The 57,671-nt window shown below is 61.5% G+C and carries 41 protein-coding genes, 2 tRNA genes and 1 pseudogene (2 of these 44 cut by a window edge); 15 read left to right on the top strand and 29 right to left on the bottom strand.

The window, feature by feature from the left end; translation table 11 throughout:
• The 10 genes from G7068_RS15055 to guaB1 form a co-directional block, all read right to left on the bottom strand.
• On the bottom strand, positions 1 to 1,273 hold the 5' portion of the coding sequence (locus tag G7068_RS15055; protein WP_166292710.1) for a S8/S53 family peptidase. Its footprint begins 20 nt before the window's first position; the window shows 1,273 of its 1,293 coding nt (coding positions 1-1,273); it begins with the start codon at positions 1,271 to 1,273; the stop codon falls past the left edge of the window.
• A 262-nt stretch (positions 1,274 to 1,535) separates the two neighbouring features.
• Positions 1,536 to 1,608: transfer RNA gene (locus G7068_RS15050), tRNA-Glu, on the bottom strand.
• A gap of 128 nt (positions 1,609 to 1,736) precedes the next feature.
• Positions 1,737 to 3,311: a hypothetical protein gene (locus tag G7068_RS15045; RefSeq protein WP_166292709.1), complete on the bottom strand. Its 1,575-nt coding sequence runs from the start codon at positions 3,309 to 3,311 to the stop codon at positions 1,737 to 1,739.
• A complete protein-coding gene (locus G7068_RS15040; RefSeq protein ID WP_166292708.1) occupies positions 3,304 to 3,927 on the bottom strand; it encodes an ABC transporter ATP-binding protein in 624 nt (207 codons plus the stop codon). The genes G7068_RS15045 and G7068_RS15040 overlap by 8 nt, the downstream gene beginning before the upstream one ends.
• Before the next feature lie 21 nt (positions 3,928 to 3,948).
• Entirely contained in the window at positions 3,949 to 12,006 is an 8,058-nt protein-coding gene (locus G7068_RS15035; protein WP_166292707.1) for an invasin domain 3-containing protein, read from the bottom strand.
• Positions 12,003 to 19,511, bottom strand: a complete 7,509-nt coding sequence (locus tag G7068_RS15030) for a beta strand repeat-containing protein (RefSeq protein ID WP_166292706.1) — start codon at positions 19,509 to 19,511, stop codon at positions 12,003 to 12,005. The genes G7068_RS15035 and G7068_RS15030 overlap by 4 nt, the downstream gene beginning before the upstream one ends.
• A gap of 185 nt (positions 19,512 to 19,696) precedes the next feature.
• Positions 19,697 to 21,067, bottom strand: a complete 1,371-nt coding sequence (locus tag G7068_RS15025; protein WP_166292705.1) for a hypothetical protein — start codon at positions 21,065 to 21,067, stop codon at positions 19,697 to 19,699.
• 103 nt (positions 21,068 to 21,170) lie between these two features.
• Positions 21,171 to 22,340, bottom strand: a complete 1,170-nt coding sequence (locus G7068_RS15020) for an AI-2E family transporter (RefSeq protein WP_244304549.1) — start codon at positions 22,338 to 22,340, stop codon at positions 21,171 to 21,173.
• A 9-nt stretch (positions 22,341 to 22,349) separates the two neighbouring features.
• Positions 22,350 to 23,774 (bottom strand): threonine synthase, encoded by a 1,425-nt coding sequence (thrC, locus tag G7068_RS15015; protein ID WP_166292704.1) that lies wholly within the window; start codon positions 23,772 to 23,774, stop codon positions 22,350 to 22,352.
• A gap of 54 nt (positions 23,775 to 23,828) precedes the next feature.
• Complete coding sequence (gene guaB1 / locus G7068_RS15010) at positions 23,829 to 25,310, bottom strand: GMP reductase (protein WP_166292703.1); 1,482 nt, start codon at positions 25,308 to 25,310, stop codon at positions 23,829 to 23,831.
• A gap of 177 nt (positions 25,311 to 25,487) precedes the next feature.
• Between guaB1 and G7068_RS15005 the strand changes: the two genes are divergently transcribed.
• Together G7068_RS15005 and mscL are read left to right on the top strand one after the other, a co-directional pair.
• On the top strand, positions 25,488 to 26,477 hold the full coding sequence (locus G7068_RS15005) for a DUF4190 domain-containing protein (protein WP_166292702.1): 990 nt from the start codon (positions 25,488 to 25,490) through the stop codon (positions 26,475 to 26,477).
• A 35-nt stretch (positions 26,478 to 26,512) separates the two neighbouring features.
• Positions 26,513 to 26,902: a large conductance mechanosensitive channel protein MscL gene (gene mscL, locus G7068_RS15000; protein ID WP_166292701.1), complete on the top strand. Its 390-nt coding sequence runs from the start codon at positions 26,513 to 26,515 to the stop codon at positions 26,900 to 26,902.
• A 90-nt stretch (positions 26,903 to 26,992) separates the two neighbouring features.
• On the opposite strand, the gene G7068_RS14995 is transcribed toward mscL, so the two are convergent.
• Positions 26,993 to 28,420: a dipeptidase gene (locus G7068_RS14995; RefSeq protein WP_166292700.1), complete on the bottom strand. Its 1,428-nt coding sequence runs from the start codon at positions 28,418 to 28,420 to the stop codon at positions 26,993 to 26,995.
• Between the two features lie 46 nt (positions 28,421 to 28,466).
• Positions 28,467 to 29,114 (bottom strand): SOS response-associated peptidase family protein, encoded by a 648-nt coding sequence (locus G7068_RS14990; RefSeq protein ID WP_166292699.1) that lies wholly within the window; start codon positions 29,112 to 29,114, stop codon positions 28,467 to 28,469.
• A gap of 59 nt (positions 29,115 to 29,173) precedes the next feature.
• Between G7068_RS14990 and G7068_RS14985 the strand changes: the two genes are divergently transcribed.
• From G7068_RS14985 to G7068_RS14975, 3 genes are read left to right on the top strand one after another with little or no spacing between them, the layout of a single operon-like run.
• Positions 29,174 to 29,623, top strand: a complete 450-nt coding sequence (locus tag G7068_RS14985) for a YdeI/OmpD-associated family protein (RefSeq protein ID WP_166292698.1) — start codon at positions 29,174 to 29,176, stop codon at positions 29,621 to 29,623.
• Positions 29,624 to 29,635: 12 nt separating this feature from the next.
• Entirely contained in the window at positions 29,636 to 30,751 is a 1,116-nt protein-coding gene (locus G7068_RS14980) for a DNA alkylation repair protein (protein ID WP_166292697.1), read from the top strand.
• Positions 30,751 to 31,386: a GyrI-like domain-containing protein gene (locus G7068_RS14975; RefSeq protein ID WP_166292696.1), complete on the top strand. Its 636-nt coding sequence runs from the start codon at positions 30,751 to 30,753 to the stop codon at positions 31,384 to 31,386. Before G7068_RS14980 ends, G7068_RS14975 begins: the two co-directional genes overlap by 1 nt.
• A gap of 10 nt (positions 31,387 to 31,396) precedes the next feature.
• Here G7068_RS14975 and G7068_RS14970 read toward each other — a convergent pair whose 3' ends face one another.
• The 4 genes from G7068_RS14970 to G7068_RS14955 all read right to left on the bottom strand — a co-directional run bounded on the left by G7068_RS14970 (position 31,397) and on the right by G7068_RS14955 (position 34,058).
• Positions 31,397 to 31,756, bottom strand: coding sequence for a DoxX family protein (locus G7068_RS14970; RefSeq protein WP_166292695.1), 360 nt, complete (start codon positions 31,754 to 31,756; stop codon positions 31,397 to 31,399).
• Positions 31,753 to 32,382 (bottom strand): TetR/AcrR family transcriptional regulator, encoded by a 630-nt coding sequence (locus tag G7068_RS14965; protein WP_166292694.1) that lies wholly within the window; start codon positions 32,380 to 32,382, stop codon positions 31,753 to 31,755. The genes G7068_RS14970 and G7068_RS14965 overlap by 4 nt, the downstream gene beginning before the upstream one ends.
• 81 nt (positions 32,383 to 32,463) lie before the next feature.
• Positions 32,464 to 32,826 carry a cupin domain-containing protein gene (locus G7068_RS14960; RefSeq protein WP_166292693.1) on the bottom strand — a complete coding sequence of 121 codons (363 nt, stop codon included), beginning with the start codon at positions 32,824 to 32,826 and terminating at the stop codon, positions 32,464 to 32,466.
• Positions 32,827 to 32,873: 47 nt separating this feature from the next.
• Positions 32,874 to 34,058 (bottom strand): acetyl-CoA C-acyltransferase, encoded by a 1,185-nt coding sequence (locus G7068_RS14955; protein ID WP_166292692.1) that lies wholly within the window; start codon positions 34,056 to 34,058, stop codon positions 32,874 to 32,876.
• 166 nt (positions 34,059 to 34,224) lie between these two features.
• Between G7068_RS14955 and G7068_RS14950 the strand changes: the two genes are divergently transcribed.
• From G7068_RS14950 to G7068_RS14940, 3 genes are all read left to right on the top strand, one after another.
• On the top strand, positions 34,225 to 35,406 hold the full coding sequence (locus tag G7068_RS14950) for a DUF7847 domain-containing protein (protein WP_166292691.1): 1,182 nt from the start codon (positions 34,225 to 34,227) through the stop codon (positions 35,404 to 35,406).
• Positions 35,407 to 35,540: 134 nt separating this feature from the next.
• Positions 35,541 to 37,013: an amino acid permease gene (locus G7068_RS14945; protein ID WP_166292690.1), complete on the top strand. Its 1,473-nt coding sequence runs from the start codon at positions 35,541 to 35,543 to the stop codon at positions 37,011 to 37,013.
• A 48-nt stretch (positions 37,014 to 37,061) separates the two neighbouring features.
• Positions 37,062 to 38,000: a DUF4031 domain-containing protein gene (locus G7068_RS14940; protein ID WP_166292689.1), complete on the top strand. Its 939-nt coding sequence runs from the start codon at positions 37,062 to 37,064 to the stop codon at positions 37,998 to 38,000.
• Here the strand turns inward: G7068_RS14940 and G7068_RS14935 are convergent.
• From G7068_RS14935 to G7068_RS14910, 6 genes are all read right to left on the bottom strand, one after another.
• Positions 37,986 to 39,827: a leucine-rich repeat domain-containing protein gene (locus G7068_RS14935; RefSeq protein ID WP_166292688.1), complete on the bottom strand. Its 1,842-nt coding sequence runs from the start codon at positions 39,825 to 39,827 to the stop codon at positions 37,986 to 37,988. The two genes, G7068_RS14940 and G7068_RS14935, sit on opposite strands and share 15 nt — an antisense overlap.
• A 233-nt stretch (positions 39,828 to 40,060) precedes the next feature.
• On the bottom strand, positions 40,061 to 40,660 hold the full coding sequence (locus tag G7068_RS14930; protein WP_166292687.1) for a TetR/AcrR family transcriptional regulator: 600 nt from the start codon (positions 40,658 to 40,660) through the stop codon (positions 40,061 to 40,063).
• Between the two features lie 4 nt (positions 40,661 to 40,664).
• Positions 40,665 to 42,674: an MDR family MFS transporter gene (locus G7068_RS14925; protein WP_244304547.1), complete on the bottom strand. Its 2,010-nt coding sequence runs from the start codon at positions 42,672 to 42,674 to the stop codon at positions 40,665 to 40,667.
• A gap of 213 nt (positions 42,675 to 42,887) precedes the next feature.
• Positions 42,888 to 42,959 (bottom strand) — tRNA-Gln (locus tag G7068_RS14920).
• Between the two features lie 107 nt (positions 42,960 to 43,066).
• Positions 43,067 to 43,519, bottom strand: coding sequence for a hypothetical protein (locus tag G7068_RS14915; protein ID WP_166292685.1), 453 nt, complete (start codon positions 43,517 to 43,519; stop codon positions 43,067 to 43,069).
• 118 nt (positions 43,520 to 43,637) lie between these two features.
• A complete protein-coding gene (locus G7068_RS14910) occupies positions 43,638 to 44,591 on the bottom strand; it encodes a Ppx/GppA phosphatase family protein (RefSeq protein WP_166292684.1) in 954 nt (317 codons plus the stop codon).
• Between the two features lie 252 nt (positions 44,592 to 44,843).
• On the opposite strand from G7068_RS14910, the gene G7068_RS14905 reads away from it, so the two are divergent.
• A complete protein-coding gene (locus G7068_RS14905; protein WP_166292683.1) occupies positions 44,844 to 45,251 on the top strand; it encodes an SHOCT domain-containing protein in 408 nt (135 codons plus the stop codon).
• Between the two features lie 74 nt (positions 45,252 to 45,325).
• On the opposite strand, the gene G7068_RS14900 is transcribed toward G7068_RS14905, so the two are convergent.
• Both G7068_RS14900 and G7068_RS14895 read right to left on the bottom strand, forming a co-directional pair.
• Positions 45,326 to 45,691: a hypothetical protein gene (locus G7068_RS14900; protein ID WP_166292682.1), complete on the bottom strand. Its 366-nt coding sequence runs from the start codon at positions 45,689 to 45,691 to the stop codon at positions 45,326 to 45,328.
• Positions 45,692 to 45,749: 58 nt separating this feature from the next.
• Positions 45,750 to 45,959, bottom strand: coding sequence for a hypothetical protein (locus G7068_RS14895; protein WP_166292681.1), 210 nt, complete (start codon positions 45,957 to 45,959; stop codon positions 45,750 to 45,752).
• Between the two features lie 66 nt (positions 45,960 to 46,025).
• On the opposite strand from G7068_RS14895, the gene G7068_RS14890 reads away from it, so the two are divergent.
• Together G7068_RS14890 and G7068_RS14885 are read left to right on the top strand one after the other, a co-directional pair.
• Positions 46,026 to 46,637 carry a hypothetical protein gene (locus G7068_RS14890; RefSeq protein WP_166292680.1) on the top strand — a complete coding sequence of 204 codons (612 nt, stop codon included), beginning with the start codon at positions 46,026 to 46,028 and terminating at the stop codon, positions 46,635 to 46,637.
• A gap of 595 nt (positions 46,638 to 47,232) precedes the next feature.
• Positions 47,233 to 47,607 carry a leucine-rich repeat domain-containing protein gene (locus G7068_RS14885; RefSeq protein WP_166292679.1) on the top strand — a complete coding sequence of 125 codons (375 nt, stop codon included), beginning with the start codon at positions 47,233 to 47,235 and terminating at the stop codon, positions 47,605 to 47,607.
• A gap of 40 nt (positions 47,608 to 47,647) precedes the next feature.
• Here G7068_RS14885 and G7068_RS16555 read toward each other — a convergent pair.
• The 5 genes and pseudogenes from G7068_RS16555 to G7068_RS14860 form a co-directional block, all read right to left on the bottom strand.
• Positions 47,648 to 48,418, bottom strand: a pseudogene (locus G7068_RS16555) (IS30 family transposase); the annotation flags it as partial.
• A gap of 18 nt (positions 48,419 to 48,436) precedes the next feature.
• The gene (gene deoC, locus G7068_RS14875) at positions 48,437 to 49,147 is read right to left on the bottom strand and encodes a deoxyribose-phosphate aldolase (RefSeq protein WP_166292678.1); all 711 of its coding nucleotides are present in this window, start codon (positions 49,145 to 49,147) and stop codon (positions 48,437 to 48,439) included.
• Positions 49,148 to 49,156: 9 nt separating this feature from the next.
• Positions 49,157 to 51,772 (bottom strand): DEAD/DEAH box helicase, encoded by a 2,616-nt coding sequence (locus tag G7068_RS14870; protein WP_166292677.1) that lies wholly within the window; start codon positions 51,770 to 51,772, stop codon positions 49,157 to 49,159.
• 63 nt (positions 51,773 to 51,835) lie between these two features.
• Positions 51,836 to 52,897, bottom strand: a complete 1,062-nt coding sequence (locus G7068_RS14865) for a sensor histidine kinase (protein WP_166292676.1) — start codon at positions 52,895 to 52,897, stop codon at positions 51,836 to 51,838.
• A 28-nt stretch (positions 52,898 to 52,925) separates the two neighbouring features.
• The gene (locus tag G7068_RS14860) at positions 52,926 to 53,612 is read right to left on the bottom strand and encodes a response regulator transcription factor (RefSeq protein ID WP_166292675.1); all 687 of its coding nucleotides are present in this window, start codon (positions 53,610 to 53,612) and stop codon (positions 52,926 to 52,928) included.
• 88 nt (positions 53,613 to 53,700) lie between these two features.
• Between G7068_RS14860 and G7068_RS14855 the strand changes: the two genes are divergently transcribed.
• The 4 genes in view from G7068_RS14855 to G7068_RS14840 are tightly spaced (at most 41 nt apart) and all read left to right on the top strand, a layout consistent with a single transcriptional unit that may run on beyond the window.
• Entirely contained in the window at positions 53,701 to 54,345 is a 645-nt protein-coding gene (locus G7068_RS14855; protein WP_205881314.1) for a M15 family metallopeptidase, read from the top strand.
• 40 nt (positions 54,346 to 54,385) lie between these two features.
• Positions 54,386 to 55,462: an NADH:flavin oxidoreductase/NADH oxidase gene (locus G7068_RS14850; RefSeq protein ID WP_166292674.1), complete on the top strand. Its 1,077-nt coding sequence runs from the start codon at positions 54,386 to 54,388 to the stop codon at positions 55,460 to 55,462.
• A 41-nt stretch (positions 55,463 to 55,503) separates the two neighbouring features.
• Positions 55,504 to 56,700 carry a winged helix DNA-binding domain-containing protein gene (locus tag G7068_RS14845; RefSeq protein WP_166292673.1) on the top strand — a complete coding sequence of 399 codons (1,197 nt, stop codon included), beginning with the start codon at positions 55,504 to 55,506 and terminating at the stop codon, positions 56,698 to 56,700.
• A gap of 4 nt (positions 56,701 to 56,704) precedes the next feature.
• Positions 56,705 to 57,671, top strand: partial view of a cation:proton antiporter gene (locus tag G7068_RS14840; RefSeq protein ID WP_166292672.1) — the 5' portion only. The gene runs 767 nt beyond the window's last position; 967 of the gene's 1,734 nt are visible here — the first part of the coding sequence; its start codon is at positions 56,705 to 56,707; its stop codon lies beyond the right edge, outside the window.

Raw genomic sequence — 57,671 nt, 5'->3', positions numbered from 1 at the left:
ACTCCTTCGGGGTACCCTGCAGCGCGGCTTGAATGTTAATATTCCGTGCGGTCTTCGAGAGCCCTGCGGGGCCCGTCATTGGCGAACCGGTCTTGGCAAGCAGTCCTGAAATCTCATCAACCGTTGGCTCGTAGCCAAATTTTTCTCGCAACACGGCAAATGCCCCCGCGACCTGCGCCGCAGAAAACGAAGTCCCCATAAAATATGCAGTTCCGCCGTCTTCCCAGGGCAAAAGCACTCCGTCGCGCGCAAGATAGTCCCCCTCCCCAACAGGTGCATACAACACGGTTGAAGGATGGAAATTGCTATAGCTTGCAAGCTCATGAGGGGTGAGTGTTTTTGATGCCCCCACAGTGATCACATTCTCGCCACAATTCAAGGTCCCCAAGCTCTTTTCAGCATCGACCCCTGCAGACATAATGACCGCCACGCCTTTGGCCTTCAGTCGTCCTGCAACCTCATCGATTTCTGCCCCGAAATAGGTGTCACATGAAGCATCCTCTGGAATAGAAGCTCCCGATATGCCTATTGTCACTGCAGCAATCTTTCCGCCCAGTTGATCCTCATCCAGCATCGTCCCGATCCCCGATTCCAGGAGGTAGTCAACCCAACGCAACGCATTTATCACCGAGGGAATAGACCACCCGTACCCTTCACCGGTCTTACCCCCTCCCACTTTGATGGCAAACAGGCGGGCCCCCGGCGCCGCCCCGGCAGTTGAAACCCTGACATATGATCCAGAAGAACCACCAAGGTCCTGTTCCCATCGCATACCCGGTGCTCCCACGATCGCCCCCGCGGTAGCTGTGCCATGAAAGCTATGGCAGAAACTGCCTCCACTAGTTACACATTCACGGCTCAGAGCGGCGCTATCAGTTCCTTCTCGTAGCCATGCCGGTTTCCGAAACAGGTAGGAAAAGTCAGAGGATAGCCGTCCAGCGCTCGCGCACAGATTGGCCCAGTCAGTCGGCAACCCCGTCGTGGTACCCAAGCATGCTTCTGCAATGATTTTCTGATTACCTTCGCTATCAAGAAGAAGTTCGTTTTCAGACAGGAACGCTGCGTCAATGTCAATCACGATCTGGCCGGACCCGTCAAACACGGCATCACCTACCTGATAACCACCCTCGACTCGACCACCCAGGTTCACGGAGACATTCGAGTTATTCCAGTCTCGGTCCTGCACCGGACCACGAGGCAAAGGTACCGAATTCCCTGGCCCCTCAGCCCTCTCTTCAAGCATCGGGTATAGCTCAATGGCATCTTGCGCCACGTCGTCTCCTAGAGCCACACCAGGCTGAATCAGCATCGCCACTACACAGACCGAAAACACCAAGAAATTTACGCGTGACCGCCTCATGGTGCTCAGCTTATTCTCTGGAAAAATGGAGGTTTCGCAAAACAACGAACTGTGAGTAGAGCACTGGGCTATCTTGAGTGGAACACCTTGATAAATTAGGTAAAAGCCCCGATTACTCATAAGGCAACCCCAGAAAACACGAAAGCCCCACCCGAAGGTGAGGCTTTCGATCCGGTGACCCCAGCGGGATTCGAACCCGCGTTACCGCCGTGAGAGGGCAGCGTACTAGGCCGCTATACGATGGGGCCGGATGTTTTTGTGGCGTAGAAGATTTCTCCCCTGGCCGCCGCAGCAACTCATCTATCTTGGCACATCATCCAGGATCTCGCAAAGTCAGCCTGTTCGCGCGGCGAGTCTTCCCGAAATCATGCGGAACTTAGCCACTCAAGCGGCCCCGAGCCCAGAGCAGAATCGCAGCGATCACAACGACCGAAATGGCCGCCGCCCAGATCATCATGATGCTGCTCGCCAAGCCTGCAGCCCAGAGCAATCCGAGCAGCGCGCCAATCAGCACTGCTAGCACGGGACCGTCAATCATCCACAGCGCAACGTTGATGCCCGAAGCGTCCCCCATCGGTGTCGGAATCGGCGCGAGCAATCGCAGCGGAATCGAGCCCTTCAGTGCAGCGAGCGTCCTCAGCGCGAGCGCACAGCACACAAGCACAACGCTCGAGCAGGCAACTCCGAGCGTCACCGCACCCGTAAGAATCCCCGACGACGCACACACGACAGCTCCCAGAACGACAATAAGACCCGCGAGCGCGAAAGGAGCCACCAGATGCCGAGCGAGAAGCCCCTGCGGCGACACCGGCAGCAACGGCGACGAACCGACCCCCTCCGCGGCAGCGGCGAGGCCCCTGCACCACGGTTGCAGTGCAACAGAAGTGATGAGTAGTGCGAGCCCACCGAGCAACCCCGCTCGCACCGGGTCAGCTTCCGCGAGAAACCCGCGGTTGATCCCGAGCGCACTCAGCCACAGGCCCAGCGCCAGCACCACCCCGACCAGACCAAGCAGGCTGCGGGCGGGTGTGCGCAGCATCCCGAGCAGATCGCGGCGCAGGATCGCGAGCGTCAGTCCGCGAGATACCCGAAGGTGCCACCGTCGCCCGACACGAACGGGAGCCCCTAAGCGGTCGAGAGCAGCTTTGGGATCGCCCGTGCCCGCAGACACAAGAATCACGTCCCAGCGGGCCGCCTGCTCACGAAGCGCTTCCCACCGCATGAGCGCCGCGATCCGCGGTGCAATGCCCATCAGCAGCAGCGCACACAGCAGCACTGCACCTGAGGCAAACAGGGATCCAGCGCCCCCAGCTGAAGCGCTCGCCTCAGAAAGCACGGTCGAGGCAGCCAGCGACCAGGGATCGAGGCGGAATCCCCCGAGCAGTTGGGCAGCGGCCAACAGCAAGAGCGCCGCCGCAAGAAGCCATCGGATCCCGCGCCCGAGCTGGCCCACGAGCATGCCAAGGGCTGCCAGCGTTCCAATGGCGGCTCCCATCAGCAGCGATGCAACCGCCAGCTCACCAGTCATGTCGTCGCGAATTGCACGCGCCACAACAATCAACCCACTGATCAGCATTCCCACCACGGCGCCAACGATCAAGCCCCGAGTGACCGGTCGCGCGAACAGCCTGGCTCTCGGAATAGCGGTCGTAAACAGAAGATCGAGCGGTGCGAGCGGAGCGTACGCTGGCCCACCCTGCGCACCCGCAAGAACGAGCAGCGCCGTAACAGCGGCTGTGCAGGCAGCGACCACGGCCGGGTCTCCGCCAGCGTAGGTTTCAGCAAACCCGAGCACACCAATTCGCGCCACGGGCGCCACAACCACGATCACAACCATCACGGCCATGTACAGCCGATACGAGACCTCACCCGCGTTTGCGCGGCTCTGACGACCCCGCAGCACTCGGCGCACCTCACGAAGTTGCGGCCGATCCGCTCGCGCGCTAGCCACCAATAGCCAGCTCCGCTTGAGCAACCCGCTCCGCCAGCGTCTGATCGTGTGTGGCGAACGCGACCGCGACGCCCCGATCTCGCGCCTCGAGGATCGCCGCGGCGACCAATTTTCGCCGGTCAGGATCGAGCCGCTGCTCGGGCTCATCAAGAAGCAGCACCGAGCACGGGCGCGCAAACGTTACCGCGAGAGAAACCAACTGCCGCTGACCGCTTGAAAGCTCGTGGGGAAAACGTTCGTGCAGTTCTTCGATGCCAAATCGGCTGAGTGCCTGCTCGGGATCGCCCTCGCCCCAGGCAGCAGAAATGAGCGCAAGCTGATCCCGCAGCGTGAGATCTGGGTACAGAGTCGGCGGTTCGATCAGCGCGGCGAGCGCGGCGCGCTGATCTGCGCGCCGCTCGTCGAGCGGAGCGCCCGCGAGCGTTACCGACCCGGCGGTGGCACGCTGCCTGCCCGCGAGTACCCTGAGCAGCGTCGTTTTGCCGGCGCCATTGGCACCGCGCAGAGCAACGCACGCTCCGGGTTCAAGCGAGAGCGAGGTCGGCGACAGGAGCGAGAACCCGTCGATTGATACGGCAACCTGATCCGCAACAAGTACGGCGCTGTCGTCTACCAATCGTTCCTCCTGGTCGTGAGATCACTCTAGTTCATTTGACTCCGCCGACTTCCGGCGACGTTTCGCCGCCACGATCCAGAATGCCGATCCCGCCACCACAAACAGCAGCGTCAGCGCGATGGGAAGACCCAGGTCGCCTCCGGTGTTCGTCAGCGGCCGGTACTTCGCGTCGACAATAAAGGTCGCCTGAACGCTGCCGCTCGTCTCACCGGTGAGGGTAATTGTGTGCTTGCCAACCTCAAAGTCGTTGGGTATCCAGACCTCAAACTCAACGTTGCCGCCGGCATCAGCGACCGCCGTGCCCAGGCTCATCGGCTCAGACTCGAGCAGGCCAGTCACCTTCTCCCCGGGCACAAACCTGTGTCCGTAGGCAAACTGGGTGTCGCCCTGCCGCAGGCGTTCACTCTGCAGCTCCATCCAGATCTGGTTCGCGGCCTGCGGCGTGAACTCAATCTCTGCGGTTACATTGGCCAGTGCTCCACGAATTGAAACGGAGACCGTCGCGATTCCCGCCTTGGTCGAAGAAACCGTGGCTGTGTATACGCCGCCACCTTCATGACGCGGGGCAGTGACGGTACCGAGAGTTGAGGTGAGGGTCACTGGCACATCAACGTCTGCGGGGTTTCCAAACTCGTCGAAGAGCTTCACCGTGACGGTGCTCGTATCGCGCCCATTCGCCACGGCCCGCGGAGTCGCGGTGATGACCGTTTTTGTGAGATCAGGTGCCGCCGCCACAAAGCGGGCGACGTTGTTGCCACGAGCCGAGACGGTTTCGTCGTTGAACGTGACCGAGATCGGTTTACCACCCGCGAGCGTGGATGACACCTGGGCCGTATAGGTTCCCGGGGTGGAGCTCTCAGCGAATGCGCCTATCGCACCAGCGCCCAGCGAGGCGCTGGTGGTCGCCGCGAGGGCTCCACTGTCGGCACCCGGCACGGGGTTACCAAAGCTGTCGGCGAGCGTCACGGATACGGTGTGGCGCCCGCTTCCGACGGTTTTGTCACCCTGACTGACAGTAAAGCGCGTCTGCGCATTGCCGAGGTCAATGTCGGCCGGGATGAAGCTTGCGACAACGTTTCCGCTGGGGTTGAGTGTCAAAGCGCCGAAGCTCACAGATACCGTCTTTTTGCCCGAGACCGAAGACGTGAGCGTCGCGGTGTATGTTCCGGGCGTCGAGGTCTCAACGAAGCTTGAGATCGATCCTGAGCCAAGTGCGGCCGAGCTGCTGGCCGAGATGCCCGCGGCCTGCCCCGATACGGGGTTGCCCTGGGAATCCGCGAGCTGCACCGTGACGGTGTGCTGGCCTGATCCCACCACCTGGTCGCCCGAGGTGACGGTAAACAGCGTGTTTTCGTGCCCCGGGTCGACACCTCCAGCAACAAAGCGGGCTACGTCGTTGCCGTCGAGCGTGACCGGATCGCCTCCCAGCGTGACCGTCACCGTTTTATTGCCGATCACGGTTGAGGTGATGGTGGCCTCGTAGGTGCCTGCGGTTGCCGTCTCCGCGAAGCCGGAGATGCTTCCACCACCAATGTTGTCGCTCGTATCAGCGGCAAGGGATCCTGCCTGTCCACCAACGGGGTTACCAAACTGGTCGGCGAGCTGCACCGTAATACGGTGCGAGCCGCCGCTCGTTGAGGCGTCACCACCAGACACGGAGAAGTTGCTTGCCGCGTTTCCAAGGTCAACGTCGGCCGCGACAAAGACTGCCGCGCTGTTGCCGGCGGCGTTCAGCTGCGAGGCGCCGTAGAGCACCACGAAGGTTTTTGCACCGCTGACCGTTGAGGTAACCGTTGCACTGTAGGTTCCAGGAACACCGGTTTCGGTGAAACCGGTGACCGATCCTGAGCCAAGGCTCTCGTTCGACGTACCTGAGAGCGCAGCGGCCTCGCCCGACACCGGGTTTCCGAAGCCATCAGCGAGTGACACCAGGATCGTGTGCGATCCCGTGCCCGCAACCTGGTCTCCGGTTGAGACCGTGTACGAGGTGGCCGGGTTGCCCGGATCGACCGTGGTCGCCACAAAGTTGGCGGTTCCGTTACCGCTCAGCGTGACACTGTTTGCGCCGTAGGTCACCGCAATATCTTTGCCACCGGCCTTTGTTGAGGTGACGGTTGCCGAGTATGTGCCAATTGTTCCGGTCTCAGTGAACGCCGTGATCGATCCCGAACCAAGGTCTGAGACCGAAGTGGCGTTCAGGCCAGCGGCCTGCGATCCCACCGGGTTACCCGAACTGTCAGCAAGCGTGACCGTAATCGTGTGCTGTCCCGTGCCAACAAGCTGGTCGCCGGTGCTCACTGAGAATGTGGTGCCGGGGTTGCCGGTATCGACTCCCCCGGGAACGAACCTGGCAACACCGTTGCCGCTCAGCGAGAGGGATGCCGAGTCGAACAGCGCGGCCATGTTCTTGTTGCCCGAGAGCGTGGACGTGACCGTGGCCTGGTAGGTTCCCGGGGTCGCCTGCTCGGTGACGCCTGAGACTGACCCGGCGCCCAGATTCGCGGCGGTCACCACGGAGAGCCGCGAGGACATACCCGGTACGGGGTTGCCGAACGCATCGGCGAGCGTGATGGTGATGGTGTGCGAGCCACCGTCAACTGATGCGTCACCCGACGACACCGTGTACGAGGTCGCGGCGTTGCCAACGTCCACTCCGCCGGCGACAAACACGGCGTCGCCGTTTCCGCTCAGCGTGACGGGCAGGCTGTTAAAGCTCGCGGTGACGGGTTTGCTGCCCGAGAGCGTGGAGGTGACCGGAGCCAGGTACACACCCGTCGTTCCCGTTTCAACAAAGTCGCCGATGCTACCCGAGCCGAGGCTGCCCGTTGTCGCTGCGCTCAGGAGCGCGCTCTGCCCTGACACCCGGTTGCCGAAGGCGTCGGCAAGTGTCACGGTGACGGTGTGCTGGCCGGTGCCGACCTGCTGGTTGCCCGTTGTCACACTGTATGCCGTGCCAGCGTTGTCAGGATCGACCGCGGCTGCCACAAACAGCGCGACCGTGTTGCCCTGCGCCGTGATTGCAGACGCACCATAGTTCACCGTGATCGATTTACTACCGCTCACCGTGGAGGTGACCGTTGCCTCGTACAGCCCCGGCGTGCCGGTTTCAGTGAAGGTTGAAATCGTGCCGGTTCCGAGATTGTCGGACGTGCTCGCAGTGAGTCCCGCTGCCTCCCCCGAGACGGGGTTACCCGCGGAGTCGTTGAGTGTCACGCTCACCGTGTGCGATCCGGTACCAACGGTCTGCGGACCCGTTGAGACCCCGAAGACCGTGCCCGGGTTGCCCGTGTCTGGGCCGCCCGCGATGAACTGCGCCGTGCCGTTCCCGGCCAGCGTGACGGCGTCGCCACTCAAACTCACCGTGATCGGTTTACCGCCGGCATTCGTTGAGGTGACGGTTGCCTCATAGGTTCCGGGTGTTGTGAGCGACTCGGTGACAGCGGTAATGGATCCCGAGCCCAAGTTCGCAGCGGTTGAGGCGACAAGGTCGGCTGCCTTGCCCGGCACCGGGTTCGCGAAGGAATCCACGAGCCTGATGGTGACGAGGTGTGAGCCGCCATCGACAGAGGCGTTGCCGCCGCTCACGGAGTACTGGCTGCCGGGGTTTGCAAGATCTACATCACCCGCAACAAACGATGCGGAGCCGTTTCCGGTCAGCGTGATGGGCGTCGAGTTGTAGGTTACGGTGATCGGCTTACTACCGGACACCGTCGAGGTAACGGTTGCCTCGTAGATACCCGCCGTCGCCGTTTCGACGAACCCGGTGAGCACACCGGCGCCAAGGTCACCGGAGGTTGCCGCCTCGAGCTGCGTGGCTTGCCCCGGAACCGGGTTGCCGAGTGCATCGGCAAGCGCCACGGCAACCGTGTGAGAGCCGGTTGCAACGGTCTCGTTGCCTGTCGACACCCCGTAGTAGCTCGCCGGGTTGGCAGGATCCACTCCCCCGGCGGCGAAGAGGGCATTGGTGTTGCCCGACGCCTGAACCGGGTCTCCGTCAAAGCTGACGTCGATCGGTTTGCTGCCCGAGACACTCGAGCTCACGGCTGCCGTGTAAGTGCCCGGTGTCGCAGTGGGAGTGAAGGCAGAGAAGGATCCCGTGCCAATCACCGCCGACGTTGTTGCGTTCAGGAGGGCCTGCTGGGCGGGCACCCCGTTGCCAAACTCGTCGAGCAGAGTCACGGTGATGGTGTGAGCACCGGTACCAACCTGCTGAGCCCCGGTGCTGACCGAGTAGACAGTGCTTGAGTTGCCGAGGTCAACGGCTCCGGCGACGAAACTCGCCACACCGTTTCCGCTGAGCGTCACTTCGTTTGCTCCGAGCGCAACGGTGAGGGTTTTGTTTCCTGAGACGGTGGAGGTCAGGGTGGCCTCGTACACGCCGTCCGAGGTCTCGACAAAGGACGAGATCGATCCCGCACCGAGGCTCTGTGCGCTGTCTGCCACGAGGTTGTCCGCCTGGCCCGTCACAGGGTTGCCGAACGCGTCACGGAGCGTGGCGGTGACGCTGTGCTGGCCGGTGCCCACCGGTTGATCTCCCGTGGAGACGGTGTAGTTGGTGGCACCGTTACTCAGGTCAACCTCACCCGCCACAAACACGGCGCTGGTGTTGCCGCTCGCGATGACGCCTGAGCCACCGTAGGTGACCGTAATGGGTTTCGAGCCCGACACCGTCGAGGTGATCGTGGCCTGGTAGGTGCCCGCCGTCGCGGTTTCACTGAAAGCGGTGATCTCACCCGCTCCGAGGTCTGCGGCGGTGCTGGCCGAGAGCCCCACGGCTTGGCCGGAAACAGGATTGCCTTCCGCGTCAGAGAGGGTAGCGGTGACGGTGTGCTCACCCGTGCTCACCGTTTGGTTGCCCGACGAAACGCTGTACCGAGTGCCATCGTTCCCAACGTCGACCCCACCCGCGACAAAGGATGCTGCGGTGTTGCCCGATGCCGATACCGCATCGCCGCCCAGCGAGACGGTGATCTCTTTGGTCCCGGCGAGGCTCGAGGTTATGGTCGCCCGGTAGGTGCCGGGGGTTGCCGTTTCGATGAAGCCCGTGATGGTGCCCGACCCGAGATCGGCAACGGTACTGGCCAACAGGTCGACACTCTGCCCTGTGACCGGGTTGTTGAACTCGTCGGCGAGAGTAACCGTAACGGTGTGCGAACCACCGTCAACCGAGACGTCACCGGTGGTGACCACATAATTGGTCGCGCTGTTTTCTAGGTCGACACCACCCGAAACAAACACCGCCGCACCGTTGCCGTTGAGAGACACGCTGTTCGCCCCGACCGACACGGTGATGGCCTTCGAACCGGAAACGGTGGAGGTCACCGTGGCCTCGTAGGTTCCGGCGGTTGCGGTCTCAGCGAATGCCGAGAACTCCCCCGTGCCGAGCGCGTCAGCGGTCGCTGGCACAATGGCGGCCTGCTGCCCCGAAACCGGGTTACCAAACTCGTCGGCGAGCATCACGGTCACCGTGTGTTCGCCCGTACCGACGGGCTTGGTGCCGGTTGACACGGTGTAGTTCGTGCTGGCGTTCGTGAAGTCGATTGCCCCCGGCACGAAGAGCGCCGTGTCATTGCCCGCGAGAGTGATCGGGTTGGCGCCGTAGAGCACGGTGATCGCCTTTGGCCCAGACACCGTCGAGGTGACCGAGGCCGTGTAGGTACCGGCGACACCCGTTTCCGTGAAGCTCGAAATGCTGCCATCACCGAGATCATCAGCGGTGCTGGCGTTGATCCCTGCAGCCTGCGCAGAAACCGGGTTGCCCTGAGCATCCGCCAGTGTCACGGTGATCGTATGGGTACCGGTTCCCACCGCCTGTTGCCCACCAGAAACCGAATACGTGGTGCCCGCGTTACCGGTGTCCACACCACCGGCAATGAAACGGGCGATGTAATTGCCCGACGCCAGGATCGAGTCTGCACCGAGAGTAACCGCGATGGTTTTGCTGCCAGCGACAGTGGACGTTATGGACGCGGTGTAGGTGCCGGGCACTGCGGTCTCAGTAAACGTCGTGATGCCGCCGCCGCCGAGGGCATCGGCCGTGGTGGCGAGCAACCCTGCTGCTTCGCCGGAGACCGCGTTTCCAAACTCATCGGCCAGCACAACCGTGACGTTGTGGCTTCCCCCGTCAACGGACACGTCACCGCTGCTGACGGTGAACCTGGTTGCCGAGTTGGTGAGATCCACTCCGCCCGCTACGAATGCGGCTGAGTCGTTGCCATCGACCAAAATCTGGTTCGCACCGAAGGCCACAGTGATGGCCTTCACACCAGCAACGGTCGAGGTGATGGTGGCCGTGTAGGTGCCAGCGGTCGCGGTTTCGGTGAACGCCGAGATTTCACCGCTGCCGAGGCCGGCCGAACTGCTCGCAGATAGCCCGCCCGCTTGGTCGGGCACCGGGTTACCCTCGGAATCGGCGAGCCTGACGGTCACGGTGTGTTCCCCGCTGCCGACCGGCTCGTCTCCCACGGACACCGAGTAACGCGTGCCGTCGTTCGAGGTGTCAACACCACCCGCGATAAACACCGCTTCCGTGTTTCCGGTTGCGGTCACGGCCTGGCCCGAGTAGGTGACGGCAACTGTCTTGGACCCGGCGATGCTTGAAGTGACTGAGGCGGTGTAAACGCCGGTTGTACCCGTCTCGACAAAATCACTGATCGATCCGCTGCCCAGGTTCTGCGGGGTCGTAGCGCTCAGGTCTGCGGCGAGACCAGTGACCGGGTTACCAAATTCGTCCTGGAGCGTCACAGTCACCGAGTGCGAGCCGCCCTCGATCGAGGCGTCTCCCGTTGAAACGACAAAACCGCTTCCGCTCGCCTCGAGGTCGACGCCCGCAGCCGCAAAGAGGGCCAGACTGTTGCCAGAGGGAACAACAGGTGAACCGTCAAACTCAACGGTGACGGGCTTCGTGCCGCTCAGCGTCGAGGTCACGGTCGCGGTGTAGGTTCCCGCTGTACCGGTTTCAACGAAGCCGGTCAGCGTGCCGCCGCCGAGGCTCGCGGTCGTCGCGGGAAGCAGCAGCGAACTCTGGCCACCCACGGGGTTACCAAACGCATCCGCGAGTGTCACCGTGACGGTGTGTGAGCCAGTGCCCACGGTTTGCGCACCGCTCGTTACGGAGTAGGCGGTGCCCGGGTTGCCGAGGCTCACCCCACCCGCCACAAACGAGGCTGCGGCGTTTCCGTCGGCGGTCAACGCGGTGCCACCAAAGGTAACGTCGATGGCCTTAGCGCCCGAGATGGTGGAGGTAACGGTTGCCGTGTAGGTTCCAGCCGTTGCGGTTTCGGTAAACGGCGAGATGGATCCCGAGCCAAGGTCGTCAGCTGTCAAAGCCTCAAGCCCTCCGGCCTGGCCGGTCACGGGGTTGCCGTCGGCGTCGGCAAGGGTAACGGTCACCGTGTGTTGACCGGTACTCACGACCTCGTCGCCGGTCGAGACCGAGTAGCGGGTTGCCGAGTTGTCAGGATCAACACCACCCGCGACGAAGCTGGCGATCGTGTTGCCGTCGGCGCTTACGGCGTCACTGCCCAGCACAACGGCGATGGTCTTGTCGCCCGCCACACTCGATGTAATCGTGGCGGTGTAGGTTCCGGCGACGGTGCCAGACTCCGAGAAGGCGGTGATTTGACCCGAGCCAATCCCGTCCGTGGTGGAGGCTGCGAGCCCCGCTGCCTGCCCAGGCACGGGGTTTCCGAAGGCGTCGGCCAGCGTCACGGTGACCGTGTGCGATCCCCCTGCCACGGATACTTGGCCGCCGGTCACGGAGTAGCCCGATCCAGCATTTGCGAGGTCAACCCCGGCGGCAGTAAACGTCGCCACCGCGTTGCCACCGGCCTGGATCGCGGTGCTGTTGAAGCTGGCGGTCACGGTCTTTGCACCGGCGAGTGTCGATGTGACCGGGGCCGTGTAGGTGCCCGGAGTGCCACTCTCGGTGAACGCGCCGACTGCGCCGCTGCCGAGCCCATCGGCGGTGGCCGCCTGCAACGCTGCGGCCTGACCCTGCACGGGGTTACCAAACGTGTCCGCAAGCAGCACCGTCACGGTGTGCTCACCGGTTCCCACAGTTTGTGAACCGCTCGTCACGGAGAAGCTTGTGCCGGAGTTTGCGGGATCGACGGCACCAGCGGCAAACAGGGCGACGCCGTTACCGCGCGAAGTGAGCCCGGCTCCTCCCTGCGTGACCGAAATAGTTTTACCACCCGACAGCGTCGAGGTGACCGTCGCGGTGTAGGTTCCGGGGTTGAGGTCTCGGTGAAGTCAGACACGGAGCCTGCGCCCAAGCCGTCCGCGGTTGAGGCGACCAGGGATCCTGCCTGGCCCGAGACGGGGTTACCATGGGCATCCGCGAGCGTGACGGTCACAGTGTGTGTTCCGGTGCTGACGGGCTGCTGCCCGGTCGTGACCACAAAACCGGTGGCGTCGTTGCCCGGATCGACCGCGCCGGCAACGAACGACGCGACGCCGTTCCCGTCAAGGGTGACGGCTTGTGATCCTGCCTCTACCGCAATGTTCTTGTCGCCAGCGACGGAAGAGGTCACGGTGGCCGTGTAGGTTCCGGGGGTCGAGGTCTCAGTGACCTGCGAAATCTCGCCGGTACCGAGATCATCGGTTGTGGTCGGCACAACCTGGGCGGCAAACCCTGGAACAGGGTTGCCGAACTCATCGACGAGGGTGATCGTGACGGTGTGCTGGCCTGTGACAACCGTCTGCGTTCCCGTCGAAACGGCATACGAGGTTGCGCTATTTGTCAGGTCAGGCGATCCCGCGACAAACTCAGCGGCGCCATTGCCCTCAAGGGTGACGGCAGCGCCGTCCACCATGACGGTAATCGCTTTGCTGCCCGCTACCGTCGACGTAACCGGAGCCGTGTAGGTTCCGGGTGTCGAGGTCTCAGTGAATACGCCAATCTCTCCATCGCCAAGATCATCGTTTGTCGAGGCGACAAGAACGTCGTCCTGCCCAGACACCGGATTATCAAGGTCATCAACGAGCGTCACCGTGACCGTGTGCTCGCCCGTTCCGACGGTCTGCGTTCCCGTCGATACGGAGTAACGAGTCGCGTCGTTGCTCGTGTCTACAGCTCCAGCAACAAACGTGGCCTGGTCGTTGCCGAGCGCCACGAGAGGTGAACCGAGGAGCGTCGCAGAGATCTGTTTCGCGCCAGAAACACTCGAGGTGATCGTTGCAGAATATCTGCCTGGCGTTGCGGTTTGAACGAACCCGCTCACGAAGCCCGTGCCAAGGCTCTCGGTGCTTGCAGCCTCGAGGCCAGCAGCCTGGCCATCAATCGGGTTGCCAAACTCGTCGGCCAGCGTCACGGTTACGGTGTGTGAGCCACCGTCAACCGACGCGTTTCCGGTACTCACCGAGAAACCAGTTCCGGGGTTTGTCAGGTCGACGCCTCCCGCGGCAAACGAGGCGACGTTATTCGACTCGGTTGTTATCGCGGAACCGCCGAATGTTGCCGTAATGGTCTTTCCACCCGAGACCGAAGAGGTCACCTGGGCGAGGTAGGTTCCCGGGGTTCCCGACTCCACAAAGGCGGAAATGCTGCCCGTGCCAAGGTCACCCGTGGTGTTTGCATTCAACCCGGCGGCCTGGCCCGGAACCGGGTTGCCGTCCGCATCGGCCAGGGTCACCGTTACGGTGTGCATTCCCGTACCAACGGGCTGACTTCCCGAGGACACCGCATACCGCGTTCCCGCGTTTCCGGTGTCAACGCCACCCGCAATAAAGGCTGCCGTGCCGTTACCCCGCAGGGTGAGGTCGTTGCCGTCCCAGGTCGCGCTAATCGGTTTCACGCCCGCGTTCGACGAGGTGATGGTGGCCGCATACGTTCCAGGAGTTGAGGTCTCGGTAAACGCGGTGATAACACCTGACCCGAGTGGCCCGCCGCTTGTCGCGTTCAGCAGGAAGCCCTGGCCCGTAACGGCGTTGCCGAACTCATCGGCCAGGGTCACGGTAACGGAGTGCGAGCCTCCCGCAACGGAAACCTGTCCCCCTGAGACGCTGTATCCGGTGCCCGCATTGCCGGGGTCCACACTGCCCGCCACAAACAGTGCCGAGCCGTTACCATCAACCAGCAGGTTGCCCGCACCAAACTGAACGGTCACGGCCTTCGCGCCCGACAGCGTTGACGTGATGGTTGCAGTGTACGTTCCCGGTGTTGTGCCGCTCTCGGTAAAGCCGGAGATTGACCCCGAGCCCAATCCAGCCGCGGTACTGCCCGCAAGACCAGACGCCTGACCGGGAACGGGGTTGCCGTCGGCGTCAGCGAGCGTCACGGTGATCGTGTGGGATCCGCTGCCAACAGCTTGGTTGCCGGTGGACACGCTGTAGCGCGTACCGTCGTTATTCGGATCAACACCGCCCGAAATAAATCGGGCAATACCGTTGCCGCTGAGTGTTACGGCGCTGCTATTGAGCGAGACGCTGATGTTCTTGTCACCCGAGGCCGACGAGGTTACCGTTGCCGAGTAAGTTCCCGGGCCGGTCGCAACGAAAGCACTAATCGACCCACTACCCAGGTTGTCTGGGGTGATCGCGTCGAGCAGCGCAGCCTGGGCAGCCACCGGGTTTCCGAATGCATCCGCGAGCGAAACCGTGATCGAGTGTGACCCACCCGACACCGAAACGTCTCCGCTCGAAACCGAGTAGGTGCTGGCTGGGTTACCGAGATCGACCCCACCGGCAGCAAACGTGGCTGTGCCGTTGCCCGTCAGGTTCACCAGCTCGCCGTCGAGGCCGACCAAAAAGTTCTTTGCCCCGGCAACGGTCGAGGTCACCGTGGCCTGGTAGGTGCCCGGCACCGCAGTTTCGGTGACCGCGGACACCTCACCCGCGCCAAGCGGGTCACCTGTCAACACGCTCAGCTGCGAGGCTTTGCCCGCGACCGGGTTGTCGAGACCGTCGACGAGCCTGATGGTGACCGTGTGCTGGCCGGTGCCAACGGGCTGCGAGCCCGGCGACACAAAGTATCCGCTCAGTCCGTTGTCGAGATCAACGGCCGCCGGAACAAACGTGGCGGTATCGTTCCCGTCAAGCAGCACCGTCAGTCTGGCAGCACCAAATACGGTTGTGACGGCCTTGCCACCGGCAATGGTCGAGGTGACCGTCGCCGTGTAGGTACCCGGAGTGCTCGTCTCCGTGAAGCTTGAGATCGATCCCGTTCCCAGATCGTTGAGTGTTGTTGACAGGATGCCGTCTGCCTCGTTCGACACGGGGTTCCCGTTTGCATCAGCGAGTGTCACGGTGACGGTGTGAGATCCTGTGCCAACCGTCTCGTCACCGCTCGATACGTAATACCGCGTACCAATGTTGTCTGTGTCGACTCCCCCGGCGACAAACGACGCGACGTCGTTATCGTCGAGAGTAATGGGGGCACCGTCCAACGTGGCCGCGATCGTCTTGTTGCCCGAAACCGTGGAGGTTATCTTTGCCACGTAGGTGCCAGCCGGTCCGGTTTCTTCAAACGCCGCGATCGAACCGCTGCCGAGGTCGTCGCTGGTGGTTGCGTTCAGGTCAGCAGCTCGCCCGCTCACCGGGTTGCCAAACTCGTCTGCGAGCTTGACCGTGACACCGTGTTCGCCGTCGTCAACAGATACGTCGCCGCCGGACACGTTGAAACGGGAGGAGGAGTTGCCGAGATCGACATCTCCAGCGACAAAGACGGCCGCGCCGTTGCCGCTCAGCGTGACGGCGGCAACACCCAGCCGCACGGCGACTGTCTTACTGCCCGAGATCGTTGAGGTGACCGTCGCGGTGTAGGTTCCGGGGGTCGCCGTTTCTACAAAACCGGACACGGTGCCGGCACCGAGAGAACCCGTAATGACGGAGTTCAACGACGACGATTGGTTGGAGACGGGGTTGCCGTTGGCATCCGCGAGTGTGACCGTAATCGTGTGTTGGCCCGATCCAACCGGCTGATCGCCGCTTGACACGGTGAAGCGACTTCCCGCGTTGCCAAGATCGACCGCACCCGCCGCAAAGTTGGCGTTGACGGTACCGATGGTGAGCGTGCCGTCATAGCTGACAGTGAGCGCTTGGGATCCGGCTTCCGTCGAGCGGACCAGCGCTTGGTACGTGCCGGGCACCGCGGTCTCCGAGAACGTCGTCACCACAACCGCACCGTTGCCGTTGTCTGCGACGCTCGACGACAGCTTGGCGGCGGCTCCGGTCACTGGATTGTTGTTTGCGTCTGCCAGCACGACGGTTACGCGGTGGAACGCTATGCCATCGGCGAGACGATCATTGCTGTCGTCGATATTCACCGAAGACTTGCCGTCCGTAAGAACAGGTGCGCCAGCAACAAACACGGCGTCGGAGTTTCCACCGGCGAGCAGACTGATGGGCCGAACAACGGAGCCATCATCCGTGAGCGAGACCGTTATCGACTTGGTCCCGCTGCTCGTTGAAGTGACGGTCGCGGAGTACTCCCCGGGGGTTGCTGTCGGCGCAAAGGCACCAATAGTGACACCCGCCGACGGCGTTGAGACCGCCGAGAGTGACCCTTCCCAGCCCGTTGCAGGATTACCGGCGCCATCGCGCAGATTCACGGTAATCGTGTGCGTCGAGGAGCCGTCGGCCACCACGTTGCCGCCGCTCACCGTGTAGTTGGTGTCGGGCGACACGATGTTCACGGGCACTCGAACAAAGTTGATGTTCTGCGGAGAACCCGAAATCTGCTCTCCACCGTTCACCGAGGCAGCAACCGAGTAGGTTCCCACCTGGGTCGAGAACAGCTTGAGCTCTGCAATTCCCGAGGCGGCGGTGACGATGGTCGCCGTGACACCGTCGCCTCCAACCACGTCGTCGGGGGTAGACGGGATGCCGTCGGGCCCCACCCACACCGTGTTCGTCGGGATAGTGAACACAACGGGAGCGTTACTGACGAGAGTGCCGTCGCCGTTCTTTACGCTCGCGGTGAGCGTGTTCAGCGCAGCGCCGTTTGCCAACTGGCCATTCTGGGTTACGGCCAGCACAGATGCATCGGCAACGGGCTGATCGTTGTCTGTCACGGTGACCTGAACGGGGCTCAGAAGCAGTCCGTCGAACTCGGGATCGTCCGAGGTGACCTCGAGGTTGAGCGTCGCGCCCCTGGTGCCGTCGACCGTGAGGTTGTCAATCGCCTGAACCGGCACGTCAACGTACAGGTCAATGGTGTCCAGCGTGGGCTGAGTTGTGCTCAGGTTTGGGTGAGTCGGAAGTGCTTTTGCGATACCCGCCGCCGTCTGCGGTGGAACCGGGGTTGGCAGCGTTGCATCTGGAACCAAGTCAGACCACACCTGGTTCAGGAACACTGTCGCGGACGGCGCCTTTTCTACCTGACCGTTCTCGTTGGCGGTGAGGTTTTCTACGCGGAAGCTCTGCGTCGTGCTGCCGGGCTCGGCAACAGAGAGGTCGAGCGGCGTTGGCTGCGTAATTTTCAGCGGAGAGTTGTAGGTCACCGAGTGATCGATATCGGGCCCCTCGATGCCCTGCGACTGAGATACATCACTAAACCCGGCAAAGTTAATCGGCGCGGGGGTTGAGTTCGATTCAGCGACGTTGGCGTTACCTGCGACATCGTTGATGGCTCCCGCGGCAACGGCCGGCACGATCGTGCCGGTTCCGTTGGCCTTAGCAACGAGCGACCAGCTGGTGCTCGATACCTGAGTGAGAGAAACGACCTGTTGACCCGGGGCGGTACCCGAGAACACAATGTCGGATGCGTCAAGGCCGTTAGTACCGAGCGGCTCAGAGGTTTGGATGTCGAACTGAACATTGCGGAACGAGGTCGGATCCTCTTGCGTCGAAGAGAGGGTTCCAGCTTCGTTGAACCAGCCGCCCTGTTTGATCCACGACTGTGGGGCACAGGTGTCTGCGCCCGTAGCCGCAACGGTTCGGGAGTACTGCGACGTTCGCCCGGTAGCGAGTTCGGTGGTCTGCAGGCGAACTACGTTTCCCGCGCCCGCTCCGGTGTAGGGCAGGCTGTAGACAGCTGGAAGCCCAGACTGGATGGTGAGGATCCGGCCCAGGTATTGTTCGAGGCCGACATTGTCACCGCCGCTCGCGGTGGTGCGCCCGAGATACACGTCAACATAGATTCCCTGGGTCGGAATCGCGTTTCCTCCGGTGCCCGGTGGGGCAATCGTGAGGTCGATTTGGCAGGTCTGGGCAGGAGTATCGACGACCCGGGCAACCGTTGGGTACGTCGTTCGGATGAGTCCGTTCGAGTTGTTGTAGATGTTGCCGTTAGTAACGAGCGTGTTTTCGTTGGCGGCTGTGACAGTGCCCGCGACTCCCGTCATCGTGTTGCGGAAGGTCGGCACGGTTGTCGACGCTGGAGTTGTCGCCTGATTGGCGATCTGCATGGTGTTGTTGCCGCCGACAAAGCGGTTATTAAACGTCTGCATGCCGTTGGTATTGCCGTAGCTGCGCACCCAGGCGTAATCAACGCTGCTACCCCGATTTCCCGGGCCAGCATAGACAAAGGTGTTGTCCCTGACGGTAGCGGTCGTCGCTCCGACACCATTAAAAATGATGGGGTTAACGCTCTGATTGACGGTGGCCGTAAACGTATTGCCGCGAATCATGACGTTGTTCCAGGTGCCGCTCACAAATGAGATGACGTTACTGTTACCGCCATCAGCGCCCCAGGCCCGAACAGTGTTGTTGGTGATCAGGATGTTGTTTCCTGAAACAGCCGAGTTCCAGTTCCGCACGAAATAGTTGTAGGCAGGATCGTAGCCACCGCCGTTGACGGGTTGATCCCATCGACTGCGGTCGATCGTAAGACCATCAATCACGAGTGAGGAGTTAGAGGCAGGTGCCAGCAACACCGCATCCCAGTACGCGCGCTCAAACGCAATGTTTTGAATGACCGTGTTTTTTGCGCCCTCGACAATAACAACGCTGCGTTCAATCGCGTAGTTAGACGGAAGAGCCGGAGTCGTCGCCGGGTTAATAATGGCGCCGTTCAGCAGCGAAAAGTTCTCGGCGCTTGCGCCGACGTAGATGCCGGCCTCAGCGCTTGTCAGTTTCGTGAAGTTTCGAAACGTCTGGTCTTTTCCGGTGAAGAGCAGCACGTTGTAACCGGAGTCCGCCGCGATCTTCCAACCGAGTCGATTCTGAAAATCGAGCGTGACATTGTTGTGCTTCACCCAGTACCGGGAGTAATAGTCGGCGTCAATAACTCCACTGATGCCAGCATCGGCGACCATACTGGTCGACATCTCCGGCACCTGCGGGGCCGGGTTGTTGGTGGTGTTCCAGTTGAGATCAATCTCGGCGCTGGCTGCAAAGCTGCCGTCAACGAGGCGGATTTGGGGAGCCGGAGCGATCAGAATGCTCTCACCCGCAGGGCGCGCGTTTGCCTCTTGGATGGCGGCGTAGAGCGTGCATGTCGGGGCGGCTGGTGTGCCCGCCGTGAATCTCGTCGCGCACACACCGTCGCCGGGGTTTGCATCTGCGACGTCGCGAGCATCGTTGACGTAGAACGTCTGGCTGAAGCCGTTGTCGAGCGCCTCCGCCTGTGCTGGTGGCGATTGGTGAATCGCCAGCGTGCCGAGACCCGAGAAGGAGAGCAAGACCGCGGTGAGCGCCGCCACAACGCGACGCCCGCCCCAGAACCGCGCAGGTCTCGCGGTTTCCAGGCCTCTTTTTGCCCTTTTTTTCGCCTCAAAACGCATCGACCGAAGTCCTCCCCAAGATATCCTTAGCTTCCCCAAGCTAAGTCATATTCTGGCGCACTTTGCGAGAAAAGGATAGTAAAATCAGACGCTTGTAATCAGAATTACTGAGCACCCATTTCGACTGGAGATTCTGCCGTATTTTCGGTATCGGACTCGTCCGCAGCCTTTTCAGGCCGCCGCAGCAGGTCGATGAGCACCAGCAGCACGAGCGCCCCAACCAGCGTCCATACGACAAGCCCGGTGGTGAGTGGCCGAACCAGCAGCACAAGCGCTCCCGCTCCAACCGCGACCAAAATTCGCAGTGCCCGTTGCCAGCGCTCGCACCAGGCACCGAACGCGCCAGTGCCAACTCCGTAGCGATCACCGATCGCCCGCAGCTTTGCGGTGCCCGCGCCAAACATCACGCGGAGCCGAGTTGGCAGGCTAGCGGGTCCCGTAAACCACCCGACGATAACAAGAAGTACAGCAACCGTGATGACGGCTGCCGCCGTGTGCGCAATGGGATCCGTCACAGCGGAGAACACCGCCTCGACCGCGTCATTCGGCAGCGGGGTCACGATGGGCAACACCGAGCGAGCGATCGCAAAACCAATGAGCAGGAGCGCAGTGGTGATGGCGAGCGCGGTTGCCGCACCCATCAGTGCGCGGCGGCGGCGAGGGGCGACCACCACACCGAGTGCAAGGAGTCCAATCGACACCCACTGCAGCCACTGTCCCAGCGCGGTAGCGGCACCGTAAGAAAGCTGCACCGATGTGAGAGAGACGTCCTTCGCAATAGGAATCTGCATGTCCACGGCCGGGATCTGGGCCGCGAAGTCGATGCCCTGCGCCACGAGTGCCTTTTTCAGGCTCGCGAGCACGGGAGCCAGTTGCAGGTTCAGTGAACCGTCACCCGCAATCGCGAGGGCGGCATTCTGATCCCCCTGCAGCGTCTTCAAGAGCTGAGAGTGGGTCAGCCGCAATGCCTCGTCCCAGGTGCTCGCGAAGGCATCAGAAGAGACAACGTTTGACACTGTTGTATCGATGAGGCTTGAGAGCCCAGCGTTCAGCGGGCCCTTCAGCGCCTTTGCGGCGGTCACCGCCCTCGGCGGAGCACCCAGGTCAGCGATCCCGTCGATGAGGGACCCAGTCAGTGCCGGAATATCGACCTGCTGTTTGATCAGTGTCACCGTTTCATCGGTCACGAGCTTTTGCACGGCAGGATCCTTCGCAAGCGGCCCGAAGGTCGCAACGAACTGGTCCGTGTTGGTGAGCAGCGTATTCGCCCTGGCACCGACCGTCGCAACCGGGGCGAGGAGCGCACCAACCACAATCAAGATGACCGCAAACACCGTCCGTCCACGCTTCTTCGAAGAACGCTTGGTGACGACCTCGACGGGCTGGCCCTTGAGCTGCCCTCTCAGTTCTTCATTCTCGCGTTCAGCTCGTTCCAGACGTGCTTGCAGCTCCACCGCTGACTGTGTCTCCCGCATGGCCGGCCCCTTCCCCAAGAGCAGTCGGCACCGCGCTTCTCCCTGAGTAGCCCGGTGTTTTTCTCACAGTACTGCAACGGGGCACCGCGCGGGGAAAAGTTTTTTAGCGCGCTCGCGCCCACTTCGCGGGGAGCCCAGGACCGTCCCAAACCTGAATAATTCCCCAGGCCACGGCCGCAATCGGCACGGCGAGCACGGCGCCAAGAATGCCGCCGGTCACGGTGCCGATCGTCAACGCCAGCAAAATAACCAGTGCGTGCAGCTTGAGCGTGCGCCCCATGAGTACGGGCTGCAAGAAGTTGCCCTCAAGTTGATTCACCAGGACCACCACACCAACAACCAGCACGGCGCTGAGCGGCCCGTTAGCTACCAGCGCGACCAGTGCGGCGAGGATCCCCGCAACCGTGGCACCCACCAGCGGTATGAACGCGAGCACAAACACAAGAACCGCGAGGGGCAGTGCGAGCGGCACCTGCAAGATAAGCAAGCCGATCCCGATGCCAATCGCGTCAACTGCCGCGACCGCAGCGGTTCCACGAACATACGAGCCGAGTGTTGAAACGGTTTTGTCGCCTGCGCGACGTGCGCGAGCCAAGGCTTCACCACTAAACGGACGCAGTACGAACTCCCAGATGCGCGGTCCGTCTTTCAAGAAGAAGAACAGCACAACGACCATCAGCACGAGACCCGTGACAAAATTCGTGACCGCGCCGACGCCAGCGAGAGCACCCGAGCCGAACTGCGAGCTCGTCAAGAAGTCGACAACGGAGTCACGCCAGTCGGCGATCTGCGCTGAATCGGGCGCAAACGGCAGCGTTTTCACCCAGTCGAGCACCTGCGCGAAGCCGTCCTGGGCCTGCGAAGACAGGTCGTCCCACTGATCTTGCACCGCCCACACAATCAGCCAGGCAATACCCGCGAGGATCACCACGATCCCGAGCAGCACCATGACCGTCGCGAGTGCGTCCGCCACTCCCCGCGCTCGCAGCCAGCGCATCACCGGCGAGAATGTGCTCGCGAAGATGAGGGCCAGTAGCAGAGGAATCACGACCGTTGTGAGGGCGTGCATTCCCCACACGATCGCTCCGGTGAGCACCAGCACGATGATGATCTGCAGGGCACGGGTCGCGAGCAGCCCGAAGCCCTCGCCCCAGATCCGTTGGGTCTTGGTGGGTTCAGCCGACACGACGAGGTGACGTTCCGCCTCGGCAGCCAGCGCCTCCGCCGTACTGCCTCGCTGTTGCCCCCACCGCAGCTTTCGCTTCATTGTCATGCCCTCAGGCTACACGGCGTGCTCCGCCACGAACTTGCGCAGCTCATCCTCGTCGTTTGCCATCTTGGTGACGCGCTGCGGGAGTTCAAGCAGACCCTCGAGTCGTTCGGGAACCCCAATGCGCTCACCGGTCGCCTCAAATACGATCTCCGGGAATTTCTCCGGCTTAGCCGTCTCGAGAACGAGCATTGGCACACCGGGCTCAAGGTGCTCGCGCGCTACCTTCACGCCGTCGGCGGTGTGCGGGTCAATCAACACACCGCTCTGCTCGAAGACGGATTTGATCGTCGCAACACGATCCGCGTGGGTGCTTGTACCGCTCTGAATGCCAAACTCCTCGACGAACCTCGGCAGTTCGGCTCGCAAATCGATGCGCCCGGTTTCGCTCAGTTCGCGCCAAGCAGCGTTCAGCCTGTCGGAATCACGCCCGAGCAGGTCATACACAAAGCGTTCCAGGTTTGAGGCCTTCGATACGTCCATCGAGGGGCTCGAGGTTGCAAACGTGTCAGCGCCTCCGCGCGGCGCGTAGATGCCCGTGCGGAAGAGCTCGTCAAGCACGTTGTTTTCGTTCGCGGCGAGCACGAGGCGGCGGATCGGCAGCCCCATCGCACGCGCAAAGTGACCCGACAGAATGTTGCCGAAGTTACCGGACGGGATCGTAAACGACACCTCGCTGGTGGCACGCTCTGACTCCGCGACGCCGTCGGTCTGGCGCAGCCAGGCCCAGAAGTAGTAAACGACCTGGGCACTGATGCGCCCAAGGTTTACCGAGTTGACAGCGCCGAGATGGTGCGCGCGCTTAAAGTCGAGATCTTCAAAGAGTGCCTTCATCAGGTTCTGGCAGTCGTCAAAGACGCCCTCGACTGCAACGTTGTGAATGTTGTCGTCGAGCAGCGAGTACATCTGCGCGCGCTGAAAGTCGCTCATGCGGCCCTGCGGCGAGAGCATAAACACCGCAATGCCGTGCTTGCCGCGGAGCGCATACTCGGCAGCAGAGCCGGTGTCACCGGAGGTCGCGCCGACAATGTTCAGCGTGCGGTTGCTGCGAGCGAGCACGTATTCAAGGGACTGGCCCAGAAACTGCATCGCCATGTCTTTAAACGCGAGTGTCGGGCCCTCGGAGAGCCCAACGAGCGAGATTTCGCTGCTGATCGCGGTCAGCGGTACCACGTCTGCACTCACGAAGTTCTCGCGGCTGTACGTGGCGTTGCACATCTCAGCGAGGTCTTCACGAGGGATGTCGGTTGCGAAGAGCCCCAAGATCTCGGTTGCGAGTTCGGCGTAATTGTGGCCACGCAACCGCTCGATCTCTTCGGCGCTGAGCCTCGGCATAGTCTCGGGGACCACCAGCCCGCCGTCTGTTGCGAGTCCCTCAAGCAGGATCGCGCTGTACGTTGCAGCATCCATGCCGCCGCGGGTCGAGATGTACTTCAAGTTGGCTCCTTGAGTTTGTGCCGAATGGTCGCCGGTCCAGTCTACGGGGATGCGCTACCAACTCACGGGCAGCGCCTTACCTTCTTCGTAACCCGCGGCCGACTGCAGTCCCACGTGGGCGCGCAGGTGAAACTCCTGCAGGCTGTCGGCACCCGCGTACGTAAAGGAGGATCGCAGGCCCGACGTAATCATGTCTACGAGGTCCTCGACGCTGGGACGCTGCGGGTCGAGGTAAATCTTCGACGAAGAAATTCCCTCGGCAAACAGCTCCTTGCGTGCCCGCTCGTACGGGTCGAGCCCGCCAAAACGCCCCTGCACTGCCTTGGTGGAGGCCATGCCCCACGACTCTTTGAACTGGCGGCCGTTCTCGTCGGTTCGCAGTTCGCCCGGGGACTCGGCGGTGCCCGCAAACCAGGATCCGATCATCACTGAGGAAGCCCCCGCAGCAAGCGCAAGTGCTACGTCACGCGGGTACCGCACTCCTCCGTCAGCCCACACGTGTGCTCCGAGCTCTCGGGCGGCCTGCGCGGTTTCGAGCACCGCAGAGAACTGCGGGCGGCCAACGGCGGTCATCATGCGAGTGGTGCACATCGCACCGGGCCCAACCCCCACCTTGAGAATCGACGCACCCGCGGCAACCAGATCCCGAACCCCATCAGCCGTCACAATATTGCCCGCAACAATCGGCAGCCCGAGCGAGAGGTCGGCCACGGCAGCGAGTGCGCGCAACATTCCACCCTGGTGGCCGTGCGCTGTGTCAACGACCAGAGCGTTCGCACCGGCTGCCGCGAGCGCGCGCGCCTTTGCGGCCGCGTCGCCGTTGATACCGACGGCGGCCGCCACGATCAGGCGTCCGTCAGAGTCGAGCGCCGGGGCGTAAATGGTGCGCCGCAGTGCAGAGCGACGTGAAAGCACCCCGACAAGGACGCCGTTTTCGACGACACACACAGACTCGGCAGCGTCGGCGTCGTCGTTTGTGGCCGCTACTACAAGGTCGAAGGCGGCGCGAGAATCCGTCAGCTCTGTGGCTTCGATCAGTGCCGGCGCACCGTGCAGCAGGTCTCCGAGCCGGGCGTCATCGGGCACCGAGGCGAGACGGCTCGCTGAGAGCACACCCTTCACCGCCCGCGCATCAAGCTTTTCTCCTGGCACCGGTTGATCCGCTACCACCACGCTTTGCCCCTCGGCGCGCGGAATGAGGCGCAGGGCGTCGGCCGCTGTCGCGGTTGACGCGAGCACAAGCGGGGTGTCAAAAGCGACCGGTTGATCCTTCACCCAGCGGATCGCGCGTTCCATCTCGTCAATCGCCATGTCCTGCGGCAGAACAGCGATTCCACCGCGTCGAGCGAGTACGGCCGCGAGTCGGGGTCCCGTTACCGAGTTCATGTTCGAGGCGACGAGAGGCAGCGTTGCGCTCGTGCCGTCACCGGGCGAAAGGGTGACATCAAGTCGGCTGCGCACCTCGGAACGCCGCGGTACGAGAAAAACATCGGAGTAGGTGAGGTCAACGGTGGGCATGGCCCCAATAAAATCCATGCCTCTACGCTACCGCGAGAGCAACGAGTAAGGCTCTCTCGGTAGCGCGATGGCGACCGAGGTGAGACCCCGGCGAAGGCGGCAAATGGTAGCAGCCTCGGCGCTCTGTACAATGGAATAATGCTGGGGGCAATGCGTCACTCAGTGCAGCCAATTTACTCTGAACGGAAACAGCTCATGTCGGATCCAAACACACCCGAAGGCTCAAACCCGGAGCAGCCAGCTGTTCCTGAGCAGCCAATTGTTCCTGAGCAGCCTGCTCAGCCGCAGCAGCCAGCTGCCCCTGCACAGCCGACACAGGAGTTTCCTTCGGCAGAGCAGTTCCCACCGGCCCAGTCTTTCCCGCCGGCACAGCCGCAGCAGCCGGCTCAGCCAACACAGCCGACTCAGCCGCTTCAGCCCGCGATGACGGTTCAGCCACCCCAGGGCACGCAGCCGGGCGCATACCCCGGCGCAGGTCAGCCTCCGGCGCCTCCCGTTGCACCCGGCGGATACCCCGGTTACCAGGGTGTGCCCCAGCCGACGCAGACCAAGGGTCTTGCTATCTCCGCACTCATCGTTGGTATCGCCAGCCTGGTGCTGTTCTTGATTCCTTTTATCGGCATCCTCGGCGGTATCGCCGCCGTGGTGCTCGGCATTCTCGCACTCAAGAAGGCCCAGTCCAAGGGCATGTCGATCACCGGTCTGATCACCGGTGGCGTTGCGGTTCTCGCGTCCGCCGTGGTGCTGATCCTCTCGCTCGTGATTATCAACTCCGCCAGCGACAGCCTGAACAAGTTGTCGGACGACCTGCAGAAGTCGTCTGAAGAGCTCAACTCGGCTACCGAGGATCTGCCAAGCTACGGCGATGATTCGTCGTCCAGCGATTCCTCTGACGACTCAAGCAGCAGCTCTTCCGCGAGCGGGGATCACTCCCCCGAGTTCTGTGCAGCTCTCGATGGGGTTGTGAAGGCCAGCGGTTCGTCGATGTCGGCGAGCGAGTTCAGCGCGAACCTGGTCGCGGCCTACAAGACGCTGTCGGAGATCTCCAGCCCGAACCAGGAGGTCTACAAGAAGATGTACACCTACATGTCGGATCCTGCCGCTGCGGCGTCAAACCCCGATCTGGAGTCAGTTACCAAGGACTTCAGCAGCGCGATGATCGAAGATTCGATGGCCTGCATGTAACATGAATCCACGCGACATGATGTAAGGGAGAACACATGTTTAAGGGGTTCAAAGAGTTTCTGCTTCGCGGGAACGTGATCGATTTGGCCGTCGCCGTGGTTATCGGCGCCGCGTTCAACACGGTCGTTCAGAAGGTCGTCGACACACTGATCAACCCGATTATCGGGATGTTCTTTAAGGCCGACTCACTGGACGGCGCGATGATCGTGGGGCTGCCCGGCGGCGGCGAGATCGCGTTTGGTGCACTCATCGGAGCAATCATCAACTTCGCGATTGTCGCTGCGGTTGTGTACTTCGTGTTTGTGATGCCAATGAACCGGCTGCGCAAACCGACCGCAGAAGAGCCGGGCGTGCCGACAGAACAGGAACTCCTCACCGAGATCCGCGATCTGCTGCAGGCTCAGGCCACAACGACCAAGCAGTAAATCTCACCGTCTTCCGCAAAACAAACGAGCCGCAGGATCTACCACGTAGATCCTGCGGCTCGTTTGTTATTTGGGGTGGTGCCTCATCACTCAGCGCGTGCGCTGGTTCAGGCGCGCAAGGAACAACGCTTCGGTGAGCATCGACTTGCGGAAGGTCTCCATGTGGAGCGACTCGTTCGGGCTGTGCGCGCGCCCGTCGGGGTCCTCGACGCCGGTGACCAAAATCTCGGCGCCGGGGAACTCCTCGACCAGCTCTGCGATGAAGGGGATGGATCCACCAACCCCGATGTCGACGGGTTCCCGCTCCCACGCATCCGCCATCGCCTGACGAACCTCTGCAACGGCCCAGCCCGAGGTATCGACCTGGAAGGCCTGACCAAAATCACCGTCTTCGAACGTGAGCTTGGCACCGAACGGAGCGCGGGCTTGCAGGTGACGCTTAAACGCCTCAAACGCCTCGGCAGGATCCTGCCCCGGGGCAATCCTCGCGCTGATGCGCACGCGGGTACTCGGGATCAGTGTGTTCGAGGCGTTTGCAATATCCGGCGCATCAATGCCCGTGACCGAAATCGAGGGCTTCGCCCAGATCCTCGACAAAATGTCGCCCGTGCCGATCGGAGAGACGCCGTCAAGCAGTCCGGTTTCTTCGCGCAACCGCGCCTCGCTGTACTCGGGAACCGCGAGATCCGCGTCGCGCAATCCCTCAACCGCAACAGCACCATCGGCGTCCCACAACGTGTCGAGCAGACGCACGGTCGCGAGCATCGCGTCGGGAACCGCTCCCCCGAACATGCCCGAGTGCGAAGCACGATCAAGGGTCTCAATCTTCAGGTTGAACGCGACCGCTCCGCGCAGCGCCACCGTCAGCGCCGGGGTGTTCAGATCCCAGTTGCCTGAGTCAGCAACGATAATCGCGTCGGCTGCCAGCAGCTCGCGGTTCTCGCGCAGGAAGTTGCCGAAGGACTGCGAAGCCCACTCCTCTTCACCCTCGATGAAGAGCGCGATGCCGAGATCCAGATCCTCACCGAGTGCGGTAAGCGCGTCTGCGAGCGAGCGGATCGCCCCCACGTGAGACATGACTCCTGCCTTGTCATCGGCGGCACCGCGTCCGTAGAGGCGGCCATCACGAAGCGTCGGCTCGAAGGGCGGTGTTTGCCAGTCCTCGTCTTTGCCGGGAGGCTGCACGTCGTGGTGGGCGTAGAGCAGCACGGTGGGGCGACCGTTACGAGCCTCGCGCCGCGCGATGACCGCGGGGTGACCGAGCTCTGGGTCTGCTGCGTTTTCTTGCCCCTCAATCGGGGCCTGGCGCACGTCAACAACGTCAAAGATGTTCGTTTCGCGCAGCATTCCAGCAATGGCCTGCGCACTCTCTGCCACGTGAGCCTGATCAAATGCGGGCCACGACACAGAAGGGATGCGTACTAGCGCACAGAGATCGTCAATCGTGCGCTCAAACTGCGCAACGACCTGATCTCGAACCCCTGCTTCGATCGCACTCTGCTCATTTTGTTGACTCATTGCTGCATCTCCATCTGCGTGTTTTACCCGGTCTCGGGCGTCCTCTTTAGACTAGCGTCGCCCCGGAATCGGGGTCAGAAATAATCACCACTTCGGCCGCAAAATCGTCGGAGGCACGAACGGCCTCGGCGACGAGCGCCGCGTCCCCGGGTTGGGTCGGGTTTAACCAGGTGTCGTGCATCTCACGCGGCAGCAGCAACGGCATTCGCGGGTGCACGTCGGCCGCACGAGCGAGCGAGGCACGGGTCACCATTGAGTACGTCATGAGCGACTGACCGTCTGCTTGGGCAACCGGCGTCACAATCGCGGCGATCCCGAACAACTCATCATCTGGCATCGCAAACGTGCGTCCTTTTTCGACGTACCAGTGGGCGGGCAGGATCGCGCGCCGCTGCAGTGGGTCGCGCCATTTCGCAAGCAGGTTATCGTCACGGGAATTGAACGCACTGAAGGGCGCTGGCTCCGCTCCAACGTGCAGCCACCACCAGCCAAGTTCAACCGTGCGCTTCCCGTATCCCTCATGGATCAGCGGGTTGAGGTTCTTCGCGTGGCGCCCGGTGATGGCAGCTTTGCTGCGGTGCTCGCGCGCCCACTGAGCGAGGAGTTCGCGACTCTCGGGTTCGTGCATTGGCGGCAGGTCGAAGGTGAGGCCCAACTCGTGCGGTCCTCCGCCAAGTCCGTAAGTCGCGCACATGCGGCAAGCCTACGCTGTGCGCTCCCGCTTTGTCGGAGGTGCCGAGTAGCATGTTTTGCATGAGCATTCAGATTCAGACCACCCTTGAACCGCACGGGCCGGCAACCGCGATTGAGCTCAGTGACGAGCAGGTTGCAGAACTCGCGGGTGGCAAACGAGCAGCTGTGATCGTGACGATCGGCGAGAAGACCGCCCGGCTTCGGCTCGGAGTCATGGGCGGCAAAAATCTCATCGGTCTGTCGAAGGCGGCCCGGGCAGAGCTCGGCGTCGATATTGGTGACGCAATTAGCGCCGTCATTGCACTGGACGAGGCTCCTCGCGAGGTTGAGGTTCCCGCAGACCTTGCGGCGGCGCTCGATGCCGACGCAAAGGTGCGCGCGGCGTTTGACGCACTTCCTTACACGCACCGCAAGGAGCACGTTCGGGCGGTTGAAGAAGCCAAAAAACCTGAGACACGACTGCGCCGCATTGAGTCCACTGTCGCAATGATCCGCGATTCACTTCAGTAGACGGAGACGACTGTGTCGATGACAGATGAGCTTCTTGGAGAGCGCAGCGTTACCCAGCTCGCGGAGATGCTGGTGGCCGCCGATCCCGGCAGCTCCTTTGCCACGACGCGACAAGCGGCAAGTCAGCTCGAATCGCTGACACTCAGTGAGCGCGCCAGAGCCGTTGCGCGAGCGATCCTGAGAGACGTGAGCGACGACCGGGATCACCTCTCGCGCGTCGTGCGCTCGGCACTGCAGAACGACGAGTTCGAAGGCTGGGTGCTGTGGCCCGTGGGGCTCGCCGCTTCGTGGAGCGCGGTTGGCGCAGGATCCACGGCGGCGTTCGACAACGGCATGGATTTGATGCGCGAGCTCACCCCGCGAATGACCTCGGAATTTGCGATTCGCCCCCTTCTGCTCCACGACCTTGAGCGCGGCATCAGTCACATGCGCGAGTGGTCAAACGACCCCAACTGGCACGTTCGGCGACTCGCTTCCGAGGGCAGTAGACCACTGCTGCCCTGGGGCGAGCGGTTGCCCCTCTTGGTTCAAGATCCCGCGCCGACCCGGCCGATCCTCGACGCACTATACGACGACCCCGAAGAGTCGGTGCGTAGATCCGTCGCGAACCACCTGAACGACCACAGTCGCGCTCACCCCGAATTCACCGTCTCACTCGTGCGAGGCTGGCAGGATCAGGGCGGAACCCACGTCGAACGAACCTCTCGACACGCACTCCGCACCCTCGTGAAGCGCGGCGATGTGGGGGCGCTTGCGCTGCTCGGTTTTCCGCCCGCGCAGGTGCGAGTCTCCCCGATCCACCTCTCGGCCACTGCTGTACCGCCTGGTGGCGCGGTGCGCTTCGGGGCGGAGGTGACAAACACGGGTGATGACCCGGCAAACCTTGTCATCGATTACGTGCTGTCGTTCCCCGATTCGCGCGGCCGCGAGCGTTCAAAGGTGTTTAAGATCACGCAGCGCGAGCTGAAACCGGGCGAGTCAACGCGGCTGGAGACGGGGCACTCCTTTAAGGCGATCACCACTCGCAAGTACTACCCGGGTAACTATGCAATCGCGCTTCAGGTCAACGGGGTGCCGCACGAGCGCGCAGAATTTACCATCACAGACGAAACCTCAGAGGAGAAGTGATGACCGCGTCAGCACAGGCAGCGAAAGTCGACTTCAAAAAGGAGCTGGACGCCTACCAGGCGAAGCGTGGCCAGTTTCGGGTGCTAGATGTGCCAGCGATGCAGTTCCTCATGATCGACGGGCACGGCGATCCGAACACCGCGCCCGAGTACGCTGCCGCGCTAGAAGCGCTCTACCCGCTCGCCTACAAGTTAAAGTTCGCCAGCAAACGCGAGCTGGGGCGCGACTACGTCGTGATGCCGCTTGAGGGACTGTGGTGGGCTGACGACATGAACTCGTTTACCGCCGGGCGCGACAAGTCGCAGTGGGACTGGACGATGATGATCATGGTGCCGGATTGGATCGACGCGGCAATGTTTGCCGCGGCACGAGATCAGGTTGCGGCGAAAGACGGCCCCGCACGACTCGATGAGGTGCGACTCGAAACCCTCACCGAGGGCCAGTGCGTGCAGACCCTGCACGTGGGGTCATACGACGACGAGGCTCCCCTGCTCGAGCAGATGCACACTCGGTTCATCCCCGACAACAGCCTCCGCATGACGGGCAAACACCACGAGATCTATCTCGGCGACCCGCGCAAGGTCGCCCCTGAAAAGCTGCGCACGATCCTGCGCCAGCCTGTCGCTGCGATGTAGATCACCCGCGCTAAACAAGATACGAAAAAACGAGCGCGAGAATCGAAAGCAGAAGCATGCCGAGGCAGTTGACCCAAAACTCCTGCTTTAAGAACTTCGCACGCAAATGAGCGATCGCGGCACACACGAAATACACAATCACACCGGTGTTAGCGGCAAACCCAATGCCGGGAACCCATATCCCCACGATCAATCCGGCCGTCCCGAGAAGCTTGATGACGATGAGCATCCACCACCACTCACGAGGAAGTTTGACTCCGTCGAGACACGCACGAATAAACGCCGGGGGTCGAATCGAGATGATGGCGTCGGCGAACAATATGAAAGCGAGCGCAGCGGGTATCCACCAAGATTGTGCGAGCAGGATCATCGCGTCTCCTCCTTACAGGTACAAGACTCTGCGAGCGTGGTTCTCAGGAGATCGCTAAGCCCCGCAGCCTCACTCGGGCTCGCCACGTCTCCGGCGACACTACCGTCGGCTGACCAGGTGAAGAGCATGCCGATGTAGGCGAAGTAAATCGCCACCGCGCGAGCTTCGGGATCCGATGCGCACCCACCGTGTTGACAAGAAACCACTGTTTGTATCTCTTGTCTGAGCACTGTCGCGAGCTCGGCAAACACCTTCGACGAGTGTTTACCGGCGACCAAAATTGATGCATAACTGCGCGCGAGGTCGGCTTGCCCTGCAAATAACCGCACGAACGGCTGCAATAGTTCGAACACGCTTTCCGCGCAGCTACCGGTTGAGCCCCGAGTTTCTACCAAATGGCTCGCGTCTCTTTGAACGTGGAGGCGCTCGATACCCTCGTCAAAAATCTGTACAAGGAGTGCGCTCTTGTCGCCGACCGACATCACCGTTCCAACGCTGACCTGGGCCAGCTCAGCGATATCGCGAATTGTCGTGGCTTCAAACCCACGATCCCGAAAAAGTTCGGTTGCTACGGTGAGTACCCCAGCTCGGGTGCCGCGTCGCAAGGCATCTCTAGTGGTGGGCATCTGATCCTCATCATAATGAACATGTTCACTGAACATGTTCATTATGATGCATTTTCTGCCCCTTGTCCACCCGCCCACCCGCTAGATATCTTCGACAGTCGCGGTGAGCTCACCACCCGCGTCGCCGGTGTTGACGACCCCCGCGGGCTCCATCAGCAGGGCGTGCACTTCTTCATCGGCGCGCGGGCAGTGCTCGACACCCTTAGGCACGACGTACAGTTGCCCCGGGCCGAGATGCACGTCGCGGTCCCGAAGCTGGATGGTGAGCTGTCCCGCGATTACAAGGAACAGCTCGTCAGTGTCATCGTGGCTGTGCCACACAAACTCACCCTGCAGCTTGACGACCTTAATGTCATAATCATTGAGCTGCGCGACGCGCTTGGGCGACCAGTGCTCGGAGAAGAGGTCTAGCTTGGCTTGGAGATCCACGACACTGTTGGGCATGGATCGATCTTAGCCACGTTGGCCCCGCGGCTATCTGCCGCGCAAGCTCAGCCCGCGGGCACCTCTATGACAAGCGCGTCACCCTGACCGCCGCCCCCGCAGAGTCCGGCCGCGCCGATCCCCCCGCCTCTGCGGCGGAGCTCCATGGCGAGTGTGAGCACGATGCGAGCCCCGCTCATGCCGACGGGATGCCCCAGCGCGATAGCACCGCCGTTGACATTGACCCGGTCAAGGTCAACATTGAGTTCTCGAGCAGACAGCAGCGTGACGCCGGCGAACGCTTCGTTCATTTCGAGCAGGTCAAGGTCAGCAACTGAGACTCCCGCGGCAGCACACGCCGCCTCAATCGCACGGGCGGGCTGCAGCAGCAGGGAGGTGTCCGGGCCCGCAACCGCGGATCCGCCCAGCACTCTGGCGAGCCAGGGCAGTCCCCGCCGGTCGGCCTCCGCTCGCGACATGAGCACGAGTGCGCACCCGCCATCGGAAAGTTGTGACGACGAACCCGCCGTGATGATCCCGTTCTTCGCAAACGCAGGCCGCAGCCGCGCGAGCGACTCAGCGGTAGTTCCCTCCCGGATCCCCTCGTCGTCGGCCACCGTGACCGCACCGCGGCGGCCCGGCACTTCGATCGGCACGATCTCTTCAGCGAGGTACCCCGCCTCACGTGCAGCAGCAGCCCGGTGGTGCGACTCGGCAGAAAAGCTGTCGAGTTCTTCGCGGCTCAGGCCGTAGGGCTCCTGATGCTTCTCGGTCCCCTCCCCCATAATGCAGTGGTCGATGGCACAGAACAGGGCGTCTCGGTTGAGCGCATCTTCAAAGGCGCCATCACCGTAGCTGAACCCGGCGCGAGCGCCCCGCACGAGATGCGGGGCCTGTGTCATGGACTCAAAACCACCCGCAACAGCGACACGACGCTCGCCAAGTCGGATCGAGCGATCAAGCGCGGTGATGGTTGCGAGCCCCGATGGGCAGAGCTTGTTCAGCGTCGCCGCAGGGGTGCTCAGTCCGATTCCAGCGGAGAGTGCCGCCTGTCGGGCCGGGTTTGGGCCGACTCCAGCCTGCACCACGTTACCCATGAGCACTTCCTCGACGTCCGCCGCGGATACTCCCGCTCGCGCGAGCGCTTCGCGAATCGCGTGAGCACCCAGTTCGGGGGCCGCCACGGAAGCGAGGCCTCCCAAAAGCTTGCCGATCGGCGTGCGGGCACCAGCAACAATGACGGTCTCTTCCACGGTGAATCCTTTCGGGGGCACGGCTCACGGCTGCTGCCAGCCGCGAAGTTCGATACCTACAGATTACGCGATGGTTTTGTTGTGGGGTCAGCTAGGAAGTAGTCTCATTATTTGGAAATCTTCACCACAGCAAGCCCCGCAGAAATAACTAACGAAAGCTTTTACCATGAGTAGCCCGCTACCCGGCAACGCACACCCTTACGGAGCCCCGGTTCCTCCAAAGAACTCCGACGACTGGCCTGGCCAGCAGGGTGTCGCAATTCGCAAGCTTTCTTTGTTTTCAGAGATACTCTCGCCAGCATTTTCCATGCCCTGGCGACAAGCCTCCGTTCTGCTCATTTGGGCTGTTCTCGTACCGGCAGCTGCGACCGTCATTACCAACCAGCTCATGAACATCTCAATGCTCGGGTCAACGTCTGGCACCGGGTTTGAGGCCCGAAACCCACTTTCAATGGTCGGGTTCGGCCTGCTCGGATTTCTCGCGATTCTTATCTACTTGTTCGTAGTTCTCGTTACCGCAGCGTTTGTGCCCGCTTTTGCCGCCGAAAACATACGTTCCCGTTTCCTGGGCCACCGTCCCAGCGCACGGCAGATCTGGACTGGCATCAGTCGCGTCATGTGGCGCATCCTGGGTTACTCGCTTCTTATGGGCCTGATCGTCGGTTTTGGCCTAGGAATAGTCGTATTTATCTTCGCAATGATTTTTGGCGTCTTGTTTACGATCGCAGCGGGTGGGCCTGCCGCTCTACTCATCGGCCTGATTCTCGCCGCAGTTGTCATCGCAGGGTTCGTCTTTCTCATCTGGTTTTTCACAAAACTCACGTTTGTTCCGAGCGTGATGGTCTTTGAGGGCGCCACGATAATGGCTGCGGTTTCGCGCTCGTGGCAGCTCACCAAGGGGCGAGTCTGGCGAACCTTCGGCACACTCTTTGTCGTCTCACTGGCATTTACCGCCGCAACAGGCCTCATCGGGCTGCTCATGGCCCTGGTGTTTTTTAGCGGATTCGAGTCGCTCGCCCCTATGTCGGCTAGCCCTCTATCTACTTACGATTTCTCGTTGGCAAGCGTGCTGGGCGATGTCATAACGACTCCGATCACCGCGCTTGGAGCACTCGGCACGGCAATTGCCTCGACCCTGCTCTACCTCGATGCCCGCGGCAAAACCGAGCGTCTTGACCTCACCCTCGAGAACTGGCAAAACGGCGTAAGCCAGGGCGTTCCTGCGCAGAACATGCCTTACCCATTCGCCACACCGGTCGCAGCTCCGCCAGCATTCGCGGCAACACAGGCTCCACCTGCGCCGCCAGCACCACCGGCCTCCCCGACGCAGGGCTGGCAACAGCCCTAGCTCTCCCACAGTTCGCTTTCCGCCGACAGTCAAGTGCGCGATTTTTAATGAGGCCAGACCTCAACTAAACTTCCTAGGTCCTATAGATCAGGACCCCACCCGTACCACTGTTTGTTACGCAGAAAGCATTATTAATGAACGCCGCTAACCCCAGCGACACCAACGTATTTTCCGACCCAGTTTCCCCCGAGACATCAGCTGGCACCAAGGCGGTGGTACACAAGAAGCTTCGGTCGCGTCACGTCACCATGATCACGCTTGGCGGGATCATCGGAGCGAGCTTGTTTGTTGGATCCGGAAACGTGATCCGCTCGGTTGGACCCGCAGCGATCATCTCGTACTTGATTGGCGGCCTGCTGGTCTTCCTGGCAATGCGGATGCTCGGTGAAATGGCTGCCGCGAGACCCGCCATCGGATCCTTCATGGAGTACGCTCGCGTTGGTCTTGGCGATTGGGCTGCCTACCTGGTCGGCTGGCTCTACTGGTACTTCTGGGTGGGCGTGCTCGCCTACGAGGCAGTCCTCGGTGGCGAAACACTCAACTCGTGGTTTGCGGCTGTCCCGTCGTGGGCATGGTCACTCATCTTGCTCGCGATCTTTGTCGGGGCCAACATGGTCTCGGTGCGCTCGTTCGGCGAGGTTGAGTTCTGGCTCGCGAGCATCAAGGTGCTCGCGATCGTGGTCTTCCTCGGTGCCGGCGTGCTGTTTGCACTCGGGCTGTGGCCTGAGTCGACCTTCTCCGTGCAGAACCTCTGGGAGCACGGCGGCTTTGCGCCCAACGGCTTCGGCGTCGCCTTCACTGGCGTGGCCCTCGTGATCTTCTCCTACTTTGGCACCGAGATCGCCGTCATGGCTTCCGCTGAGTCAGAGAACCCGGCCAAGGGCATTCGTCAGGCAACCTCAACCGTCATCTGGCGCATCCTGCTCTTCTTCGTTGGCGCAGTGCTCATCATCGTGACGATCGTTCCCTGGGACGAGCTGCCCGAGCCCACCAACGTTGCTACCGCACCGTTTACCTACGTGTTCACGCTGTTCGGTCTGCCCGGCGCAGCAATGGTGATGCAGCTCGTTATCTTCACCGCGGTCATCTCGGTGCTCAACTCGGGGCTCTACTCCGCGTCACGTATGTTCTCCTCGCTCGCGACCCAGGGTTTCGCCCCGAAGATCATGGCGAAGAAGGCCCGCAACGGTGTTCCAGTCATGGCTCTGCTCGCTTCGATCAGCGGCGCCGTCATCGCGACGATCGTCAACTTCGCTACACCGGGATCCGGCATCTTCGACTTCATCATGAACTCCGCCGGCCTCGTCGCGCTGTTCGTGTACGCCTTCATCGCGCTCACTCAGATGCGCCTGCGCCAGAAGATGACCCCCGAAGAGGTCGCTGGCCTGAAGCTCAAGATGTGGCTGCACCCGTGGCTCAACATCCTCCTGATTGTGGCTATTGCGGCCATCCTTGTGGTCATGCTGACCTCGGAAGCCGGTCGCACGCAGGTGTGGACGAGCCTCATTGCAACCGCGGTGCTCGTGGCCTTCTGGCCGCTCGTGCGCCGCAACCTTGCAAAGCGCAAGGCAGCCGAGGCAGCTGAAGCTGTCGAGGCCGCAAAGTAATTATTCGATAAGGATCGCCATCACCTCGGGCCGTACTAGCCTGAGGTGATGGCGATTCTTATTGATCCACCGGCCTGGCCAGCCCACGGCACCCTGTGGAGTCATCTCGTCTCTGACACGAGCTACGATGAGCTGCACGCGTTTGCCGCGCGGCTCAATATTCCGCGGCGCGGTTTCGATCTCGATCACTACGATGTTCCGGCGTCGCTCCACGAGCGGGCCGTGCAGCTTGGCGCGCTGCCCGTTTCCGGACGGGACATCGTCCACCGCCTGCAGGGTGCCGGGTTGCGAGTGCGACAGGTAGACCGTCAGGCAGTTGTACCCGTACGGCGGCGGCAGTACCTCGTCAGCGAGTGGGCCCTCCTGAGCGAACAACTCGAAGTTGCTTCGAACACCGAGTGGCACGGCGTTGGAGCTCTGCTACTCGACCGCTGGAACGAGCCACACCGCAAGTATCACAACGAACGCCATCTCGAAGACGTGCTGCTCGCGTTAAACCAGCTGTCGACCCGGGGCGAAAACATTTCCGAGGTCACTCTGCTCGCAGCCTGGTACCACGATGCCGTGTACGCCGGGAACGCATCAGACGAGCTCGACTCGGCACATCTCGCGACCGAGCAGCTCAGCAGCTTTGGCCTTGGCTCCGCGCTCGTGAGCCAGGTAAGTGAGTTCATCGCCGCGACGGCGCCGACACACGCGGTTCAGGATCCGGGCGATCCACTTGCCCACCTGCTCGACGCAGACCTCTCGATCTTCGCCGCACACCCCTCACGTTACGAGGAGTATGCCCTTTCGGTGCGGGAGGAGTACAGCCACGTCGCCCCAAAGGATTTCGCGATGGGACGCTCGCGGATCCTCGAGGGATACCTTGCACGACCCGCCATCTACCGCACCGAGCCCGCTCAACACATGTGGGAAGAGCGGGCTCGGCAGAACCTCACGCGAGAGATTGAGCAGTTGCGCCGTGACGCGTTAGCTGGTGGCTAGTAGAGACCGCCTTCTACGCAGTGACAGCAGCAGCACACCAGCGGCGATCCCCAATAGAGCAATTGGGAACTCTGAGCCCGATGCGCCCGTGGCGGCAAGCGTTGTTTCGGTAGCTGGGCTTCCCTTGGTGGGAGGCTTCACGGGATTCTTGCACGGTGTCACGGTCACATCAAAACTCCACGTGCTCACCGCCCCGGCTTTGAATTCGTAGCCATCCGCGGGCTTGGCCGTAACCGTGACGGTTTTTCCTTTGCGTCGCTGCTCGTAGAGCACACCCTCCCGAGTCGGAATAGCCACCTCAGGGGCCACGTCGCAGGCTACGGCCGTGAGTGCGGGGGCGATTGGGGTGGAGAGCTTGGGAGGCACCACAGCGGCCCTCCAGACGGCGTAGAGCACCGGGATCTCCCCCGCGGTGTCTTCAAGGTCGTACTCGCTTGCAGCGGTCAGCATGTCAGCTGTAGCGCCGCTTGAATCTTTGCAGACCTCCCCCTGGGGCTTGGACTCGCACCAACCGAGGAAGGTGTGGTTGGTCTTGGTTGGCTCGGGAAGAGTCACCCAGTGCCTCCCAAATGGCCACGCGGGTGAGACACCCGTGTACTCGGCGATGCCGCTCCAGGAGGCGACATGTCCCTCACCCTCGGGATACGCGAACCGGCTCTCTGATCCAGCGAACTCGTCGAGCTGACCACCGTCGAGTTCGAAGTCCAGTTGCCTGTAGCCCGCAATGTTGTAGTTGGTTGAGCCCGGGACAAGGTTCCCTCCCCACACCTCTGAGGTGCGCGACGTGTCACCCCACCAGAACAGGCGTCCGTTCGGTGCAACGATCTGCTGAAAGAGCGCGACCGACGATGCCGCCTCCCCCGGCACCTTTGCCGTGCGAAACTCGAGCACAACGGGAAGCGTTGGAGAGGTGAACGCACCACTGCCAATTGTGAGTTGTTTCAGATCACCCGGAATCGAGACGCGACGGAGCTTATTCTGGTCGTTCTTCGACTGGTAGAACGCATCCGTTCCGAGTATGAGCCGCTCTAGCCCGTCAGGAAAGTAGACACTCTCGAGCGCGTTCGGTCCCCCGTTTGACCACTGCGAAAAGGCCCGGTACCCAATCTCAAGATTCTTCAACGTGGAAGGAAACTTGATCTCAGAAAGCGCGTTGGTGTTCGCCAGGTTCTGACCCGAAATCTGGTAAAAACCGTACTGATCAATGACGAGACTCTCCAGGCCCTCCGGAAACTCGATGCGCTTGAGGGTGTTGTCACCGTCGGATTGGTCAACTCGCCCCTGCGAAAAGGCCCCGTCGCCGATGTGCATCGTCTTCACGGTGCTCGGGAACACAACTTCGGTGAGCGCGTTATCCACTCCCCACGCATACTGATAGAAGGAACGACCCTGCAGGTCGAGGTTCTCCACCCCCTCAGGAAACACCACCGACACCAGTGAATTGCCCCACAGATTCTGGTGGAAAGCGTCCGGTTCAACAACCAGATCGGTGATCTCCGGGGATCCCACAAAGGTCACCGTGTGAATCCAGTTGCTGCACCCCTTCGCAATGAGCGTCGGCACCCGCACCGCGTTCACGCCCGCGGGCACTCGCGTGAGATCAAAAGTTACGTCGAGCAAATTCGAACCGGCGCTCGCGACCGTGACCGTCTCGTCTGAGTTCGTACCAATGACGCAGGCCGCGCTCTCTTCACCGATTACGTACTCCAACGCGTCCGGTTCAGTGGCAAGCGACACCGCCATTGCCGGACTGACCAGCCCACCCGTCGCCAACACGATGCCCACGGCTGATCCCAGAGCACCCAACAAGAATTTTTCGCGCTTCACGCACGCCCCCCTCACTCTCCACGCATTGCGCTTCACCCGGAGCTGCCTACGACAGTTCCGCACTCAGAACGCAATACACCTGTGAGATAGCATGCTGCAAAACCTGAAGTGGTTCGCGAGATTTCGGCAATTCTACGTGACGATATGAGAATCATCCGTAAATTATTGGGAACCCTACGTGAAGAAGGGGTGGTCTTGCGTGCGCGGCTGCAGAGTCGGCGAAAGGGACCGATTTAGCCGGGGAGCTCAGCCAGCATCGTGTGGCGCACATCGATCAACCGATCCATCGTCTCCAGCAGACGAACAGCGTCCGGGCGCGTATCGGCCGTCGGTTGGTGCATGAGGGTGCGCAGAGCCGCCAGCGCGAGCATGATCGCGGCATCCGCCATCTCGGGAGAAACAGCACGCTCTTCAACGAGCGCCTGGAATTCGGCCTTGAACGTTCCCATCCACTGCGTGAAATCGGTAACGAGCTGTGGCTGATCCGCGATGAGTCGTTTGAGTCGTTTACGCTCGATACCCGAGCTCATGGAATCGGCGAGGAGTTCGCAGATCGCAGGCATGAGTTCACCGGTCGCTGCACGGAATCGTGCAGCCGCCTCCGGGGAGAAGATCTGCTCGTGCAGGTTGAGGGCCGCTGCGGTCTTTGACGGAAAGTAGTTAAAGAAGGTGCGCGCAGAAACGCCAACTTCTTCGCAGATTTGCTCGACGGTGGTGCCGTCGAGCCCCTGCTGTTCGACCAGGCGCAGGGCAGCCTCGTGCAGAGCTTCACGTCGCAATCTCTTCTTGCGTTCGCGAAGCCCGGAGGTCTCCCCTGCGCTCTGGTCGTTCATCCAGCTAGCTCTGTACCTGAATTGTTCCGGTGTTTGTCACCCCGGCCAGGTCCGCGCGTTCCTGCAGCGCTGAGCGCGTGCGCAACGGCGGAGCCTTGAAGAACCAGCTCAGCACGAAGGCGAGCATCAGAACCCCAAATCCGACCCAGTAGATCACATCAATCGCCTGGGTGAACCCGACCATGAAGGGCCGCGTCAGCGCCGAATCTGCACCGTTCAGGAACGAGGTGTCACTGACAGACGTGTTCGATCCCTTCGAGGCATTAGAGCTGCCGTCGTTGATCTGGTCGGCGATGTCGGGCGCGAGCTGCTTGACCCAGTGGCTTCGCTGAGCATCGTTCGACCAGTCCACCGAGACGGTATCACCGACAACCGTGGCGTGAGCCTTGTCAGCGACCGCCTGCAAGGCTTTTGCCTCGGCAGCCGGGGCTGCCTCAGCTACCTTTTGATCAATCACAGACTGAGCGGCAGCCTCGGGAATCTGACCCGCTGCAACAGCCTTATTCACACCATCGGTAACGGCTTCCGTGACAGCATCATCGGCAGCCGACTTCGCCTTCGTTGCGCCCTCGTCAAGCTGCGTCTGAATTCCCTCTTGGATGGGCCCAATGATGGGGGTCCAGAGCTGCTTCATGACGCCCTTGTTCTGCTCAGCACCGGCAACAGCAGGATTGAGCGCTGCGTCCAGCCCAGCCGTGAGCGTTGGCTTGTCACCCATGCTGTGAACGATGTTGGTCGGGAGCAGCGTGAACAGCACCGACAGCATAATCGCGGTACCCAGCGTGCCGCCGATCTGGCGGAAGAAGGTTGCAGAGCTTGTCGCCACACCCATGTCTGGGGCCTCAACAGCGTTCTGGCTCGCCATGGTGAGCGACTGCATGAGCTGGCCGAGGCCGAGACCAACCACGAACATGCCGATCATCATGAACCACACCTCGGTATTGGCCGAGACGAAGGTCAGGAGGAAGAAGCCAATTGCGGTGGTGATCGTTCCCGTGCGCGGGAAGATCCCGTACTTGCCCGTGCGTGCCGTAATCTGACCCGCCGCCATCGACGAGGCCATCAGTCCAATGACCATCGGCAACATGGCAAAGCCAGACTCGGTCGGCGTAAGACCCGCGACGATCTGCATGTAGAGCGGGATCGTCATCATGGCACCGAACATGCCAAAGCCAACGAGCACACCAATGATGGTCGCCCACGAGAACGTATTGGAACGGAACAGGCGAATCGGAATGATCGCGTCGTCCTTCATCGCGATCTCGATGAGCACAAACCCAATCGCACCGACAGCACCGATGACGTAACAAGCGATCGAGCCTGCAGAACCCCAACCCCACTCACGCCCCTGCTCGGCAACCAGCAGCAAAGGTACCAAGGCAACGATAACCGCGGTCGCACCCCACCAGTCGATCCGCGGATTATCTTTTTTGCCAACCTTTGGCAGATGCAAGAACGCGATCACCATGCCGAGGGCGACAAGCCCGATCGGCAGGTTGATCAGGAACACCCAGCGCCAGCCAGCGATCCAGAGAATTTCGTTCGCGCCCGCGAACAGGCCACCGACCAGCGGGCCGATCAGCGAGGAAACGCCAAAGACCGCAAAGAAGTAGCCCTGGTACTTGGCGCGCTCACGCGGAGCAAGCATGTCGGCCATGATCGCGAGCGGCAGCGACATCAGCGCGCCAGCACCGATGCCCTGGAATGCACGGAATCCAGCGAGCATCAGCATCGACGTTGAGAACGTCGACAGCACCGAGCCGAGAATAAAGACCGAGATACCAAAGATGAAGAGCGGTCGGCGTCCGAAGATGTCGGACAGCTTGCCGTAGATCGGGACGGAGATCGTCGAGGTAATCAGGTAGGCGGTAGTTACCCACGCCTGCTGGTCGAGACCGTGCAGATCATCGCCGATTGTGCGAATTGCGGTTCCGACGATTGTCTGATCGAGGGAAGAGAGGAACATGCCAGCCATAAGGCCGTAGATCACAAGGAGGATCTGACGGTGCGTCATGATCGGCTTTGACGTATCGGATTGGGAAACCGGAGTAGACCCGGTTCGGGTGGAGGTAGAGGACATTCCAGCCTTTCAAAGGCACAGTATTTATTTTTGCAGACCTGAAATATTACACGACTGCAAGATCTACAAAACTGGGAAAAATCCGAGCGGATCATCAAACGCAAAAAGACCCTCGGATTCAATGAGAACCGCGAGAGTCTTACCTTGCTGGGATACCAGGACTCGAACCTAGAATGACGGTACCAGAAACCGTAGTGTTGCCAATTACACCATATCCCAATGGCGGAAATCCAAGACTCCGGGGAGCTTGGCACCGAGAGTCAAGCTTACAGAACGTAGGCCGGAACATCAAATCAAGGTAGGCCGCGCGCGCCGAGCCCATTCAGCTAGACAAGATCGTCGGGCCTGAGCTGACGGAGTCCCCTATCGTGCAGTACGAACTGAGCCCGAATGCTCGGCACCTCACCCGACTCAGATTCCCGCACGACAGCCCGCGCCCACGCGACATCACTAGGGGTGAGGTCGCGAGACCCGAGGCGCTCCCACACAAAAACGAGTTCACGCCCGCCAGTCATCGCACAGATCATGCCCGCTCTCACGAGGAGCGCGTGCGAGAACGTCACCTGGCCGAGGTCATCGGCCTCGATAAGCTCTTCGGGATCAACCGGATAATCCGACATGGGCATGAGTGGACCGGCCACGCACTTGTCTTCGCCGAACATAATGAGCCACACTTGGCGCTGGTTCGCGCACTGCAATAGAAACTCGAGGGTCTGATGCAGTTCAACATCGGTGACGAGAGGGCGTTCGCGGTTAGGTACATGAGGTGTTTGAGTCATGACTTCCACATTGCCCGGCTCGAGGCAGGCTCGGGCCGCAAACCGAAAATCTGTGGAAAAGTCGTGGCTGTGAGCGAGGGTGAACCCAGAGGCTTACCACCACGGGAAACCCCGGTCCTTACCCCTCGACGGGCTCCGCACCCCGCCCATCAAGGGCGTCAATGTAGCGCAGCACGATCCCCTCGCGCAGTGCCCACGGCGACACGTTGAGGGTTTCTACCTCAAACACCTTCATCGCGGTTCGCAGCACAATGGCGCCGGCGAGAATCTGGTACCCGCGCTCCGGAGTGATGCCCGGCAAAAACTCCCGCACAGATCCTGGCATCTGCCGCAGCGACGGCTCCCACTCCCGCAGCCCCACGTAGTGCAGCTGCGCCAGGTCGCCCGTAACGGGGTCGGGCGGGCCACCCACAAGCCTCGCGAGTGATCGGATCGTCTTCGAGGTACCGACGACCCGCTTCGGTCGCGGACGCTCCATAAAGAACTCTTCACGCACTCGGGTGAACTCAGCACGGGCATGCGCGCGAAGTTTCGATACCGCCTCATACGGTGGCGGATCCTCAACCAAGAAATTAATCGTCGACCGCCCCGCCCCGAGCGGCAGCGACACCTGCACGTCAGGATACTCGTCGGCACCCTGCGCGATCTCGAACGAGCCGCCACCAATATCAAACAGCAGCACCTCCCCCGCCGACCACCCGAGCCAGCGCCGCACCGCAAGCATCGTGATCCGGGCTTCGTCCTCGCCCGACAGCACCTGCAGTTGCACACCGGTTTCTCGAGTGATTCGCGCGAGCACCTCGTCACCGTTTGAGGCTTCACGAATGGCACTCGTCGCCGTCGAGATCAGATCATCAACACCGATCTCGCGTGCGGTGCGCACTGACTCTTTCACACCGTCGAGGATCAGCTGCACGCCCTCTTCAACGATGGCGCCATGCGCGTCGAGATAGCGCATCAACCGCACGGTCGAGCGCTGTGAGTGGAACGGGATCGGACTTGCTCCAGGGTGAGCATCAACCACAAGTAGGTGGACGGTATTCGAGCCCACATCGATCACTCCGAGTCGCATGAGGAAAGTCTATTGCCCCGCACCCCGGCAGCCCACAAGAGATGTGCAGCGGGTTTGGCCCTTGATCGGTGTTATCGCTGGCCTGTTCGGCAACCTAATACCGGTTTAAGCGTCCGTTATCAAGGGGCTCGGGCAACTTTTTTCACAGTTGTATGCTGAGCCACGTGAGGTCGTCGTAGACCTCGCAAGTGCATTCAATACGCGGCATTACCCACCAACTGGGCTCCGCGACTATGTCGAAGGGGAACTGTCATGTCTTTTTGGTCTTCTATCTGGGATGTAATCTGGTGGTTCCTGACCTTCTTCGTGTTCATTGCCTACTTGATGGCTCTGTTCTCAATCATCGCTGACCTATTCCGGGATCGAAAGCTCAACGGCTGGCTCAAGGCACTCTGGCTGCTCTTCCTGGTATTCCTGCCGTTTATCACCGCCCTCGTGTACCTCATCGCCCGCGGACGCGGCATGGCTGAGCGTGCAGAACGTCAGTCCCAGCAGGCACGTGAGCAGGCCGACGCCTACATTCGAACCGTCGCCACTGCCACACCAACGCCCACTGACGAAATCGCTCGCGCAAAGGAGCTTCTCGACTCCGGCGCCATTACGCAGGCTGAGTTTGACTCACTGAAGCAGGCTGCACTCGGCAAGGCAGCTGCCAGCTAGCACAAGACCAAAAAACGGTTCCGCGGTTTCGACTCGTATGATCCAGTTGTCGTCGCAACACTGTTGAACTTTGATCACACAGAAATGGTCGGGTCCACCATCAACTGGTGGACCCGACCATTTTGTTCTGTCAGAACGTTTCTGACTACGACCATCACTGCTTCTTGTCCGGTGAAGGCGTCAGCTCGAACAATTGCATACGCCGCACGAATCGGATACTTCTTGGCTATCTCATTTTGATCGTGGCTTTTTGCATCCGGTAAGCCATACTCCGCCTTGTGGCCTACTTTTAAGTCATCGTAGGTGGAGACGTTTAGCTCCAGGGTTGCCCCGCTGAACCGACCCAGCATCTTCCTCCGTCTTACGTAGGCGACCGCGGCACCGCGTCGTTCGTGCGCCTCGACACCGAGGACACGGTTTCGCAGCAAAAAAGCCCTCACACACCCTAGGTTGGGGCTGCGTGAGGGCATTTTGGGGTGGAGGGCAAGAGATGAAGGATTACTCGCCTTTGAATACTGAAGGGGAGTCTTCGCCAAACCGGTAGCCTCGGCGAAAGAAAGCGAACCGGAAATCTTCAAAGAAATCTTGGAGTGTGGCAATACTCGCCTCAGCCTCTTGGGGCGTGTCGCAAATTGCGATGATCCGTTCTTCGCCTTTATTTATGCCATGAACGATCCACACGCCGGATGAATTCTTGTTCGTTTCCATGTCGGTAAGGGTATCTGTGATCATTGGCTTTTGCTTGGAGATATGGTCAAGGCTAGGTTGTGCAATATGAAAAAAGTAACTGTTAAGGCTTCCTTGATTCTCCTGAGTTCTTGCGCCATATTTGTGTCAGTTCCGCAGGCAGCGAACGCGTCGCCGCTCAACCCCGTAACCTTCACTGCCGATTCTGCGCCTGTTGCGCCGCTTCCTGACACGCTCACGAATGATGAGATGAACGAGCTGGTTAGTGGAATGCAGGACGACACGGAAGGGCAAGTTTCTCTGGCCGGGCCGCATACCTTCGTTGCAAAGACAAACCCGTTGTGCATGCAGGACACTGGGGAGATTTGGTTGCGCACCTCAGGTAGCGGGTACCAATTTGGAGCAATTGGTGGCAAGCCGTCACTTAGTTGCAATGTCCCGGTCGAATACCTGGCATTCTCAACGGACATCTACAGGCAGGAAATCTGGGGGTGGCAGAAAGTCGCCGGTCCGTTTACTAACCAAAACTGGGGCGCGGCATCCTTAACGCAAAAGAGCGTTGAATATATTTGCACGGCTGGGCAGCCATATACCAACTTTCGGATGATTGCCAATGGAACGGTTACTTACCCTGGCGGGACTCCCATTAGCGGGGGCGCGTATTCTGATACCAAGAACCCCGGACTGCCTTGCCACTAGAGACTCGCGCCATTTCGTTGCGTGGTGCTGGCTGAAGTAACGAAAACGTTGTTGTTTGCACCCCCCTCGCTTGGGTGGGCTCTAGCGGTCATTGCAACACTCCAGAACTTCAAGGACGTCAGAAGTGGTCTTAAATGCCAAGTTGGCTTGCAGGACCACTTCTGGTGCTTAATGCCGCTAGGTGCAGAATTGCACGCTCACATTGAAGTGGCAAGGACTATCGGTTGGAAATCGTATTGAGAAGTTCAAAACTGACTTCGATGCGTTCAAAAGACATTCAGCCTGCTCCCTAGCTTCAGTGGCGAAGTACTGAACTGCCCTGTACTTGCGCGAAAAGGGACGAGAATTGTGGGATGAGCCTCGAGTTGCTAACTGACCCCGCTTTGCGCTCCGACGCCGAGCAGGCCCTTTCACAGCTCTCAACCGGGCTTGGAGCCGGAGCTATTGCCGACCTCGAACTTTCAAATTCGGAAGCGGAAGTGGAGTCGCTGACAGGGATCCAAATTCTGACTAACTTGCGGACCCTGGACTTGAACTGCACGTCAGTCACGGACCTGAGCCCGCTCGCCAGTCTGACGCCCTGCAGCATCTCGACTTGGCCTACGCGCCAGTTTTGGATCTGAGCCCGCTCGCCGGGCTTTACACGCTGCGAACCTTAAGCCTGTCTCAAACTCAGGTTATGGATCTGGAGCCGTTGGCCAGTTTGACTGCACCTCAGCACCTTGACTTGTCCTACACACCAGTTGTGGACCTGAGTCCGCTCACCGAGCTAACTTCTCTACTGAGCCTTGACTTGCTTGAAACGCAAGTAAAGATTCTGAGACCGCTCGCCGGACTCAGCACCCTCACTCATTTGTGTCTTTGGAACACGCCTGTGGAAGATCTGCGGCCACTGGTGGGATTACCTCATCTCACTGTGCAACCCGAAAAACTTCAGGACCGGCTGATGATCTTGCGCCAAGAACCGTAGCGCAATTGAGGGCTGTGCTCAACAGTTGGACTGGTGTTCTCTACCCTAAAGTCTTTCTTGGGCGGGCGTTGAGCGGAGCGGCAACTCGGGCGAGGTCATCGGCGCTGTGGGCTGAGAGATCTGTACCTTTCGGGAAATATTGCTGAAGTAGCCGATTGGTATTCTCGTTGGATCCACGCTGCCAAGGTGATGCCGGGTCGCGGAAAAACACAGGTATGCCGGTATCGGTGAAGAACATCTTATGCTCGGCCATCTCCGACCCTTGGTCCCAGGTCAATGATTGGTGCAATTTCTGTGGGAGATGTTTCATTGTCTGCACGGGTGCCGCCCGAACCGTGGTCGCGTCGCGCACAGTTGGGAGATGAACGAGCATTACATACCGGGTTGAGCGTTCAACGAGGGTACCGATCTGACTCGCCCCGCCTTTCCGATAATAAGGTCGACCTCCCTGTGCCCCGGGATCGTTCGATCTGCGACTTCGCTAGGTCGCTCGGAGATCATCTATATCGCGTCGGTGAAACGTGGCTGACGCTTCTGAGGATGCCTTCGCTGGGTTCGGCGTGCTTTCCCGTTCCGTAACGCGGCAGCGATTTCTCGCCGCAACAGTCCTCATGCCTTGCATGTACAGGGCCTGATAGATCGTCTCAGCGGCCACACGCATTCCTGGATCGGTCGGATAGTTCGTCTGAAGGCTGCGGCTGATTTGTTCCGGTGACCAAAACCCAGAAAGCTTCTCTTGTATACAGGCGCGCAATGGCCTGCATGCAACTAGCTTTCTGGACTTCGGTCGTGGTCTGCGTCTCGCGGCTTTTTCGCCCGAAAGCGCTCGTTAGTAGCTCTCGTTCGAAGCGCCAGCCGCAGCAGCATTCAGGATCGCCGGCGCATCCCATTCGGCGAGAATTGCCGCGGTGCCCGAGACTCCGAATCGCGTAGCTCCCGCCGCCCACAGCTCACGCACGGCTGCGGTGGTGCGGATCCCGCCAGACGCCTTCACCCCGAGCCTGTCGCCGACCGTCGCCGCCATCAAACGCACGGCGTGCACGCTGGCCCCACCCGCCGGGTCGAAGCCCGTTGAGGTCTTCACGAAGTCCGCGCCCGCAGCCTCGGCCGCGCGGCAGGACTCGACGATTTCCTCGTCGCTCAAAGCCGCAGACTCGATAATCACCTTCAGCACACGACCCGGGCAGGCTTCCCGTACTGCCCTGATCTCGTCTTCAACCGCGGCCCACTCGCCCGCGCGCACCAACCCGCGGTTCACGACCATATCGATCTCGTTGGCGCCATTGGCGACGGCTTCCGCAGTCTCTGCCACCTTCACCGAGGCGTGGTGGGCGCCAGAGGGGAATCCGACGACGGTCACGATCTCTGCGCCACGAGCGTCTGCTGGCAGCAGTGAAGAACTCACGCAGACACGCGAAACACCAATTTCGGCGGCGGTCACCATGAATGCGTCAAGCTCGGCGGCAGTGGTTCCGGGAGCGAGAAGCGTGTGATCCGCAATCGTCAGGAAGTGTTCGGCCGTGAGTTCGCTCTGGGTCATACATTTACCCTAGTCACGAAACGGTCCAACTCGCTCGACCCGCACCACGGGTTCGCCCTCCGCCTCAGACGCATCGAGATCCACGATCCCCTCGATGCCCCAGTCGCGATCGCCCTCGGGGTCTAGCAGCACCTGACGGAAGCGCCAGGTGCCCGCCGCCACGGCTTCGGCGCTCCGATCGATCTCCAAGAACTTCGAGGCGCGCGCGTCGGCATCAGTAAGGATCTCGTCGTACTCGGTGAAGTATCCGGCGAGTGCATCGCGCCAGCGATCCTCGTTGAAAGACCCAGGCCCCGTCGCGTGTGCGCTCTCAAGCTCGGCCAGCACGTCGTAGCGTTCGAACGCTGCCGCCTGCACTCGCCTGAAGAGTGCGTTGCGCAGCATCACCATAAACGCTCGCTCGTTGCTCAGCACGGAGCGCGCCGGTGGCGGCACGTCGATCCCGCCGCCCGAGTGCGCGGCACGGTGAGCCTCGGGATCGGGGTTCGCCAGCTCTTCCCACTCGTCAATGAGACTTGAGTCGACCTGCCGCACCAGCTCCCCCAGCCAATCGATGAGTTCTTCGAGTTCCGGGGTCTTTGCCTGCTCGGGCACCGTCCGTTCGATGGCGCGATACGCGTCGCTGAGATAACGCAGCACCCCACCCTCGGCACGGCTGAGCTGGTAGAACGACACGAGATCCCGAAACCCGAAGGCGCGCTCGATCATGTCGCGCACAACCGACTTCGGCCGCAGCTCATAGTCGCGCGCCCACGGCACCTCTTTGAGGTACTCGTGGAAGGCCTCGTCGAGCAGCTCCTTGAGCGGCATTGGGTAGGTCACCGCTTCGAGCAGCTCCATGCGCTCGTCGTATTCGATCCCCTCGGACTTCATGGCGGCGACCGCCTCACCGCGGGCCTTGTGCTCCTGAGCCCGCACGATTGCGCGCGGGTTCTCGAGGGTTGCTTCGATAATTGAGATGACGTCGAGCGGGTAGCTGTCAGATTCGGGATCCAGCAGCTCGATTGCGGCGAGCGCAAACGGTGAGAGCGGCTGGTTGAGCGCGAAGTTCGCCTGCAGTTCGACCGTCAGTCTGAGTAGGCGGTGGCCGCGCGGGTCTTCGTGCACCTCCACGATGCCGCCGTTGCGCAGCGTGCGGAAGATCTCGATCGCCTTGCGGGCGTGGGCGAATTGGGTGGCACGCGGTTCGTGGGTGTCGAACACGAGCGTCCGCATGGTTTCGAGCGCCTCACCCTCGCGGTGTTCACCGCGACCGATCACACCGAGCACCATCGCGTGGGTGACCCGCATGCGACTGACGAGCGCCTCGGGCTGCGAGGTCACGAGCTTGTCGAGAGTCGCCTCCGACCAGGCTACAAAGCCCTGCGGGGGCGACTTTTTCTTGACCGGTTTCGCCTTTTTGCCGCCGCTCGCTTTCGCCTCGGCTTTGGCTGCGGCCTTCACGTTCTCGATCTCGTGTTCGGGGGCGAGCGCAATCACGTCGCCCTCAGTGTCGAAGCCCGCGCGACCGGCGCGACCCGCGATCTGGTGGAACTCGCGAGCTGAGAGCCGGCGCATTTTCTCGCCGTCGAACTTGGTGAGGGCGGTGAGCACAACGGTGCGGATCGGCACGTTGATACCAACACCCAGTGTGTCGGTGCCGCAGATCACCCGCAGCAGCCCGCGCTGGGCGAGCTGCTCCACGAGGCGGCGGTAGCGCGGCAGCATGCCCGCGTGGTGCACGCCGATGCCGGAACGCACGAGGCGTGAAAGGGTATTGCCAAACCCGGTGGAGAACTTGAAGTCGCCGATCGCTTCCGCAATTTCGTCGCGACCGGCGCGGTCGACAATACGAATGCTGGCGAGCGCTTGCGCCTGCTCGATCGCGTGCGACTGGTTGAAGTGGACGAGGTAGGCGGGGGTCTGTCGATCCTCAAGCAGCTTCTCGACGACCTCGTGGGCGGGCGCGGCCTGGTACTCGAAGTGCAGCGGCACCGGGCGTTCGACGCCGGTGACGAGCGTGGTGTCGCGGCCTGTACGACGGCTGAGGTCGTCGGCGAGGTCGGTGACGTCGCCGAGCGTCGCAGACATGAGCAAAAACTGCGTGTTGTTCATGAGCAGCAATGGCACCTGCCACGCCCAGCCGCGATCGGGCTCGGCGTAGAAGTGGAACTCGTCCATGACCACCTGGGTGATGCCACCGGCGTCGCGATCCCGAATCGCGAGGTTCGCAAGGATCTCGGCAGTGCAGCACAGAATCGGCGCGTCGGGATTGATCGAGGTGTCCCCCGTCACCATGCCAACGCGCTCGGCGCCGAACACGTCGACGAGGTCAAAGAACTTCTCACTGACGAGCGCCTTGATTGGAGCGGTATACACCGTGCGCTGGCCAGCCGCGACGGCGATGAAGTGCGCGCCGAGCGCCACGAGCGACTTGCCGGTGCCAGTGGGCGTCGCGAGGATCACGTTGCTGCCGAACGCAATGCCGAGGATCGCCTCTTCTTGCGCGGGATACAGGCGAAGCGCTTTTTCTTCCCAGGCCCACTCCTCGAACGCGGCAAACACGTCGTCAGTGTTGATCTCGCCGTCACCGATGAGTTGATCGTCGAGCAGTTGACCGAGGTTCACGCGTTCTCCGTTGTTCATGTCCCTACAACCGTACTCTGCGGGTCAGACATTCGGTCGCACGATAGCTCGGCTCATGGCTACTCAAGCGCTTGGCAGCTCCACTAAGACGGCAAGCCCGCCGCCCTTTCGCGGGGCGATCTTCAACGCGCCGTCGTGCGACTGAACGATGCTCTTGACGATCGCGAGCCCGAGCCCGACTCCCGCCTGATTCCGGTTGATGCGCTCAGTGCCGCGCTGGAACGGCTCCGTAAGCGTTGCGGCAAGCTCCGGCGATACCGCATCACCGGTGTTCTCCACGACAACAAACACGGTCGCCCCTCGCACACCGGTGGTGATCCAAATCACACCGTCCTCAGCAAGATTGTGCACAATCGCGTTGTGCACCAGGTTCGTGATGACCTGAAGCAGCAGGGCTGGGGATCCGTAGCCCACCGCCGACTGGCCCGAGATATGCAGTGCAACACCACGCTTCTCAGCAAGCGGGAGCAGCGTTTCGACCGCCTCGTCAACCATCAATGGCAGCCCAACAAGCTCGCGTTCAAAGGCCCGCTGATCCGCACGACTCAGCAGCAGCAGGGCCTCGGTCAACGCGATAGCTCGGGCGTTTACGGTGTGCAGCCGCTCGAGATCAGCGCGCACGTCTCGTTCAGAATCTTTGCGTGCGACATCCAAAATCGTTCGCGAAATGGCCAGCGGTGTGCGCAGCTCGTGTGAGGCGTTCGCGGCGAATCGACGCTGCTCGCCGACCTGAGCTTCGAGCCGAGCAAGCATCGCGTCAAAGGCGTCGGCCAGCTCTCGGAACTCATCGTCGTGTCCCTCAAGCTGGATCCGGTGCGATAGTGATCCCGTCGCAGCAAGCCGCGTTGCCGCCGTGATGCGATTGAGCGGGGCAAGCATGCGGCCAGCGAGCACCCAACCGCCACCCAGTCCACACAGCAGCAGCGCAAACAGCGCCCACCCGGCTCGCGGCACGAACTCTCGCAGCAGATCATCCCGCCCCGGCGAGAAGTGCCCGCTCTGCGCGTAGACGGCCTCTGGCGGCACATATCGCAGCAGAAACACCCACACAACCGCGAGCAGCAGCACACCCGCGAGCATCAAAAATCCGGCGTAGCTGAGGGTGAGCTTGAGTCGCACGCTCATCCCAGGCGGCCTCAGCTGCCGGTTTTCGCTAGTCTGCATGCGTTTCAGCATCCGCCCCGGTATCAATGCGGTATCCGACGCCCGCGACGGTTGCGATCAGCCAGGGTTCGCCGAGGCGCTTCCGCAGGCCCGACACCGTGATCCTCACCGCGTTGGTAAAGGGGTCGGCGTTTTCGTCCCACGCCCGCTCAAGCAGTTCTTCCGCGCTGATCACCCCGCCGTCAGCGGCGACCAGCACCTCAAGCACGGCAAACTGCTTGCGCGTGAGAGCGACGTAGCGACCGTCTCGAAATACCTCGCGGCGAAACGGGTCGAGCTTCAGCCCCGCGATCTCGCGCACGGGCGGGCGGTTGTGAGCGCGGCGACGGTCGAGCGCACGCAAGCGAAGCACAAGTTCCTGCAGCTCAAACGGCTTCGTCAGGTAGTCGTCGGCCCCAATTTCAAAGCCTGAGGCTTTGTCGTCGATCCTGTCTGCCGCGGTCAACATGAGGATCGGCATACCGCTTCCAGAGGCAACGATCCGCTTGGCGACCTCGTCGCCAGACGGGCCTGGGATGTCGCGATCAAGCACCGCAATGTCGTACTCGTTGACGCTCAGCAACTCAAGAGCCGTGTCACCGTCCCCGGCAATATCTGCCGCAATCGCCTCAAGCCGCAGGCCGTCGCGAATCGCCTCGGCCATAAAGAGCTCGTCTTCGACGATCAACACACGCATGAGTTCGATCCTACGTCGAGTGACATATCGTCAATGTATTGAAAGCCGCATACGCCCCGGCAACAGCTCAGGGAGTTGGGTTGAGGGTATGAATGGTACAACTTCCAAACTCCCCCGGTCAGCCGCTGTTGTTCTCATTAGTGGCGCGAGCCTTGTCGCTGTCATTGCGCTTGTGTTCCTGACGTTACTTCTCAAGCCATTGGCGTCCTCGGCCGTCGCACAGCAAGAGATGAATATGGCCCTGGGAGGGGCAGTACCAGCTTTGAACGGCGGAAGCGGGCTTCACGGTGGTGATCCCGAGTCGCAGGGGGAACTGCCCGACGGAGTGACCCCCGCAGACGACCAATACCCTGGAATCGCGAATCTGGATCCCGATTTGCTGCACGCACTGCGCGAGGCGAGCGCGGCCGCCAACGCCGAGGGCGTCGAGGTGTTTGTGAATAGCGGCTGGCGGTCAAGGGAATATCAGGCACAGCTCTACAGTGATGCAATCACCAAGTACGGCTCCGAAGAAGAAGCCTCGCGCTGGGTTGCGACACCGGAGACCTCCTCTCACGTTTCCGGCAGTGCCGTTGATATCGGAGACGTGGACGCCACCGCCTGGTTCTCACAGTACGGCGCCGCGTATGGCCTGTGCCAGACCTACGAAAACGAATCCTGGCATTACGAATTGAGGCCAGAGGCCGCGACCGAGGGTTGCCCTGCCATGTCAACCGACGCAGCAATGCACTGATCGGATCACGCCGGGGCCGGGCATGCCTAGACTGGAGTTCATGGCCGATCCGATCCTCTTTCACCCCATCACCGTTCGTAACCTCGAGATTCGCAACCGCCTGTGGGTCGCGCCGATGTGCCAATACACCGCCGTTGACGGTGTCGTTGGTGATTGGCACCTGCAGCACCTTGGCGGTCTTGCGCGAGGCGGAGCCGGGCTCGTCACGATGGAGGCCACCGGCGTTGTCCCAGAGGGCAGAATCAGCCCCAACTGCCCCGGAATCTGGAACGAGGATCAGCTCACCCCTCTCCGCCACATCGTTGAGGTTGTGCACTCACACGGTGCGAAGATCGGGATCCAGCTTGCTCACGCAGGCCGCAAAGGATCAACCTACCCGAGCCTTCCCGAACTCCCCTCAGGGTCAGTGCCGGTCGAGGAGGGTGGCTGGGAAACGGTCGCGCCCTCCGCGATCCCCTTCGGAGACTATGCGACACCCCGCGCCCTCGAGACGTCTGAACTACCGGCCCTCGTGAGCGCATTTGCAGCGGGGGCCGATCGCGCGGTGAGCGTCGGATTTGACCTGGTCGAAATCCACGCGGCACACGGCTACCTTCTGCACGAGTTTTTGTCGCCGCTCTCGAATAAGCGCACCGACGAGTACGGCGGGGACCTTGCCGGGCGATCTCGTTTGCTGCTGGAAATCGTGCGTGCGATTCGGGCGAACCACCCTGGGCTTCCCATCTCCGTCCGAATCTCCGCAACCGAGTGGGTTGAGGGTGGGTTTACCGTTGAAGAATCAACCGAGCTTTCTGCGCTTCTCGACGAGGCCGGCGCTGACTTCGTAAGCGTGTCTTCTGCGGCAAACGTGCCCAATGCCCCAATTCCGGTCGGCCCTTCGTACCAGGTTGGTCTCGCGGCTGCCGTGCGACGTGGCCCGCTCCCGGTTGGTGCCGTTGGGCTCATCACTACTTCCACGCAGGCCGAAGGGATCTTGGCAACGGGTCAGGCAGATGTGATCCTGCTCGCCCGACCGCTGCTCACGAATCCTCACCTGCCTATTACCTGGGCCCACGAACTGCGCGCGCCCGCTGCGGCATCGCTGGTTCCGCCGCAGTATGCACGAGCGAGGTTCTGAAGCCCCTCGGCAATGTCGGTGGCCAGGAATACACTGGGCGCATGAACGCGACGATCAATCACGCTGACCTCCTGCGGCTGAGAATGCGAGCTCAAGGGCTGGCTGGTTCGGGGGCAGGATCAAGCGCTGCCTCAGCGACAAAGTCGGGCAGTTCGCGCCTCTCCGGCCCCGAGAAAATCGCCGCGACGGCCTCTCGCATGCTCGCGATGCAGGGGCAAGACTGGAGGTCTTCGCGCTGGGCCCTCGGGGTTCGAACCCCCGGCACAACCGTCGCCGACGTCTATGCGGCGTTCAACGAAGCCCTCGTTGTTCGGTCGTGGCCCATGCGCGGAACAATCCACGTTGTCGCGGCGGAAGACATTGGGTGGATGCAGTCGTTGACCAATCACCGGGTCTTGGCTGGCGCCCCAAAGCGGCGCGCCTTCCTCGGCATTACAGACTCCCTTTTGGATCGGCTCACGGAGACCTCACTCGCGGCACTCGCCAATGGCCGCTCCCTAGACCGAGACGAACTCTCAGCGGTCTGGACGGAGGCGAGTATCGAGTGGCAGAGCGCCTGGCGCTACCACATGATCTGGTGGCTCTGCCAAAACGGTCTCACGGTATTCGGGCCGCAGCTAGGAGACAGTGAACCCCGGCTGGTTCTCGCTGAGGGGTGGATCCGAAATCCCCGATCGCTCAGTGGAGAAGAGGCCCTCGCGGAACTCACCACCCGCTATGCCGCGGCTCGCGGTCCGATCCGGCGCAAAGACCTCGCGTGGTGGAGCGGGCTCACGCTGCGCGAAACGGACCGGGGGCTCGCGCTTGCCACGGAGGCGGGGCGGCTGGTGCCGGTCTCGCTGGCGGACGATGCTGACACGCTGTGGGTCGAGCCCGAGTTACTCGAGAGTGTTGGGCAAGCCTCGACTACCGCCGGCTGGCATCTGCTCCCCGCGTTTGACGAGCACCTGCTCGGGTACACAAATCGCGACGCGCAGCTTTCACCTGAGCACTTCGAGCGCATCGTGCCCGGCAAAAACGGCATGTTTCTCGCGACGGTTGTGAACTCTGGCAGGGTCGTCGGCACTTGGAAGCGCGGCGCCGGAAAGAAAGGGCCAGTCAACCTGACTCCCTTCCCCGGTGAGCGAGTTAAGCCAGACGCCGTGCGGCCCGAGTTTGAGCGCTGGGCGGGTTTTTATGGATTTGATGATATTCCGCTGAGCCTCGCGGATCCCCACAGCAAGCACCCCGTAGGCTAACCCCATGGAATTGGGGCTTATCGCGGTAGTGGGCGTGATTGTGCTGGTGGGCGCGTCCATCCTTGGCGGAAGAATAGGTATTGCGGCACCGCTCTTGCTTGTGGTGCTTGGGATCGGGGCAGGGTATCTACCGTTTGTGCCCGTGATAGAGATCGACCCAGAAATCATTCTGCTCGGAGTGCTGCCGCCGCTGCTCTACGCCGCCGCGGTCAACGTACCGCTCGTTGATTTTAGGCGCAATCTTCGCCCCGTCGTGGGGCTCTCGGTGCTGCTCGTCATCATCTCTGCGGTGGTTATTGGGTGGGTCATTCACGTGGTCATCCCTGATATTCCGTTCCCCATTGCGGTCGCGCTCGGCGCCGTTGTGAGTCCGACAGACGCGGTCGCGGCAACCTCGATCGGTAAGCGGCTCGGCATGCCAGATCGGGTCGTCTCTATCCTCGAGGGCGAGAGTCTCGTCAACGACGCCACGTCGCTTGTGCTGCTCAAGACAGCACTCGCGGCTGTCGCTGGTAGCTTTGCGTTCTGGAACGCAACAGGAACGTTCGCATACTCCGTTGCGGCGGCGATCCTCGTCGGCTTTGTGATGGGCCTGGTGACCGTGTGGATGCGTTCAAAGCTGCGCAACCCGGTCTACGACACGATGATTTCGTTTGTTGTTCCGTTCGTGGCGTTCATTCCGGCGGAAGCCATCCACGCATCGGGGGTTCTCGCGGTCGTTGTTACGGGCCTCTATACGGGGCACCATGCGTCTCGCAGATTCAGCGCAACCGCCCGCATGAATGAGCGACTGAACTGGCGCACGATTCAGTTCATTCTTGAAAATGGCGTGTTCCTCATCATGGGACTGCAGCTGCACACACTCGTAGATCAGGTTGGTGACAGCCCTCTGCGACTTGAGCACGTGGTGCTTATTGTGCTCCTGGTCGTGGCGGTGCTGATCATCTGCCGCGCGGTATTCATGGCACCTA

The sequence above is a fragment of the Leucobacter viscericola genome (genome assembly GCF_011299575.1).
Taxonomy (GTDB): domain Bacteria; phylum Actinomycetota; class Actinomycetes; order Actinomycetales; family Microbacteriaceae; genus Leucobacter; species Leucobacter viscericola.
This window is presented reverse-complemented; position numbering and strand designations above follow the sequence as displayed.

Coding starts and splice junctions, on each gene's coding strand:
- G7068_RS14940 (WP_166292689.1), top strand. CDS start 37,062: ATGGCGATTCTTATTGATCCACCGGCCTGGCCAGCCCACGGCACCCTG.
- deoC (WP_166292678.1), bottom strand. CDS start 49,147: ATGACCCAGAGCGAACTCACGGCCGAACACTTCCTGACGATTGCGGAT.
- G7068_RS14915 (WP_166292685.1), bottom strand. CDS start 43,519: ATGACTCAAACACCTCATGTACCTAACCGCGAACGCCCTCTCGTCACC.
- G7068_RS14865 (WP_166292676.1), bottom strand. CDS start 52,897: ATGAGCGTGCGACTCAAGCTCACCCTCAGCTACGCCGGATTTTTGATG.
- G7068_RS14845 (WP_166292673.1), top strand. CDS start 55,504: ATGAACGCGACGATCAATCACGCTGACCTCCTGCGGCTGAGAATGCGA.
- G7068_RS14990 (WP_166292699.1), bottom strand. CDS start 29,114: ATGTGCGCGACTTACGGACTTGGCGGAGGACCGCACGAGTTGGGCCTC.
- G7068_RS14975 (WP_166292696.1), top strand. CDS start 30,751: ATGACCGCGTCAGCACAGGCAGCGAAAGTCGACTTCAAAAAGGAGCTG.
- G7068_RS14970 (WP_166292695.1), bottom strand. CDS start 31,756: ATGATCCTGCTCGCACAATCTTGGTGGATACCCGCTGCGCTCGCTTTC.
- G7068_RS14905 (WP_166292683.1), top strand. CDS start 44,844: ATGTCTTTTTGGTCTTCTATCTGGGATGTAATCTGGTGGTTCCTGACC.
- G7068_RS14860 (WP_166292675.1), bottom strand. CDS start 53,612: ATGCGTGTGTTGATCGTCGAAGACGAGCTCTTTATGGCCGAGGCGATT.
- G7068_RS14945 (WP_166292690.1), top strand. CDS start 35,541: ATGAACGCCGCTAACCCCAGCGACACCAACGTATTTTCCGACCCAGTT.
- G7068_RS14950 (WP_166292691.1), top strand. CDS start 34,225: ATGAGTAGCCCGCTACCCGGCAACGCACACCCTTACGGAGCCCCGGTT.
- G7068_RS14930 (WP_166292687.1), bottom strand. CDS start 40,660: ATGAACGACCAGAGCGCAGGGGAGACCTCCGGGCTTCGCGAACGCAAG.
- G7068_RS14960 (WP_166292693.1), bottom strand. CDS start 32,826: ATGCCCAACAGTGTCGTGGATCTCCAAGCCAAGCTAGACCTCTTCTCC.
- G7068_RS15005 (WP_166292702.1), top strand. CDS start 25,488: ATGTCGGATCCAAACACACCCGAAGGCTCAAACCCGGAGCAGCCAGCT.
- G7068_RS14855 (WP_205881314.1), top strand. CDS start 53,701: ATGAATGGTACAACTTCCAAACTCCCCCGGTCAGCCGCTGTTGTTCTC.
- G7068_RS14925 (WP_244304547.1), bottom strand. CDS start 42,674: ATGACGCACCGTCAGATCCTCCTTGTGATCTACGGCCTTATGGCTGGC.
- guaB1 (WP_166292703.1), bottom strand. CDS start 25,310: ATGGATTTTATTGGGGCCATGCCCACCGTTGACCTCACCTACTCCGAT.
- G7068_RS14910 (WP_166292684.1), bottom strand. CDS start 44,591: ATGCGACTCGGAGTGATCGATGTGGGCTCGAATACCGTCCACCTACTT.
- G7068_RS14985 (WP_166292698.1), top strand. CDS start 29,174: ATGAGCATTCAGATTCAGACCACCCTTGAACCGCACGGGCCGGCAACC.
- mscL (WP_166292701.1), top strand. CDS start 26,513: ATGTTTAAGGGGTTCAAAGAGTTTCTGCTTCGCGGGAACGTGATCGAT.
- G7068_RS14870 (WP_166292677.1), bottom strand. CDS start 51,772: ATGAACAACGGAGAACGCGTGAACCTCGGTCAACTGCTCGACGATCAA.
- G7068_RS14850 (WP_166292674.1), top strand. CDS start 54,386: ATGGCCGATCCGATCCTCTTTCACCCCATCACCGTTCGTAACCTCGAG.
- G7068_RS15025 (WP_166292705.1), bottom strand. CDS start 21,067: ATGCGGGAGACACAGTCAGCGGTGGAGCTGCAAGCACGTCTGGAACGA.
- G7068_RS14995 (WP_166292700.1), bottom strand. CDS start 28,420: ATGAGTCAACAAAATGAGCAGAGTGCGATCGAAGCAGGGGTTCGAGAT.
- G7068_RS14890 (WP_166292680.1), top strand. CDS start 46,026: ATGAAAAAAGTAACTGTTAAGGCTTCCTTGATTCTCCTGAGTTCTTGC.
- G7068_RS14895 (WP_166292681.1), bottom strand. CDS start 45,959: ATGGAAACGAACAAGAATTCATCCGGCGTGTGGATCGTTCATGGCATA.
- G7068_RS14965 (WP_166292694.1), bottom strand. CDS start 32,382: ATGCCCACCACTAGAGATGCCTTGCGACGCGGCACCCGAGCTGGGGTA.
- G7068_RS15020 (WP_244304549.1), bottom strand. CDS start 22,340: ATGACAATGAAGCGAAAGCTGCGGTGGGGGCAACAGCGAGGCAGTACG.